We start from the raw sequence: 56708 nt of genomic DNA on the forward strand, positions 1-56708 counted from the left end.
ATCTGCGCCAGGTCGTTGATCGGCCCGCACGGTACACCCGCCTGCTCCAGCTGGCTGACCCACTCGGCGGTAGTCTTGAACACCGTGGCCTGGCGAATCAGCGGGATCAGCTCGGCGCGGTTGGCAACACGCAGTTTATTAGTGGCAAACCGCGGGTCATCCGCCCACTGCGGCTGGCCGGCCACCTCGGCGAACTTGCGAAACTGCCCGTCGTTACCCACGGTCAGGATGAAGTCGCCATCGGCGGTAGGAAAATCCTGGTAAGGCACGATGTTCGGGTGCGCATTACCCAGGCGACGCGGCGCAACACCCGTGGTCAGGTAGTTCATCGCCTGGTTGGCCAGGCAAGCCACCTGCACATCCAGCAACGCCATGTCGATGTGTTGCCCGCCGCCATCGTGATCCCGGTGGGCGAGGGCGGCCAATATCGCCACCGTCGAATACAGCCCGGTGAGAATATCGGTCAACGCCACCCCGACCTTCACCGGCCCCGCACCGTCCTCACCCTCCGGGCGGCCGGTAAGGCTCATCAGGCCACCCAGGCCCTGGATCATGAAGTCATAACCGGCACGCTTGGCGTAGGGTCCGGTCTGGCCGAAGCCGGTGATCGAGCAATAGATAAGCCGCGGGTTGATCGCCCGCAGGCTTTCGTAGTCCAGCCCGTAGGCCGCCAGCCCGCCAACCTTGAAGTTCTCGATCAGGATGTCGGACTTGGCCGCCAGCTCGCGTACCAGTTGCTGGCCTTCGGGCTGGGTGAAGTCGATGGTGACCGACTGCTTGTTGCGGTTGGCCGAAAGGTAGTAGGCCGCCTCACTGGTGTTCTCGCCATAGGCGTCCTTGAGAAACGGCGGGCCCCAGGCGCGCGTGTCGTCGCCCGCCCCGGGACGCTCGACCTTGATCACCTCGGCCCCCAGGTCCGCGAGGATCTGTCCGGACCACGGTCCGGCCAGCACTCGCGACAGATCCAGCACCCGCAGATGAGATAGCGCGCCCATGGGCTGGCTCCTTATTAATAGAAAGCCTGCAGACCGGTTTGCGCACGCCCCAGAATCAGCGCATGCACGTCATGGGTACCTTCATAGGTGTTGACCACCTCGAGGTTGACCAAGTGGCGGGCCACGCCGAACTCGTCGGAGATACCATTGCCGCCCAGCATGTCGCGGGCCAGGCGGGCGATGTCCAGCGCCTTGCCGCAGGAGTTGCGCTTCATGATCGAGGTGATCTCGACCGCAGCAGTGCCTTCATCCTTCATGCGGCCCAGGCGCAGGCAACCTTGCAGGGCCAGGGTGATCTCGGTCTGCATGTCGGCCAGCTTCTTCTGGATCAGCTGGTTGGCGGCCAACGGGCGGCCGAACTGCTGACGGTCCAGGGTGTATTGGCGCGCGGTGTGCCAGCAGGCTTCCGCTGCACCCAGGGCGCCCCAGGAGATGCCGTAGCGCGCCGAGTTGAGGCAGGTGAACGGGCCCTTCAGGCCACGTACATCCGGGAAGATGTTTTCTTCAGGCACGAACACGTTGTCCATCACGATCTCGCCGGTGATCGAGGCACGCAGGCCGACCTTGCCGTGAATCGCCGGGGCACTCAGGCCTTCCCAGCCTTTCTCCAGCACGAAGCCGCGAATGTCGCCCGCATCGTCCTTGGCCCACACCACGAACACGTCAGCGATCGGGCTGTTGGTGATCCACATCTTGCTGCCGCTCAGGCGATAGCCACCGTCGACGCTCCTGGCGCGGGTGATCATCGAGCCCGGGTCGGAGCCATGGTTGGGCTCGGTGAGGCCGAAGCAGCCGATCCACTCGCCGCTGGCCAGCTTGGGCAGGTACTTCTGCTTCTGCGCCTCGGTACCGAATTCGTTGATCGGCACCATCACCAGCGAAGACTGCACACTCATCATTGAGCGATAGCCGGAGTCGATACGCTCCACTTCACGGGCAATCAGGCCGTAGCACACATAGTTGAGGCCGCTGCCACCGTACTGCTCGGGGATCGTCGCACCCAGCAGGCCAACCTCGCCCATTTCACGGAAGATCGCCGGGTCGGTCTGCTCATGGCGGAAGGCTTCGAGCACACGCGGGGCGAGCTTGTCCTGGGCGAAGTGGAACGCGCTGTCACGCACCATGCGCTCTTCTTCGGTGAGCTGCTGATCGAGCAGCAGCGGGTCGATCCAGTTGAAGCTTGCCTTGCCAGCCATGTGCGAATCCTCGGAAACGTTTTGTCGTGGGTTGATCCTAGGCCGTAACGGGCGTGGCGACAAACGAGGATTGCGCATAGTCTTGTGATAATTTCTCACTTCGTAACGGCACCAACGGCCATTTTTACGACTGATTAGTGAGGTTGACGTATATGCGGCGCAAGATCCCCAGCACCACGGCCCTGGTGTGCTTCGAGGCTGCAGCCCGCCACGAAAGCTTTACCAAGGCGGCCCAGGAGCTCTCCCTGACCCAGGGCGCGGTGTGCCGACAGGTGGGCGGGCTGGAGGAGTTTCTGAATGTGGAGCTGTTTCGACGCTCGCGCCGTGGCGTGAAGCTCACCGAAGCCGGCCTGTCCTATAGCCGCCGCGTCGCCACCCAGCTGGACGCGGTGGAGCGCGATACCCTGTCGGTGATGGGCCAGCAGGGCGCCAACGTGATCGAACTGGCCCTGGTACCGACCTTCGGCACGCAATGGCTGCTGCCGCGACTGAAGGACTTTCAGCGCCTGCACCCCGAAGTCACCGTCAACCTGACCAACCGCACCCGTCCGTTCCTTTTCGCCGACACCCACTTCGACGCCGCCATCTATTTTGGCGACGCCGACTGGTCGGGTACCCAGTCCCACCGCCTGATGGGCGAGAACCCCGTGCCGGTGTGCAGCCCGGCCTTGCTGGCAGGGCAGGCTAGCCTTAGCGCCGAGGGCCTCGCGCAACTGCCGCTGCTGCAGCAGACCACCCGACCCTATGCCTGGCGCCAGTGGTTCAACAGCCTGGAAATGAACGTTGCCCGCGACATGACCGGCCCGCGCTATGAGCTATTCTCGATGTTGGCCCAGGCCGCCATGCACGAGATGGGCGTGGCGTTGATCCCGCCCTTTCTCATCCAGCATGAACTGGGGGAGGGCAGGCTGGTGATTGCCAACCCGCATGCGCTGTCGAGCATCAAGGCGTATTACCTGATGATCCCGGAGCGCAAGGTGGAATCCGCCTCACTGCGTGCTTTTCGCGACTGGCTGGTAGCCGAGGCCCAGCGCTATACCGCGCAGCACAAGGATCAGAGCGGTTTGTTGACCCCGTAGTCAGCAAATATCGAGCCCTACAGATATACGAAAATGTCGCAAATGAGCAGACTGTTCCGGTGCACGCCAAAACACCCCTTAACCCTGCTGTTTACGGGGCCTTCGCGACATAAAACCTGTGCACAAATGCGCTTTCGCGAAATTTGTCTGAAAAAATTTCAAATTTTGCGTAATGTCCCTGAAGCCCACGGTTCGCGGGCTTCAGGCCGTTTATTGCGACATTCGGTCACAGGGTGACTTGTAGTTTATCGTTCGTCACCCTTCAGAACCGGTTGAAGCGATTCAGGATCGCCTGCAAAATGCCGCGCCCCGCCCGGATTCAGGGCGGGATCGTGCTGATCGGCCGCCCCAGACGCACCATCCGCAGTGCGCTGGTTTACCAACAAAAGATCACGCAGGAGAAATTGACGTGCACATTGGTGTTCCTCTCGAAACGCAGACGGGCGAGACACGTGTCGCTGCCACCCCCGAAACCATCAAGAAACTGATCGGCCAGGGTCATCAGGTCACTGTGCAACGTGGCGCGGGCGTCAATGCCAGCGTGCCCGACAGTGCCTATGAAGCAGCAGGCGCGACCATCGGCAGCGCTGCCGATGCGTTTGGCGCACAGCTTGTACTCAAGGTTGTGGCGCCCAACGAAAGCGAACTGGGCCAGATCAACAGCGGCACCGTTCTGGTGGGCATGCTCAACCCGTTCAACAATGACGTGATTGCCAGGATGGCCGAACGCGGGATCACCGCCTTCGCTCTCGAAGCCGCGCCGCGCACCTCCCGCGCGCAGAGCCTCGACGTGCTGTCATCGCAGGCCAACATCGCCGGCTACAAGGCCGTGCTGCTGGCCGCGCATCACTACCCACGCTTCATGCCGATGCTGATGACTGCCGCAGGCACCGTGAAGGCTGCCCGCGTGCTCATCCTGGGCGCCGGTGTGGCCGGCCTGCAGGCCATCGCCACGGCCAAGCGCCTGGGTGCGGTGATCGAGGCCTCGGACGTGCGCCCGGCGGTAAAGGAGCAGATCGAATCGCTCGGCGCCAAGTTCATCGACGTGCCGTATGAAACCGATGAGGAACGCGAGTGCGCCGAAGGCGTCGGCGGCTACGCGCGGCCCATGCCCGCCAGCTGGATGCAGCGTCAGGCCCAGGCCGTGCACGAACGCGCCAGACAGGCCGACATCGTCATCACCACCGCGCTGATCCCCGGGCGCAAGGCACCGACCCTGCTCAGCGCCGAAACCGTCGCGCAGATGAAGCCGGGCTCGGTGGTCATCGACCTCGCCGCCGCGCAGGGCGGCAACTGCCCGCTGACCGTGGCCGACCAGGTGGTGATCGAGAACGGCGTGACCATCGTCGGCCCCACCAACCTGCCAGCCCAGGTCGGTGCGGACGCCTCGGCCCTGTATGCACGCAACCTGCTCGACTTCATGAAGCTGCTGTTCGACAAGGACGGCGCCCTCACGATCAACCTCGAAGACGACATCGTCGCCGCGTGCCTGATGTGCCGCGACGGCCAGGTCATCCGCAAGAACGGATAAGGAGCCAGACAATGGAAGACATGCTGATCTCTCACGGCGTCTACAACCTGATCATCTTCGTGCTGGCCATCTATGTGGGCTACCACGTGGTATGGAACGTGACCCCGGCGCTGCACACCCCGCTGATGGCGGTCACCAACGCCATCTCCGCCATCGTCATCGTCGGCGCCATGCTGGCCGCCGCGCTGACCGTGACCCCGCTCGGCAAGACCATGGGCACCCTGGCGGTGGCCCTGGCAGCGGTCAACGTGTTCGGCGGTTTCCTCGTCACCCGGCGCATGCTGGAGATGTTCAAGAAAAAGGCCGCGAAGGCTGAGGGGAAGAAGTAAACATGAGCATGAACCTGGTAACCCTGCTCTACCTTGTCGCCTCGGTGTGCTTCATCCAGGCGCTCAAGGGCCTGTCGCACCCGACCACCTCGCGGCGCGGCAACCTGTTCGGCATGCTCGGCATGGCCCTGGCGGTGATCACCACCGTCGGCCTGATCTACAAACTGGGCGCGCAGCTGGCCACCGACGGCATCGGCTACGTGATCGTCGGCCTGCTGGTGGGCGGCACTGCCGGCTCGATCATGGCCAAACGCGTCGAAATGACCAAGATGCCGGAACTGGTCGCCTTCATGCACAGCATGATCGGCCTGGCGGCCGTGTTCATCGCCATCGCTGCCGTGGTCGAACCACAGTCGCTGGGCATCGTGGCCAGCATCAGCGACCCGATTCCGGTCGGCAACCGCCTGGAGCTGTTCCTTGGCGCCGCCATTGGTGCGATCACCTTTTCGGGTTCGGTCATCGCTTTCGGCAAGCTGTCGGGCAAGTACAAGTTCCGCCTGTTCCAGGGCGCGCCGGTACAGTTCAGCGGCCAGCACAAGCTCAACCTGGTGCTGGGCCTGGCCACCATCGCCCTGGGTCTGATCTTCACCTTCACCGGCAACCTGACCGCCTTCGCCCTGATGCTGGCCCTGGCCTTCGTGATGGGTGTACTGATCATCATCCCGATCGGCGGCGCCGACATGCCGGTGGTGGTCTCGATGCTCAACAGTTATTCGGGCTGGGCAGCGGCGGGCATCGGCTTCTCGCTGAACAACTCGATGCTGATCATTGCCGGTTCGCTGGTGGGTTCGAGCGGCGCGATCCTCTCGTACATCATGTGCAAGGCGATGAACCGTTCGTTCTTCAACGTGATCCTCGGCGGCTTCGGCGGCGCTGCAGAAGCGGCCGGCCCGGCCGGTGCCAAGGAGGCGCGCCCGGTGAAATCCGGTTCGGCCGACGACGCCACCTTCCTGCTGAGCAACGCCGACACCGTGATCATCGTGCCCGGCTACGGCCTGGCGGTGGCCCGTGCGCAGCATGCGCTCAAGGAACTGACCGAAAAGCTCACCCACAACGGCGTGACCGTGAAGTACGCGATCCACCCGGTGGCGGGGCGCATGCCCGGGCACATGAACGTGCTGCTGGCCGAGGCCGAAGTGCCCTACGACCAGGTGTTCGAGATGGACGACATCAACTCCGAGTTCGGCCAGGCCGACGTGGTACTGGTGCTCGGTGCCAACGACGTGGTCAACCCGGCGGCCAAGAACGATCCCAAGTCGCCGATTGCCGGCATGCCGATCCTCGAAGCCTTCAAGGCCAAGACCATCATCGTCAACAAGCGCTCCATGGCCAGCGGCTATGCCGGCCTGGACAACGAACTGTTCTACTTGGACAAGACCATGATGGTGTTCGGCGATGCCAAGAAGGTCATCGAAGACATGGTCAAAGCCGTGGAATAAGCCCTTGAAAAGGCTGTGACAAATAGCCCCAGCGCGGTACCGGCTGGGGCTTTTTAATGCCCGCCCAGCCGACAGAAGGCTCTACTTCAGGCCTTCGCATTCGACCTTGGTCGCGGGACGCCGACAGGCGAAATCAATAGACTGCGCATCTAGCTTTAGTAGCCCGAGATAATAATCCATGTACCGTGATCGTATTCGCTTGTCCTCTTTGCACAGCAAGGTAATGAGTGCGGCCGATGCCGCAGGTTTGATCGAGGACGGCATGACCGTCGGCATGAGCGGTTTCACCCGTGCCGGCGAAGCCAAGGCCGTGCCCCACGCACTGGCCGAGCGAGCCAAGCTGTCGCCGCTGAAAATCAGCCTGATGACCGGCGCCAGCCTGGGCAACGACCTCGACAAGCAGCTGACCGAAGCCGGTGTGCTGGCCCGTCGCATGCCGTTCCAGGTCGACAGCACCCTGCGCAAGGCCATCAACGACGGCAAGGTGATGTTCATCGACCAGCACCTGTCGGAAACCGTCGAGCAACTGCGCAACCAGCAGCTCAAGCTGCCGGACATCGCGGTCATCGAAGCGGTCGCGATCACCGAAGACGGCCACATCGTGCCGACCACCTCCGTGGGCAACTCGGCCAGCTTCGCCATTTTCGCCAAGCAGGTCATCGTCGAGATCAACATGGCGCACAACGCCAACCTCGAAGGCCTGCATGACATCTATATCCCGACCTACCGGCCGACCCGCACGCCGATCCCGCTGGTGAAAGTCGATGACCGCATCGGCAGCACCGCGATCCCGATCGACCCGGCCAAGATCGTCGGCATCGTCATCACCGAGCAGGCGGACTCGCCGTCCACCGTATTGCCGCCGGACGACGAAACCCAGGGTATCGCCAACCACCTGATCAACTTCCTCAAGCAGGAAGTCGACGCCGGGCGCATGACCAACAAGCTCGGCCCACTGCAGGCCGGCATCGGCAGCATCGCCAACGCGGTGATGTGCGGTCTGATCGACTCGCCGTTCGAAGACCTGACCATGTACTCCGAAGTGCTGCAGGACTCGACCTTCGATCTGATCGACGCCGGCAAGCTGAGCTTTGCCTCGGGCAGTTCCATCACCCTGTCGACCCGTCGCAACGCCGACGTGTTCGGCAACCTGGAGCGCTACAAGGACAAGCTGGTACTGCGTCCGCAGGAAATCTCCAACCACCCTGAAGTGGTACGGCGCCTGGGCATCATCGGCATCAACACCGCACTGGAGTTCGACCTGTACGGCAACGTCAACTCCACCCACGTGTGCGGCACGCGCATGATGAACGGCATCGGTGGCTCGGGCGACTTCGCGCGCAACGCGCACCTGGCCATCTTCGTCACCAAGTCCATCGCCAAGGGCGGCGCGATCTCCAGCGTGGTACCGATGGTCAGCCATGTGGACCACACCGAGCACGACGTGGACATCCTCGTCACCGAGCAGGGCCTGGCCGACCTGCGTGGCCTGGCGCCGCGCGAGCGCGCCCGGGTGATCATCGACAACTGTGTGCACCCGGACTACCGCGACGCACTGAACGACTACTTCACCCGCGCCTGCGAAAAGGGTGGGCACACCCCGCACATCCTGCGCGAAGCCCTGCAGTGGCATGAAAACCTGGAAGAAACCGGGCGCATGCTGGCCAGCTGAAGCCGTCCCTGTACAGCCGGTGGCGCGCAATGCGCACCGGCTGTACAGTTGCCCGGCTCAACCGTTACACAAACTGTTCTACTGTACCGGTGTTTTGACGGTACCTTCCTACGCAAAATCCCCTCATTGACCCTAAATTGCACCATTTCAGTGCGGACCAGTACAGTTGCGTCCAATCCGAGTGCAACAGTCTGCATAAACAGTTAACTGGCCCATCACAATGCAGGTGAACTGTATCTACTGTTATGGACGACACAGGAGGATCATTGGCATCAGTTAAATCACTACCTAATGCCGCCACAAGCGGAAGGATGACACCATGGAACGTACACTCAGTTCCGATCTGGCTTTTGAAAACAACGCTCAACAATCCCAGGGTTCGCTGCCACTGCGCCTGCTGGCCAACCTGATGCTGTGGCAACGCCGCATCGCCAGCCGCCACCAACTGGCTCGCCTGGACTCGCGTCTGCTGGCTGATGCCGGTATCAGCGAAGCGCAACGTTACGAAGAGCTGAGCAAGCCTTTCTGGCGTTGATGCAGGGCCCGCCGGCCAACGCTGGCACCCCAAATTCAAAAACCCGTCGCAGGTGACTGCTGACGGGTTTTTTTGTTTGAAAGGCCCGTGCCAGAGCATTCGAACCCAATACCAGTACAGTTTTTATAAACCAAAATATCACCAGTACAATCGTATAGCTGCGCTGCAGGAGCCGGCAAAGCAGACGCCACTGCACCACCTGCTGCATAATAGCCGGGCCCATATTCAGGAGATCGACCATGTCCCGTACCCGCCTGCTTGGCGCCGCAATGCTGCTGGCCCTGGCCTCCACTGCCCACGCATCCAGCTTCGTGGTCACCACCGATACCGTGGTGCGTGGCGTTGCCGCCTCCACCAACGCGACCTCCGATGCCTCCTCATCGCTGCGCGATGACAAGATCGTGCGCGCCGCCCGTGACGACGCCGCCAGCTTCGTCGCCAGCCAGGGCGCCATCCGCGGTGTGAAACTGGAAAGCGCCTTCGCCCACATCCGCCAGCAGGCCCCGACCCTGCAGGCTTCCGACGCCCAACTGGCCCAGGCGATCCTGGCCATCTGAACCGCGCAAGGGCCCGGTACACGTAACAACGTGTAAAAGCCGGGTACCCTGCGCTGGTCCCCACCCGCGCATTGGGATAGCCTTGCCGCCTGATTTCACAGCCAACCAGACCTCATGCGTTATTTGCTACCGCTGCTGCTCGCACTCTGCGCGTCGACTGCCGCCCAGGCCTTCGACCTGACCACTCAAAGCCTTGTGATTGCGGGCTACGCCACCAGCAAGGTGACCACCGCCCCGTTCGATCGCAAGCTGATCCTGGCCGCCCACGACGATGCCGCCGCCTTCGTCGCCAGCGACGGCGCCCTGCGTGGCGCACAGCTGGAAGCCGCCCTGAACGCACTGCGCCAGCACACCCCCGAACTTCATGCCAGCGACCTTGAACTGGCGCAGGCAATTCTCGTCCAATGATCACAACCGATTTTCCGGAGATGCTCCATGCGTAAACCGCTGATTGCCGCCACCCTCGGCCTGATGCTGCTGGCCGACGTGGTCCAGGCACAAACCCTGGTGGCCACCAGCAATATCATCGTGCGTGCCTTTGGCCGCTCGATCGACTTCACCTCCGACACCACCACCTCGATCCGCGACTCCAAGGTCGTGCGCGAGGCCCGTGACGATGCCGCCAGCTTCGTCGCCAGCCGTGGCGATATCCGTGGCGCGCAACTGGAAGCTGCCTTCGATACCCTGCGCCAGCGCGTCCCCGAAGCACGCGACGCCAGCGACCAGGTGCTGGCCGAAGCCATCCTGTCGCTGTGAAACCCCTTGCCTGGCTGTTGGGCTGCGTACTGACGCTGCTCGGCGCCCCTGCGCTGGCCGACCTGCAACTGCACCTGCAGGCAGACGGCCTCGACCCGCAACAGCAGCGGGCCAGCCAGGCATTGCTCGACGAAGCCCTGCAGGCCCTGCCGCCACGCTTGAAGGCTGAGCTGGACCGCCGCGTCGACGTCTTCTGGACCACCCGCATGCCCGAAGACGCCTATGGCCAGGCGTCGCTGGTATCGAGCCTGGAGCTCAACCGGCGCCTGCTGCCGGGCCTCACCGATGGCAGCGCTGCCACCGCGCAGACCGGTCGGCCGCATGGCACGGTGCGCCAGGAGCTGCTGGCCACCGTTCTCCACGAGCTCACTCACCTGTATGACCGCGCCCGCCTGTGGCCAGCGCCCGAGCGCCGGCTGATCAGCCGCTGCGTGCGCCAGAACACCAGCCTGGGCAAGGTGGGGCTGCCCGATGAATGCCGCGGCCAGACCGAACGCCGCTTCACCCTCAGCGACGACCCGCGCCTGCTCGACCTCGCCGGCTGGCCGCAATACGTGGGCCGGCGTGGCGAGCGCGAACAGCACAACCGCCAGATCGCACGCACCCCGGACAGCTACGAGCTGAGCAGCCCCAAGGAATTCATCGCGGTCAACATGGAGTACTTCCTCCTCGACCCGAGCTACGCCTGTCGCCGCCCGGCCCTCTACAAGTACCTGCGCGAGCATTTCGACTGGGCGCCTGCCGTTGCCGAGTGCGCGCCGGGGCTGCCGTTCCTCAACGCCGGCAACGACTTCGACAAGCAGCCGCTGGGCCAGGTCGACCCCGAACGCGTGTACGCCGTGGACTTCCTGCTGGCCGAAGCCAACCAGAACTGGGTCAGCCGCTGGGGCCACAGCATGCTGCGCCTGGTGATCTGCGCGCCGGGGCGCCCACGCGGTCCGGACTGCCGCCTGGACCTGGACCAGCACCTGGTGCTCTCGTACCGTGCCTTCGTCAACGACGTGCAGCTATCGAGCTGGGACGGCCTGACCGGCGCCTACCCCTCGCGCCTGTTCGTGCTGCCACTGGCACAGGTGATCGACGAGTACACCAAGACCGAACTGCGCAGCCTGGCTTCGATCCCGCTCAAGCTCGACCGGGACGAAATCGAAGACCTGGTGCGCCAGGCTGCCGAGATGCACTGGAACTACGACGGCCACTATTACTTCCTGTCCAACAACTGCGCGGTCGAAACCCTCAAGCTGCTGCGCAGCGGCACCGGCAACCCGCGCCTGGCCGGGCTCGACAGCATCATGCCCAATGGCCTGCTCGAGGTGCTGCAGGGTCGTGGCCTGGCCGACATGAGCGTGCTCGACGACCCGCGCGAAGCCTTGCGCCTGGGCTACCGCTTCGACTCCTACCGCGACCGCTACCAGGCCATGTTCCAGGTGCTCAAGCAGCACCTGCCGGTGCCGCAGGCCAGCGTGGAGGCCTGGCTCGAACAGCCACCCGCCCAGCGCCAGCAATGGTTCGCCCAGGCCGACCTGCGCACCAGCGCGGCCTTGTTGCTGCTGGAACAGGCCGGCCTGCGCCGCCAGCTGCTGCTGGCCCAGGACGAGGTCAAGCAGCGCTACCTCAGCGGTCGCGAGCTCAACGACACCAACGTGGCCCAGGCCAACAGCACCCTGCAGCAGATCCTCGCCAACAGCGGCTTTCTCAGCAAACCGGCCGAACTGCTGAGCGGCAGCGGCTACGGGCTGCCCCAGGCCAGCGAACGCCAGCAGCTGGAGCAGGCCAGCAGCCAGCGCCAGCAGCAACTGCAGCGCCTGACCGGCGACCTGGACAAGGAAGTACGCGCCTTGCTCGGCCCCGAGCGCGCCGCCGAAATCGCCGCCGTCGAAGCCAACCTCAAGCAGCTCGGCGAACACCTGCGCGCATTGCACAAGGCCGCGGGCGGGCTGCAATTGCCCTGAGTCGGTAGTTGACTTTGTAACTGCCTGTGCCACTATTTCGCCGCTTGAAAAATGGCATTTGGCTGCCATTGCGCCCCGCCGAAAGGCGCCGGGACATTTCGCAGAACCTCTTTCTTTCGACGTGACGGCCTGACCTCAAGCAGGCACTGCCGCGCACGGACGACCGTTGGCATGGTGGGATTATATGGACGTAGTCGGAGACGACCGCGAGTACGAGTGGTCGCTGGATGGGCAACGCTGGTTGCAGGATGCCCATGGCAGGTTCTCCCTGACCCACGTCGCCGGCAAGGCGCTGGAAGACGCGCAGCCCGACCTGGACTTTCTCGTCGGTGCGCAGCAGGCGCCCGGTGCGCAGGGCTGGCTGCCGGCCAGCTTCCGCCATTGCCCGCAGACCGGTACAGCCCTCACACCCGTGCGCTTCGACCGCCAGCAACGCTGGTTGCCGCCCTATGGCAACGGCAGCGGACGCCGGGTGGTGGAGGGCAGTTGCCGGCTCGACGGTGCCGAACACACCCTCGCCGCGCTGTACCGCAAGCTGGACGGCGCCACCCCGCGCAGCCTGAACACCGCGCACAAGTACGACCAGCTGCCACGCAAGAACGGCTTGAATTTTCTCGTCGCCAACCTGGGCGGTCATCGCGAGGCGCTGTTTGCGCTGGCCCGCGACGGCAGCCTGTTCCGCTGGCAGCGCCAGGCCCAGGAGTGGGCGGCGCTGTTGCCGCACAGCACCCCGATCGGCCGTTGCAGCCTGCCCAGCTGGGCGTGGGGCGTGAGCCTGCGCGAGGTGGGCGAACAGCAACGCCTGCTGCTGGCCTGTGACGAGGGTGCCACCGAGGTGCGCGTCGACCCGCTCGATGGCCGCTACCATGTCGACCGCTGCCCGGGCCGTGCCATCGCCGCCCCCGGCGATCTCGACGACCAGGTACTGATCCCGCAGCAGATGCCCGACGGCAGCTTCAGCCTGGTGGCACGCCACAATGAACAGTGGACCCTGCACCCCATCGCCCACGCCAACCCGGCGCACCTGCAGGGCCTGTCCGCGCCACTGCGCGACCCGGCCTCGCGGCGCCTGCTGTGGATCGGCGCCCACGGCTACCTCAGCGTCAAGCTCGGCGCACAGCTGGACGCCCAGTGGCTGAGCTGGCCCTCCGGTGCCCAGGCCCGCCCCGAATACGGCCCGCCGTTCGTCAACGGCTACGGCATCTGGCAGCAACTGTTCGAGGGCAGCGAGCAGTACTGCCTGCGCCTGGACTCGGACGAACGCAAGGAAGTCAAAGGCTCGCGCCTGAGCACCGGGCACCTGAACTACATGTTCAACGTGCGCCTGGATGCGCCCTGGGGCGAGCACGACGTCGACAACACCCCCACCCGGCGCGAAGTGGTCTACCCCTTCATCGAGTTCATCGACAGCCAGTACCTGCTGTCGGTGCGCGTCGAGTGGCCGTCGAGCCTGCAACAGTTCTTCGGCAACGACCAGGCCATCGACAGCCAGTTCTGCCTGGAACGCGTGGGCCAGCCGCCCTTGAGCATCACCCTCAAAGTGGCCCAACCCTGGAACGCCCAGTGGTTCTTCCACGACAACGCCCTGTGGCTGTACATCGATTCGACTGGAGCGCTCTACCGATGGAACGCATGAACCGTCTGCTGCGCCGTGGCCTGCTGCTGGCCCTGAGCCTGGTGTGCCTGAGCGCCCAGGCGCAACCGCTGCGCCAGGTGTTTCTGGTACAGAACTCCGGCTGGATGGAGCCGTTCTACCTCGACCCGGCTTCGGGCTTCAAACCGCTGATCACGCAACTGGCCGCCACCGCCGCCGGCAACGGCGAAGTGGTGATCGGCGCCTTCAACCAGGCCGACAGCAGCCACCCCTCGCCGCAATGGACCTACCGCGGCCCCGGCACCCACGCCAAGCTCGGCGACAGCGTCAATGCCCTGGCCCTGGCACGCAAGGCCAGTGGCGCCTATGCCGACACCGACTTCAAGGAAGCCCTGCTGGCCGCGATCAAGACCGGCCTGGAAGGGCGCGAAGGCATCATCTGGATCGTCACCAACAACAAGAACAGCCCCAACAACAGCAGCGAGACCCAGCTCAAGAACCGCGAGTTCTACGACCTGCTGCACAAGGAAGACGTGATCAGCCGCATCGCCGCCTTCCCGCAGAAGATGCCGGTCAAGAGCAGCAACTTCGAAGCCAACGGCCTGATGATCTACGCCCTGGCCTACGGCGCCAATGCCGGTGCCGCGCTGGAACAGGTGCTGGCCCAGCCGGCCCTGGCCAAACTGCTGAACGACGCGCGTGTACGCCTCAAGCCGCTGACCCAGGCCGCCGTGCGCTTCATCCCGACCGGCGTCAAGGACACCCCCGACGTCAGTGCAGAGCTGGCCCCCGACCAGCAGACCGTGGTGCTAAACATCAACGTCGACGGCTCGCCCAAGACCGCGGTGTTGCTGGGCCGCTTCGAGAACCAGTTCAACCCCTACCAGATCCACTCGGCCAAGGTCGCGATGAGCCTGGACATGCCCGGCGAAGCCCTGCAGTCGGCGATCTCGATGGACCGCATCGAGAACCTCGAACCCGGCGCCCGCTCCGACGAGCTGTCGATCAGCCTGCAACTGCCGCCGCTGCCGTCGCAGTGGTCCAGCGAAGTGCTGCTGTCCAGCGGCTACCAGCGTGCCGGGGCCATCGAAGTGCGCCTGAGCGAGCAGCAACTGCAGATTTCCCAGCAGTTCATCGAGCGCATGAACGAGCTGTTCCCCAACGATGCACTGCCCGATGTGTTCCTGCCGTCCAGCGAAGCCAGCGCTTCGGCTACCCGCCTGCCGATTGTGCTGCAGATCAGCTACCCGCTGGGCCCGGTGCTGTTGCTGCTGGCCCTGCTGGTGCTGGCGTTGATCGGCCTGTTGCTGGCCAAGGCCCTGATCGGCGGCAAGAAGCCGGTCACGGTGATGGTCGAAGGCATCGCCCAGCAATACCCGCTCAAGCCGTTCAGCAGCGCCAGCGTCTATGACGCCCGGCAGAACAAGGTCGCGACCGTAAAGCGCGGCCTGTTCGGCGCCACCCTCGAAAAACTCGCCGCCGACGTCGCCGTGCGCCTCAAATAACCCAGGACCCCGATCATGACCCAGACCAGCTCCCTGCCAGCCCCCGTAGAAAACGACGCCGCACCGGCCACCACCACCTCCACCCTGAGCGTTCCGGCGCCGCTGATGGACCTGGGCCCGAAAAAGGTCGACAGCCGTGACGCCCTGATCGGCGTGGCCGTGCTGGTGGTACTGGCGCTGATCTTCTTCGTGATCAAGAACGCCTACGCCAACTGGCGCGTGCGCGAGCGCGTGGCCCCCAGCCGCGCCAACGCCTCGGGCTGGTTCCTGTTCCTGGGCCTGCTGCTGGTGTCGGCCATGGCCGTGCTGGCGGTGATCAACTCCGGTCAGTTCCTCACCCCGCTGTACCTTGCACCACTGGCTGGCGTGGCCGGCATTTCGCTGGTGGCCTGGCTGATGACCTTCTCGGCCAAGCGCTGAGCCCGGCCTGCACTGCCCGCGTCAGGCCTGGCCTGACGCTTCAATTTGATCCACGGATTTAGCCCGCCGACCCGATTCGGCCAGCCCAGCCAGGGCTCATGGAGTTTCAGATGAACGAGAATGCACAACCTTCCGGCCCGGCAGCGCTGAACATGGTCAGCGAGAAGATCCACCCGACGCTGTTCATCGCCCTGGGCGGTACCGGCATGAAGGTCAACATTCGCCTGCGCCGGCGCATTCTCAATGCCATCTGGGGCGGCAACAACCAGGTGCAGCAGATTGCCGACTTCCCCCTGGTGCAGTTCATCAACTTCGACCTGGATGCTGGTGAAGTCACCCAGGACGGCAAGTCGATCAAGACCGACGTGCTGGCCGAGCAAGTGGCCTTCACCTCCGAAGAGAAGATCATCGAGCCGCTCAACCTGAGCAAGTACACCCACTCGATGGACGAGCTCAACCGCCACCGTGAAGTGGCCGAATGGTTCCCGCTGACCCCGGACAAGATCCGCGCCCTGGGCATCGACCCCTCCAAGGGCGCCGGGCAGATCCGTGCGCTGTCGCGCCTGTACTTCTACGACAAGTACCCGGTGATCCGCGACAAGCTGCGCGACAAGGTCGGACGCCTGCTGGCCAACATCGGCGGCAACGCCGACAAGCTCAAGAAGCTCGGCCTGGAAATCGACCCCGGCAAGATCCGCATCGTCATCAGCGGCTCGGCGGCCGGCGGCACCGGGTCCGGTTCGTTCCTGGACATGGGCTACCTGGCCAAGGCGATCCTCAAGGAACACAACATCGCCGGCAAGGTCGACCTGTTCTTCGTGTTGCCCGGCGGCTTCCATGCCTACAACACCGAGCGCGTGCAGGCCAACGGCTACGCGGCGCTGATGGAGCTGGAAACCAGCATGCGCGGCAACCGCCTGGTCAAGCACTGGGACGCCACCGACAACCTGTTCATCGACAACCGCCCGTACGATGACGTCTACATCATCGACAACAGCAACGTCGCCCAGGCCAAGACCAGCGACCAGGAAGACGTCTACGAGATGCTCTCGGACGTGCTGTTCACCGACTTCACCTCGCAGGACTTCGCCAACAAGAAGCGTTCGATCGCGGTCAACCAGAACCAGCACAAGATCCGCTCCTACACTGTGCGCCTGCCCCAGGACTACGGCGACGACACCGAGCTGCGCTTCCCGTGCTCGTACTCCTCGCTCGGCCAGGCCGTGCTCGACACCCAGATCGATGCGCGCCAGAACGTGCGCCTGAGCCGTCAGGTACAGCAGATGCTCAAGGCGTTCTTCGGCATTGCCAACGCCTCGGCCAACGACAACCGTCCTACCGACCGCGAGCGTGACGACTTCCTGCGCGAGCAGCTGAACGTCACCCCGCGTACCTTCACCGAACTGCCGGACTTCCTGTCCAAGGTCGAGCTGACCCTGGCCACCGGCGAGTTCACCCACTACCAGATCGCCGACGATCTGCTGCTGGTGGAAGGCGACAACAGCATCACCGCCCAGATCGAGCAGAAGGTCGAAGCGTTGTTCGAACGCCTGCACAGCGGCGGCGCCGACAAGGACCAGTGGCTGACCCACGTGCGCGAGATCCAGCAGCAGCTGGAACGCGACACCAAGGGCAGCAACATCGACAGTGCCGAGCGCAACCACGAAGTGCGCATCAAGGAAAACCGCCAGCGCCGCCTGGCCGAACTGGTGCGCGAAGACGCCCTGCCGGAAAAACTCTTCCGTCGCCTGGACGACGATGAGCGCGGTGGCCTGGACTACACCCTGGCCCTGGTCGAGATGCTCAAGGACCGCCTGGAAAACGAAGGCAGCGGCATCATCCCGGCGCTGGAAAAGAACGCCGCACGCTTCAAGGAACTGGCCGAGAAGCTGGAGTCCTCGGAGCTGGCCCGCGAATTCGAGCGCCTCAAGGAAACCACCGGCGGCGGCCTGATGGCCCGCCTCAGCGGCAAGGACAAGCAGGCCGAGACCGTGCTCACCCAGGTCAAGGACACCCTGCGCGACAGCCTGTTGTTCTACGTGCGCCATGTGGCCGCGCGCGAGGCGGCCCAGTTGCTGCGCGAGCTGTCCGACTGGCTGGGCCGCAAGGAGTCGGTGGACCAGAGCGGTCGTGCGGTGTGGAACGGCTTCGTCGGTCGCCTGCAGGACGGGCGCAACGCAGTCGACCAGCTGCTGCGCCGGATCGAGACCGACATCAGCAAGATCGACGCCAGCATCAAGGAAAAACACGCCACGCTGATCCCCCTGGCGCTGGTGCAGAACAGCGAAGAGCAACCGGTGGACGGCGCCCAGGTGCGCGAGTGGGCCAAGGACGCATTCAAGGACTTCGGCGGCTCCAAGACCCTGTTCGGCAAGCTGCAGGACGAGGAGGGCCAGGAAGAGCTGCTGTCCAAGCTGCGCGCCAAGGCCGTACAGCAACTGCCGCGCCAGACCCAGGGCACCGACCCGCTGCTCAGTGCGCTGGCCGCGCTGACCCCGGACGAGCAGCGCGAGAAGTTCCGCCAGCTGCTGCAACGTGCCATGCCGTGGACCCCGCTCAACCTCACCGGCGGCTTCGGCATCGGCAAGGACCGCTACACCTGCCTGGTCGGCGTGCAGGACGCCAATGAGTTCAAGCGCACCTATGGCGCCATGCTCGGCCAGTGCCTGCCACAGGGCACCGGCATGACCGCCGGGCAGATCCAGTTCGTCGAGTCGGGCACCCCGGGCAAGCTGATCTGCTTTACCGAGCTCAGCGGCTTCCCTCTGCCGGCGCTGACCCCGCTGCCGACCTACCTGGCCAGCTACCGCAAGGAAAGCACCACCATCCCGCTGCACAGCCACAAGCGCATCAGCCAGTTCGTGCAGCCGATCCAGTTCACCCAGGAGCAGTACCGCCAGTTCGCCGAGGACTTCAAGCTGTACCTGCACGCGGTCGTGATGGGGGTACTGCGCCGCAACCCGTCGGAACGCTACGAACTGATGATCGACCAGGACTACTTCAGCGTCGGTGACGAGTTCGCGATCCGCCAGAACGGCCTGAACCAGCTGCAGCGCAAGGACATCGAAGACCAGCTGCGCCAACGCTACGAGCAACTGCGCAGCCCGCAGCAACTGGCAGCCATGGTCGCGCTGTTCGAAGACCTGCGCCGCGGCGCCTACAAGCCGCAGATGCGCCAGGACGAAATCGGCGTGTCGTCGCTGTACCAGACCTTCCCGTACAAGATCGCCGAGCTGCTGAAAAACGAGTACGACAACCGCCTCAAGCGCCAGGCCCCGGACAACGCCGAGCGCCTTGTCGAGCAGGCGCGCGCGTTGCTGCAGCAGTTCACCGAGCCGGTCAGCGGCTCGCGCGCCGATGTGTACCGCGACGAAGTGCACGACGAGCACAGCGAGAAGCGCACCCTGCTCAAGGACTTCTTCACCAGCGGCTGGCTCGACAGCCTGTTCCAGCCGGCCGCCAGCACAGCGCCAGTTGCCGCCCCCATGCCGGGCATGGCGCCACCGCCGCCACCAGGCGCAGCCGGCATGGTGCCGCCGCCGGTGGCCGCACCGCAGTACAGCTACCACCTGAGCGTGGCCGGCACCAACTATGGCCCGTACACCACCAGCCAGTTGCAGCAGTACGTGCAGACCGGCCAGGTGACCCGCGACAGCCTGTTGTGGCGCGAAGGCATGGCCGCCTGGCTGGGCGCCGGGCAGATCGCCGAGCTGGCCCACCTGTTCGCCCCGACGCCCGCCGCAGCGCCGCCTGTCGGTACTCCACCGCCCGTTGCGCCGATGGCGCCACCGCCTGTGAACTGAGGAAGGCCCCATGTCCGCATCCGCGAAAAATCCGGCCTTCCCGCTCAACTGCGCCAGCAGCGCGTGCAACCAGCCCCTGAGCGGCCCGGTGGCGTTCTGTCCGTACTGCGGCGCCAGCAGCCAGGTTGTGGCCGCTGCACCCGCCGCGCCGGCGCCGGTGGTCGTGGTGAGCGCGGCCCCGCCCCCCATGCCCGCAGCGGCGCCCGCGCCGGAGATCGAACCGGTGCACACGCTGGCCCCGGCAGGCATCGTGAGCACACCGGTAGTGACGCCGCCGCCCGTACCGCCGGTAGTGCAGGGGGCGCCGGCTGCCAAGTCGCGCAACCTCGGGCGCAAGCTTGCCCTGGCCGCCGGTGTGGTTGTGGCGGTACTCGGCTACGGTGCCTACCAGGCCAGCCAGCGCCAGTCGCTGCAGCAGTTCGAAGCCGAACTGGCCGCCGGCCAGGCTTGCCTGCGCAGCAGCCAGTTCGACTGTGCGCTGGAAAAAGCCGAAAGCGCGCTGCGCATCGAGAGCAAGGACCCGCGCGCCATCAGCCTGCTGCAACGCGCCCAGGCCGGGCTCGAGGGCCAGCAGCGCGACCAGCAGGCCAAGGCCCAGGCGGCCGCCGCTGCGGCCAGTGCGGCAGCCGCTCGTCAGGCTGCTGCCGAACGGGCGCAACGCGAGCAGCAGGCCCGTGAGCTGGCCACCAAGGAGCAGCAGCTACGCGACGAGCAAACCCAGCTCGCCAAACGCCAGCAACAGCTGGAACAACAGGCTCGCGTCGTGCAGCCGGCGCAGCAGCGTCCGCTCACCACCCCGCGCCCGCCCGTACAACGACCTGCCAGCGCAGCCAATGCCGGGCTGGTGGGCCAGCAACTGAGCCAGGCACGCAGCGCCCTGGCCCGTCGTGACGGTGCCACCGCCCGTTCGCTGGCCAACAGCGTGCTCAGCCAGGACCCTGGCAACCGCCAGGCGCAGATCATCCTGCGCCAGGCCGAGCAACTGCGCGCTCAGTCGTTCAATACGCCTAAGGGCCTGGGCGGGGTGATCATCGAGTAGCCCGCGCTATAGCGTCTCGCCGGGCTCGCCCGGCAGCTGCTCGTCCAGGTGCACCCAGGGCAGCCGGCTGTCGGTCCAGATATGCCGGCGCGGCTGCACCTGCTCCGGTGCGTCCAGGGTGGTGATGGTGATATCGATGCTTTCGGGGCTCAGGTCGGTGGTCAGCGCCATGTGCGCGCCACAGCGGCTGCAGAAGTAGCGCACGCAGCTGGCCGACGAGTCGTAGCGCTGCGGCGTGCCCAGCAGCCACTGGAAGTCCTCGCAGCGCACCGTCGTCCAGGTCACCAGCAACCCGCCGGTCACGCGCCGGCACACCGAACAATGGCAGTGCGCGACATCCTCCAGCGCACCCGCCACCCGATACCGCACGGCGCCGCAATGGCAGCCGCCTTCATGCACTTCGCCCATCCTCGTCGCTCCTGCAGACCCGCACTGGTTGATGAAACCTTCTGTCGCCTTTGTGCTGCCGAAAGCTGGCTGAAAGCTTGGGCACTTAGCATCGCCTCACCTCCGGCAAAAGACCGGTCAGCCAGGGCTCTGACTTTACTGCAGTGCCCGGCCCAATCAACAACAACAATGGTGATACTGATGTCCTTCCACGCCCGCGTTCTGCCTGCCCTCCCGCCGTCACTCCCAGCACCGCGCACCTTGCGCTGATCCGTTCGTCCCTTTCTCGACGCGCCTCGCCTGGAGTAACTGCCCCATGCTGACCTTCCTCGGCTTCGCCATGGTCATCACCTTCATGTACCTGATCATGACCAAGCGCCTGTCGGCCTTGATCGCGCTGATTCTGGTACCGATCATTTTCGCCCTGTTCGGCGGCTTCTCGGGCGAGATCGGCCCGATGATGCTGCAGGGCATCAGCAAGCTGGCACCCACCGGCGTGATGCTGATGTTCGCCATTCTGTACTTCGCCCTGATGATCGACTCCGGGCTGTTCGACCCAGCCGTGCGCAAGATCCTCAAGCTGGTCAAGGGAGACCCGCTGAAAGTCTCGGTGGGCACCGCCGCGCTGGCCCTGGTGGTATCGCTGGACGGTGACGGCGCCACCACCTACATGATCTGCGTGGCCGCCATGCTGCCGCTGTACAGCCGCCTGGGCATGAGCCCGCGGATCATGGCCGGCCTGATCATCCTGGCCGGCGGGGTGATGAACATGACCCCCTGGGGCGGCCCCACCGCCCGCGCCGCCAGCGCGCTGCACGTCGACCCGTCGGACATCTTCGTGCCGATGATCCCGGCCATGGCCTTCGGCGTGTTCGCCATCCTGGCCATCGCCTATATGTACGGCAAGCGCGAACGTGCCCGCCTGGGCGAACTGCACCTGCCGGGCGATGAAATCGACCACAGTGAAATCAGCGTATCGCAATATCCCGACGCACGCCGGCCCAAGCTGCTGTGGTTCAACGGCGCATTGACCCTGGCCCTGATGGTCGCGCTGATCGCCGGCCTGCTGCCGCTGCCGGTGCTGTTCATGATCGCCTTCAGCATCGCCATGGTGGTCAACTACCCGTGCCTGCAACAGCAGAAGGACCGCGTCGCGGCCCACGCCGGCAGCGTGCTGGCGGTGGTGGGGCTGATCTTCGCGGCGGGCATCTTCACCGGCATCCTGTCCGGCACCGGCATGGTCGAAGCCATGTCCAAGAGCCTGCTGGCGGTGATCCCCGAAGCGATGGGCCCGTACCTGGCGGTGATCACCGCGATCGTGAGCATGCCGTTCACCTTCTTCATGTCCAACGACGCCTTCTACTACGGCGTGCTGCCGGTGCTGGCCGAAGCTGCCAGCCACTACGGCATCAGCCCGGTGGAGATGGCCCGTGCCTCGATCGTCGGGCAACCGGTACACCTGCTCAGCCCGCTGGTACCCTCGACCTACTTGCTGGTAGCCCTGGCCGGTATAGAATTCGGCGATCACCAGCGCTTCACCCTCAAATGGGCGGTGCTGGTGTGCCTGTGCATCATGTTCGCGGCGCTGCTGATGGGAATTTTCCCGCTGTTCAGCAGCCTATAATTCATCCGTTTCATCCCAACGCTTGCGCGTCGACCCCTGCGCCGCGCAACGCCCCACACGCTCGAAGGAACACACATGGAATGGCTGACCAACCCGGAAATCTGGGTTGCCTTTTTTACCCTGACGGCTCTCGAGATCGTCCTGGGCATCGACAACATCATCATGATCTCGATCCTGGTCAGCCGCATGCCCAAGCACATGCAGCAGCGCACCCGGATCTTCGGCCTGGCGCTGGCGATGGTCACGCGCATCCTGCTGCTGCTGTCGATCGCCTGGGTCATGCGCCTGACCGCCGACCTGTTCCATGTGTTCGGCCAGGGCATTTCCGGGCGTGACCTGATCCTGTTCTTCGGCGGCCTGTTCCTGTTGTGGAAGAGCTCCCAGGAGATCTACCACGGCCTCGAAGGCGAGGACGAAACCCACGACGAGCCGTCTTCCGGCAAGGCCGGTGGCAAGTTCCTGTACACCATCATCCAGATCGCGATCATCGACATCGTGTTCTCGCTGGACTCGGTGATCACCGCAGTGGGCATGGTGTCCCACGTGCCGGTGATGGTGGCGGCGATCATCGTCGCAGTGCTGGTGATGATGCTGTGCGCCAGGACCATCAGCGAGTTCATCGACAAGCACCCGTCGCTGAAGATGCTCGCGCTGTCGTTCCTGATCGTGGTCGGCACCGTGCTGATTGCAGAAGCCTTCGACGTGCACGTACCCAAGGGCTACGTCTACTTCGCCATGGCCTTCTCGCTGGCGGTGGAGGCGATCAACATCAAGATGCGCACCGCGGCGGCGAAAAAGAAACAGCAGAGCGACCCGGTGAAACTTCGCAAGGACATTCCGGGTCAGTAACACTGGCTGCGTTGAACAACAGGCCCCGAATGGGGCCTTTTGTCTTTTGGGAGGGCAACGCGCCAGCGAAGTTGCCCGAACCGGCGCGCGAGGTTTCAAAGCCTGTGCATGCATGCCATGCTGGCGCCACGGCCCTTGGCCGACTACAGCTTAAGTGAGCACTGGAAAAAACCGCCGGTCACCAGGCCAGGCTCACCGCGTCATCCACTTGCCCCACTGGGGCGCCTTAACAGGGGGCCGTAAGTATGCTGACCCTGCTCAACCTGCTCTCGGCCGTGGCCCTGCTGATCTGGGGCACACATATCGTACGTACCGGCATCCTGCGGGTGTACGGTTCCAACCTGCGCCGATTGCTGAGCCAGAACATGGCCAAGCGGCCCCTGGCGTTCATCGCCGGCATCCTGGTCACGGCCATGGTGCAGAGCAGCAACGCCACCGCGATGCTGGTGACCTCGTTCGTCGGCCAGGGCCTGATGACCCTCACCCCGGCCCTGGCCATCATGCTCGGCGCCGACGTGGGGACCGCGCTGATGGCGCGGGTGCTGACCCTGGACCTGTCGTGGCTGTCGCCGCTGCTGATCTTCCTCGGGGTGATCTTCTTCCTCTCGCGCAAGCAGACCCGCGCCGGGCAACTGGGGCGCGTAGGCATCGGCCTGGGCCTGATCATCCTGGCCCTGCAACTGATCGTGGAGGCCGCTGCACCGATTACCCAGGCCCAGGGCGTCAAGGTGCTGTTTGCCTCGCTGACCGGCGACATCCTGCTCGACGCCCTGGTGGGCGCGCTGTTCGCCCTGATCTCGTATTCCAGCCTGGCCGCGGTGCTGCTCACCGCCACCCTGGCCGGCGCCGAAATGATCAGCCTGCCGGTGGCCATCGGCCTGGTGATCGGCGCCAACATCGGCAGCGGCCTGCTGGCGTTCCTGAGCACCAGCATGCAGAACGCCGCCGGGCGCCAGGTGGCGCTGGGCAGCCTGCTGTACAAGCTGATCGGCCTGCTGGTGGTCATCCCGGTGCTCGACCCGCTGGTGCACTGGATGGACAGCCTGACCTTCAGCCCGCAAGAGCTGGTGATCGGCTTCCACCTCATCTACAACACCCTGCGCTGCCTGGCCCTGCTGCCCACCGCGACGCCAATGGGGCGCCTGTGCCGCTGGCTGCTGCCCGAGCGCGAGGAAACCAACGGCCACGCCAAGCCCCGCCACCTGGACCCTGCCGCGCTGGACACCCCGAGCCTGGCACTGGCCAACGCGGTGCGCGAGACCCTGCGCCTGGGCGACCTGGTCGACAGCATGCTCGATGCCATGCTCAACGTGCTGCGCGGCAGCCAGACCGCCCTGACCCAGCAGGTGCGCACCCTCAGCGACGACGTCGAGGGCCTGTACAACGCCATCAAGCTGTACCTGGCGCAGATGCCCCGCGAAGACCTCGGCGAGCACGACAGCCAGCGCTGGGCCGAGATCATCGAGCTGGCGATCAACCTCAAGCTGGCCAGCGACCTGATCGAGCGCATGCTGCGCAAGGTGCAGCAGCAGAAGACGTCGCAGCGCCGCGAGTTCTCCCAGGTGGGCCTGGAGGAGCTGACCGTGCTGCAGACCCAGCTGCTGTCCAACCTGCGCCTGGGCCTGTCGGTGTTCCTCAGTGGCGACCCGCACAGCGCACGCCAGCTGCTGCGCGAGAAGCGTCGCTTCCGCGCCCAGGAGCGGCGCCTGGCCCATGCCCACGTCAGCCGCCTGCAGCGCAAGGTGGTGCAGAGCATCGAGACCAGCTCGCTGCACCTGGAACTGATCGCCGACATGAAACGTCTCAACTCGCTGTTCTGCAGCAGTGCCTATGCGGTACTGGGCGGCAGCGATACCGGCGCCCTGATGATCGACAGCGTACCGGACGATGCCCATTCGCCTTGACCCGGCGCTGCCCCGAACCCGTGCAAGGAAGCCTGTGATGCGTTGCCTGATGTTCATCTGCCTGTTGCTGGGCGCCTCTTCAAGCTTTGCCCTCGACCGCACCCAGGTCGAGGGCTACCTGTTGCCCAACGGCCTGCAGGTGCTGCTCAAGCCCGGCTACGAGCGCGACCATGTGTCGATCCGACTGGTGGTGGGCATCGGCTTCGACGACTTCCCGTGCGCGCGCCAGGAACTGCCGCACCTGCTCGAACACCTGCTGTTCAGCGGTATCGACGACACGGGCGAAGGCGGGCTGGAAGAACGCATGCAGGCCCTGGGCGGTGAATGGAACGCCTACACCAGCAGCGCCGACACCACCTTCGTCATCGAGGCCCCGGCGCGCAACCAGCGCAAGGTGCTCGACCTGCTGCTGGCCGTGCTCCAGGACACACGTATCGATGCCAACGCCTTGCAGGTGTCGAAGAGCATCGTCGAGCGTGAAGACGGCGGGCACTACACCCACCTGCAGCGCTGGCTGGACCGCCAGGACCTCGGCCACCGTGCCAGCGACCAGCTGGCGGTGGAGCTGGGGCTCAAGTGTGCCGAGCGCTCCTCGGTGCAGGACATGACCCTGGAAGAAGTGAATGAACTGCGCCAGCACTGGTACGCCCCCAACAACATGAGCCTGATCGTGGTCGGCGGCCTGGACCGCGTGCTGCCCGCCTACCTGGAGCGCACCTGGGGCCAGCTGGAGCCGGTGGAACCGGGCGAGCGCCGGGTACTCGATGGCGTGACCCACAAGGCCCAGGCACGCCGCGAGCTGATCCGCGGCTGGCTGGGCGACAGTGCGCGGTTGCACTGGATGTTCCTGGAGCCGGTACTGGATGAAAACCACGACGCCACCTACGACCTGCTGCAGCGCTACCTGGACTGGGCGCTGTATCGCGAATTGCGCCTGCAGCACAGCCTGTCGTACGGGCCGTCGGCGCAGCGCGAGCGTTTTGGCGACACCGGCCTGTTGAGCCTGAATGCCGACCTGGACAGCGATCAGGTCGAGCCGGCCGAGCAGATCCTGGGGCAGATGATCGAGCGCCTGCGCAAGGACGGCCTGGACCGCGCCACGTTCGAGCGCATCAAGGCCGCGGCAATCGCCCGCGAAGCGTGGACCAGCCAGGGCAACAGCGCGCTGGCCGACTACTACTGGGGAGCGTTGAACGACTATGCCGACGGTCGGGTCGGCGAGGCGAAGACCCGGTTGCGCGAGGTCAGCCTGGAGGATGCGGATGCGGCGCTGCAGGCGCTGTTCGCCGAGCCTGGGTATGTGCGGGTAGAGAAGCCGTTGCTGGGGTATGACCAGCTGTATGGGTTGGGGGCACTGGGGCTAGGGCTGGTGTTCGCGGCCTTGCTGCTGTGGCGGCGACGCCGCGGCTGACGCAATCGCGGGTCAAGCCCGCTCCCACAATGATCACGTGCACCCTGTGGGAGCGGGCTTGACCCGCGATAGGGCCATTACTGACACCCGAAAGCAGCGTATCCTGTAACAGATTTTTACCTCACCCAGCGAACGCCCCACCATGCCCGCACTTCTCCTGCGCCTGATCGACCTGATAAAGCGCTACCCGGGGGTCATCGCCCTCGGCGGTTTCATTTCCGGTATCGGCAGTTTCATCCTGGTCGACCGTCAGGAAGGCCTGGCCAGCTGGGTCGCTATCCTGCTGCTGGTGAGCTGGCTGTGGCTGATGTTCGAGAACACCTTCACCCAGCTGTTCACCCGCCTGTTCAAGCGCGAGATCCCGCAGCCGCTGCTGCGCTACGCCACGCAGATGATCCACCAGGAAAGCCTGTTCTTCGTGCTGCCGTTCTTCTTCGTCACCACCACCTGGAACAGCGGCCAGCTGGTGTTCACCGGCCTGCTGGCCGGCGCCGGGCTGGTGTCGATCGTCGACCCGCTGTACTACCGCTGGCTGGCGCCGCGCCGCTGGCTGTTCCTGGCCCTGCACACCCTGACCCTGTTCGCCGCGCTGCTCACGGCGCTGCCGATCATCCTGCACCTGACCACGTCGCAGAGCTTCAAGCTGGCGCTGGGCATCGCCATGCTGCTGTCGTTCCCGAGCCTGGCCAGCAGCTTCCCGATCAATCACTGGCGCCGTGCCGCCATGCTGGTGCTGGTCACCCTGGCCGTTGGCGGCAGCGGCTGGCTGCTGCGCTCGTGGGTGCCGCCGGCGACCCTGTGGATGACCGAAGTGGCCATCAGCACCCAGCTGCAGAACCGCACCCCCGGCGACAGCCTGGAGCAGGTCAGCGCCAGCCAGATCCGCAGCGCCGGGCTCTATGCCTATACCGCGATCAAGGCCCCGCGCGGCCTCAACGAACGCATCTACCACGTATGGAAACAGGACGGCAAAGAGGTCGATCGCATTGCCCTGAACATCAATGGCGGGCGCAAGGAAGGCTACCGCGCCTGGACCCACAAGCAGGTGTTCCCCAGCAACCCGGTCGGGCACTGGCAGGTGCGCGTGCTCACCGAAGACGGCCAGGTGATCGGCGTGCTGCGCTTCGAGGTGGTTGATGACGGTCAAGCATCCGTCGCCAAGTGACGCTATGCTCTGACCCGGCGCACTGGAGCGCCTGCCGGACTGTCTGGAGCCTATGACCACCACCGTCACCCCCGCCAGCGCCACCCTCGATACCACGCGCAGCCCGGCCTGCCTGCGCATCGCCGGCGACTGGACCCTGGCCAACTACACGCCGCTCAAGCGCAGCACCGAGGCCCTGCACGGCCAGTACGATGCCAGCGCCCAGGTCGACCTCGCCCAGCTGGGCAAGCTGGACACCGCCGGCGCCTCGCTGCTGGTCGAACTGCTGGGTGCCGAGCGCCTGGGGCAACTGGCCGATGACCACGCCAGCCCGCTGTCGGCCGCCGACCGCGCCTTGCTGCACACCGTGTACTGCTCGCTACAGGACTACTGCCTGCCAGAGCGCCAGCCGGAAACGTCCGTGCTGACCCAACTGCTGTGCCGCATCGGCCGGGCAGTCGACGTGCTGTGGCAAGACACCCGGCAACTGCTCGGCTTCATCGGCCTGATCATCGCCACCCTGGCCCGGCGCCTGCTGCAACCCAGGCGCTGGCGTATGACCGCCGTGGTCGCGCACATCGAACAGACCGGCCTGGACGCGGCGCCCATCGTCGCGCTGCTGACCTTTCTGGTGGGTGCGGTGGTGGCATTTCTCGGCGCCACGGTGCTGGCCAGTTTCGGCGCGAGCATCTTCACCGTCGACCTGGTGGCGTTCTCGTTCCTGCGTGAATTCGGCGTGCTGCTTACCGCCATCCTGATGGCAGGACGCACCGCCAGCGCCTTCACCGCGCAGATCGGCTCGATGAAGGCCAACGAGGAAATCGATGCGATCCGCACCCTGGGCCTGGACCCGGTCGAGCTGCTGGTGGTGCCGCGGGTGCTGTCGCTGCTGATCGCGCTGCCATTGCTGACCTTCGTCGCGATGCTGTGCGGCATCATCGGCGGCGCCGTGGTGTGCGCGGTGTCGCTGGACATCTCGCCGGCGATGTTCCTGTCGCTGCTGGAAAGCGACATCGGCGTGCAGCACTTCCTGGTGGGCCTGGCCAAGGCGCCGTTCTTCGCCTTCCTGATCGCGGCCATCGGTTGCCTGGAAGGTTTCAAGGTGACCGGCAGCGCCGAATCGGTCGGCGCCCACACCACCTCGGCGGTGGTCCAGTCGATCTTCGTGGTGATCGTGCTGGATGCGGTGTTCGCGCTGTTCTTCATGGAGATGAGCTGGTGAGTGAGGCAAGCCGCGAGAAGGTCATCGAGGTGCGGGGCCTGTGCAACCGCTTCGGCACCCAGAGCGTGCACGAACAGCTCGACCTGGACCTGTACCGCGGCGAGATCCTCGCCGTGGTCGGCGGCTCGGGCAGTGGCAAGTCGGTGCTGCTGCGCAGCATCGTCGGCCTGCGCCGGCCCAACGAGGGCACGGTGAGGATCTTCGACCAGGACCTCAGCCAGGCCAGCGACCAGCAGCGCTCGCAGGTGGAGCGTCGCTTCGGCGTGCTGTACCAGAAGGGCGCGCTGTTCTCGTCGTTGACCGTCACCGAGAACGTCGCACTGCCGCTGATCGAACATGCCGGCCTGAGCCGCGCCGACGCCGAGCACCTGGCCGGGGTCAAGCTGGCCCTGGCCGGGCTGCCGCTGTCGGCGGCCGACAAATACCCCGCGTCGCTGTCGGGCGGCATGATCAAGCGCGCCGCCCTGGCCCGCGCCCTGGCGCTGGACCCGGACATCCTGTTTCTCGACGAGCCCACCGCCGGGCTCGACCCGATCGGCGCGGCCGCCTTCGACCAGTTGATCCTGACCCTGCGCGATGCGCTGGGCCTGAGCGTGTTCCTGATCACCCACGACCTGGACACCCTCTACACCATCACCGACCGCGTGGCCGTGCTGGCGCAGAAGAAGGTGCTGGTGGCCGGCCCCATCGACCAGGTCTCGGAAACCGACGACGCGTGGATTCACGACTATTTTCATGGCCCGCGCGGCCGTGCGGCCTACCAGGCCGCCACAGCGCTCAAGGAGAACTGAAATGGAAACCCGCGCGCACCATGTGTTGATCGGGCTGGTCACCGTGCTGGTGGTGGCCGGCGCCATGCTGTTCGGCCTGTGGCTGGCCAAGTCGAGCGTCGACAGCACCTTCAAGGACTACGAGGTGGTGTTCAACGAGGCCGTCACCGGGCTGTCCAAGGGCAGTGCGGTGCAGTACAGCGGGATCAAGGTGGGCGATGTGATCAGCCTGCGCCTGGACCCCAACGACCCCCGCCGGGTGCTGGCGCAGATCCGCCTGAGCGCCGAGACCCCGATCAAGCAGGACACCCAGGCCAAGCTGACCCTGACCGGCGTCACCGGCACCTCGCTGATCCAGCTCAGCGGCGGCACCCCGCAGAGCCCGCCGCTGGAAGGCAAGGGCGGCCGGCTGCCGGTGATCGTCGCCTCGCCATCGCCGATTGCGCGCCTGCTCAACAACAGCAGCGACCTGGTGACCAACATCAACCTGCTGCTGCACAACGCCAACCGACTGTTCTCCGAAGAGAACGCCACCCGCCTGGGCGCCACCCTGGCCAACCTGGAGCAGACCACCGGCGCGATCGCCGGGCAGCGCGACGACATTCGCCTTGCCATCCAGCAGATGGCCCAGGTGGGCAAGCAGGCCGGCGCGGCGCTGGAGCAGACCAGCCAGCTGATGCGCAACGCCAACAGCCTGCTCGGCAGCGACGGCAAGCAGATCGTCAACAGCGCCGACCAGGCCATGCAGTCGCTGGCGCGCAGCACCGCCACCATCGACGCGTTGCTCACCGACAACCGCGAGGCGATCACCAGCGGCGCCCAGGGCTTCAACGAACTGGCCCCGGCGATTCGCGAACTGCGCGATACCCTGACTGCCTTGAAGGGCATCTCCCAGCGCCTGGAGGCCAACCCCAGCGGTTACCTTCTGGGCCGCGACAAAAACAAGGAGTTCACCCCATGAGCCGCCCCTGCCGCACCCTCGCCCTGGCCGCGCTGCTGAGCCTGAGCAGCGCCTGCTCGATCCTGCCCAAGGCGGAGCCGGCCGACGTGTACCGCCTGCCGGCGGCGCAACCGGTGCGCAGCAACGCCGCACCCGTGGCCTGGACCCTGCGTATCAACAAGCCGCTGGCCAGCGAGATCCTCGGCACACCGCGCATTGCCGTGGTGCCGGCAGGCGACCTGATCAGCAGCTACAAGGGTGCACGCTGGGCCGACCCGGTGCCGGCACTGCTGCGCAACCGCATGCTCGACGCCTTCCAGCGCGATGGCCGGGTACAGCGGGTAAGTGCCGACGACGCCAACCTGCAGGCCGACTACGAGATCGTCGGCGAACTGCAGGCGTTCCAGAGCGAGTACAGCGATGCCGGGCTGGCAGTAGTGGTGCGCCTGGATGCGCGACTGGTGCAGGGGCGTACCCAGCGCGTGCTGGCCAGCCACAGCTTCGAGGTACGCCAGCCGGTGGCGCAGACCCAGGTACCGGCGGTGGTCGGCGGCTTCGGCCAGGCCACCGACCGACTGATGGCACAACTGGTGGACTGGACCGTGGCTCAGGCGAAGAACCAGTAGCACACCGCGATGGCCGCCAGCACCCCGGCCAGCTCGGCCAGCAGCGCGCAGCCCACGGCGTGGCGTGCGCGCTGGATACCCACGGCGCCGAAATACACCGCCAGTACGTAGAAGGTGGTTTCGGTGCTGCCCTGGATGGTCGCGGCCACCAGTGCCGGGAAGCTGTCCACCCCGTGGGTCTGCATGGTCTCGATCAGCATGGCCCGCGCCGCGCTGCCGGAGAACGGCTTGACCAGCGCGGTGGGCAGGGCATCGACGAAACGCGTGTCCCAGCCCAGCCATTCGATGACATGACGAATGCCGTCCAGGCCGAACTCCAGCGCCCCCGAGGCGCGCAGCACGCCGACCGCGCACAGCATCGCCACCAGGTAGGGCAGCAGGCTCTTGGCTACGTCGAACCCTTCCTTGGCACCTTCGACGAAGGTTTCGTACACCGGCACCCGCTTGAATGCGCCGATCAGCAGAAACAGCATGATCAGGCCGAACAGCGTGAGGTTGCCCAGGATCGACGACAGGGTGGCCAGCGCGGTGGCCGACAGGCCCGCCAGCAGCGCCATGAAGCCGCCCAGCAGCAGCGCGCCGGGCACCATGTAGGCGAGCACCACCGGGTCCCACAGGCGCAGGCGCTGCATCACCGCCACCGACAGCAGGCCCACCAGGGTCGAGGCGCTGGTGGCCAGCAGGATCGGCAGGAACACCAGGGTCGGGTCCATAGCGCCTTGCTGGGCGCGGTACATGAAGATGGTCACCGGCAGCAGGGTCAGTGACGAGGCATTGAGCACCAGGAACAGGATCTGCGCGTTGCTTGCCGTGGTTGAGCTGGGGTTGAGCTCCTGCAGGGCGCGCATGGCCTTGAGGCCGATAGGCGTGGCGGCGTTGTCCAGGCCCAGGCCGTTGGCGGCGAAGTTCAGGGTGATCAGGCCCAGCGCCGGGTGGCCGGGCGGTACCTCGGGCATCAGGCGACGGAACAGCGGGCCGAGTACCTTGGCCAGCCAGTCGACGATACCGGCCTTTTCGGCGATCTTCAGAAAGCCCAGCCACAGGGTCAGGGTACCGAACAGCAGCACCATGACTTCGACCGAAAGCTTGGCCATGGCGAAGATACTCTCGACCATGGCGGCGAAGATGCCCGCGTTGCCACCCACCAGCCACTGCACCAGTGCGGAGAGGGCGGCCACCACGAAAAAGCCGAGCCAGAGGCCGTTGAGCATTGGTCGTTTCCCTTGCAAGTTGGAGCGCATGATAGCGGGGTGGGTAGGCAGACGCCATAAACGGCGGCGGCCCATTCGCCGGCAAGGCCGGCTCCTACAGGTTCGGCGTCGTCTGTAGCAGCCGGCCTTGCCGGCGAAGCTTCTGGCAGGCAACAAAAAGCCCCGACGGGTCGGGGCTCTTGTGTTTCAGGCCGTCAGCAGCTTAGTGCTGAGCGGTCTCGCCAGCCGGCGCCGGGGTCTTGCTGCGCCAGTGCGGCAGCGAGTTCCAGTACGCCTGGCCCTTGGCATCGTCATACATGCCTTCCCAACGCGAGATGACCAGTACCGCCAGGGCGTTGCCGATCACGTTCAGGGCGGTACGCGCCATGTCCATGATGCGGTCGACACCGGCGATGAACGCCAGGCCTTCGAGCGGGATGCCCACACTGCCCAGGGTCGCCAGCAGCACCACGAACGATACGCCCGGCACACCGGCAATGCCTTTGGAGGTGACCATCAGGGTCAGCACCAGCAGCAGTTGCTGGCTGATCGACAGGTCGATGCCGTACAGCTGCGCGATGAAGATCGCCGCGATGCTCTGGTACAGGGTCGAACCGTCCAGGTTGAACGAGTAGCCGGTCGGCACCACGAAGCTGCAGATGGCCTTGGGCGAACCGTAGGCTTCCATCTTCTGGATCACGCGCGGCAGCACGGTCTCGGAGCTGGCGGTGGAATAGGCCAGGATCAGCTCGTCCTTGAAGATGCGCATCAGCTTCAGGATCGAGAAACCGAACAGGCGGGCGATCAGGCCCAGCACCATGAAGGCGAAGAAGGCGATGGCGAAGTACACCAGCAGCACCAGCTTGGCCAGCGGCAGCAGCGAGGCGAAACCGAAGTTGGCCACGGTCACCGCAATCAGGGCGAACACGCCGATCGGGGCGTAGTTCATGATCATGTGGGTGACCTTGAACATGGCTTCCGACACGCCCTGGAAGGTTTTCACCAGCGGGTCGCGGATGTCTGCCTGCAGGCTCGACAGGCCCAGGCCGAACAGCACCGAGAAGAAGATGATCGGCAGCATCTCGCCACGCATCAGCGCTGCAAAGATGTTCGACGGGATCAGGTTGAGGATGGTCTCGATGAACGCATGCTCATGCTGCACCTCGGCGGCGGTGGCCTGGTACTTGGAGATATCCACGGTGCCCAGGGTGCTCATGTCGATGCCGGCGCCCGGGTGGAACAGGTTGGCCAACACCAGGCCGACCACGATCGCGATGGTGGTCACCACCTCGAAATAGATGATGGTCTTGAGGCCGATACTGCCAAGTTTCTTCGCATCGCCAACCCCGGCGATACCCACGACCAGCGACGAAATCACGATCGGGATGACGATCATCTTGATCAGGCGAATGAAGATGTCACCTGCCGGTTGCAGGACGTTACTGATCCACCATGCCTTTTCTGCACTGAAATGGTTCAGCAACGCCCCGATGGCGATCCCCAATACCAGACCGATGAGGATTTGCCAGGCGAGGCTTAGTTTTGCCTTCTTCATGTCGTTACCCTTTGTTCAAGTGGACACGGTCACTGCCTTGAAACCTGCATTCTAGAGCCGCTGAAAGCGATTCCCTGGAGTTTTCATGGTGCAGGCAATGCGCCGTAGAAGGTCACCGCAAGTGAGCGCAAGGGGCGCTCGGACCAGCGAAAAAGGCGCAACTATTCCGATGCAGGCGCACTGAGTCTAATGCCGTAAATGACTACCCTATGCCGAATCGGCATGATCTTTTTGGCATGAAACGGACGTCCCAGCGGCAGAAAACCTGCCCGTTCGGAATCCCGAATAAGGCCAAAGCGCCATGATTAGGCCGATACAGCGGTATCCACAAACCGGCAAAACAGCGTTGTTCGACAATCCGAATGCGTGAAAAACGTCATTTGGCAGGTCAAAGAAGTCAGGAATTTTTTTGATGGGTGGTCAGCCGTCTGGCCGATCTGTCACTTTCAAGCGGGGAAATGCATCAGGCTTGCGCCGGGTGCACAAGTCTGACCGGGGGCTGCCCTGGCGGCATGCGACCCCGGTCCACGACTGTGTTGCCGTTTACCACCCTGACCCGGCCCATGAAGGAGGTACTCCCTGTACCCCTAGGCCCCTCCGATCCTGTAGCAATCAGAGCAGCCCGGCCCCCTGGTCATGCGTCCGCTCTCCTCGAGCGGGCGCAGCATAGAAACTGGAACAGGCAAAAGGTTCAGCTTCCATGGTGATACTGATGCGTCCGGCGACACTCAGTAGTAGTTCGGGTCTTTCTTCAGCTGCTCTTCGAGCATCTGTTTCATGCCGTCATTCGGCTCGCCCAACCAACGCTTGTCGGTGTGACGGCTGGGTGACTTGTCGGCAGGCAGGCCGGCGGGTACCTGGACCCACAGCGCGTATGCCTCATCCTTGTCCCAGCTGAAGGCCACGATAAGACGGCTGCTGTCGCAGCTCTGCTCGGTCTCGCACAAGGGGCCGACCAGATACTTGTCGCCGTCTTCCTCGATCGCCGTCATCTGCTCGGTGGAAGCACCACTGAGGTTGATGACCCAATCGGGCAGCCGCTCCTGCTTTTTGACCACTTTCTGCCAGGTTTCCCGGTACTCGGGGTCCGAACCAAGCAGTTGGCTGGTCCGGACCTGGCCGTCATTGGCCGCCATCGCCGCTGTACAGGCCCCCACCATCAGGGCGCCTGCCAGGGCTCTGTAGAGCGTCCCTTTCATAGTCAACCTCTACCGCGACGACCGAAGAAGAAGGAAGCGACGAACAGTACCAGGAAGACAATGAAGAGAATCTTCGCGATACCGGTAGCGGCGCCGGCGATACCACCGAAGCCCAGTACGGCAGCGACAATGGCGATGATCAGGAAGGTGATGGCCCAACTTAACATGGTGTTTCTCCTTACCGTTTTTGAAAGCGGTTGTGTCAGATGTGGGGCATTGCTCGGTCAGAACACCCAGCGTTCCTGCGGCACGACGGTTTCCACGGTGGCCGCATCGACCGAGTGGGTACGTGGCGCGGTCCTGGCTTCCAGCATCGAAGCACGCGTGGCCTGCACATGGGCCACGTGATAAGCCTGTACGGACATCTGGTTGGCGATCTGCTTGGACTGCCAGATGCTGTACATCTGCCCTGCAACCAGGGTCAGAAGCGCCGCCAGGCAGAGAAACAGCAACTGGCGTACGTGAAGCGGGGAAATCTGCACTAGGGCGGCGGTTAACAGGTTCATGCCGGGCTCCTCTGCTGCATCGTTGTTATTGACTGATAGAGTCATTGCAGCCTGCATGCCAGCTTTTGAAATCAAATAAAACGCTTATAAATCAACATCTTAGGTATGTACTGAGGGCAGCTGCAGGACGCATCCTGCACGATGCCCCCCAGGGCCTCGTGCGATTTGCACGATCAGCCCTCCACCTTGATCGCCACCTTGAGCATGTCGGCGTCCACCCCGCGCACGCCGCGGATCTGGCGGGCAATCTCCTGGGCGATGGTCTTCTGCTCGTTGCTCATGACTTCCCCGGACAGGCGCACCACGCCCTCCTGGGTCGCCACCTTGATGTTGGGCCCGTCCAGGTTGCGGCTATATAAGAAGCTGGTCTGCACCTTGTCGTTGATCCACGCGTCGCTCTGCACCTCGGCCGCTGCCGCAGCGGCCTGCTCGCGGGCCTGGGCCGGGTCGCTCACGCCCAGGCTGATCAGGTTGTTGACCAGGTACACGCCATCGGTAGAGGCCGCCACGCTGCCGGCCATCTGCTTGGCCTCTGCGCTGGTCACCCGGCCACGCAGGGTGACCACCCCGGCCCGGCTGTCGACTTCGATAGGCAGGCCCTGGGTCTGGCTGCTCCACAGCAGGCGGGCGCGGATAACCGCCCCCAGGGTGGCGTCCTCCAGGCGCTGGGCATAGGCGCGCCGTTGCAGGGTTTCATCCACCAGCTCGGGGTTGACCTGCAACTGGTTGTCGACCTGCTCGATGCCGGCGGTGGCCAGTGCCACCTGCGCCGCCAGCTCGCGCTCCACCTCGTTCTCCACCTCGCCCTGCAGGCGGGCGGTCTGACCCTGGATGGCCACTTCGATCTTGAACGGGTTGAGCAGTCGGTTGAGCGCCAGGGCGGTCTGCAAGGCGCCTTCCTGACGGGCCTGCTGCAGGCCGGGTTCGGCCGCCGAGGCGCTGGTGACACCCAGCGGGGTGAGCAGAAGTGCGGCAGTCAGAACTGCCAACGGGCGTATTGCACGCATGATGAAGCCTCCTGTTGGTCAGAAGGAACATCATCGCAATCGTTGTGCCAGTGCTCAAAAAATAAACAAACTCATTATTTTCAATGAGTTAGTCATATTCGCAGCAGGGAGCTAGCATGCAGGGCGCGGAATCAATCAGAATCGACCATGCAACTTGCCCGATTTTTCCGAGACTAACCAAGAACATTCTTAAAGGAGCGTAGGAAAATGGAATCTGCCACGGAACATCAGGGCCGCATTCTGCTGGTAGACGACGAGTCCGCAATCCTGCGTACCTTCCGCTATTGCCTGGAAGATGAAGGCTACAGCGTGGCCACGGCCAACAGCGCCGCCCAGGCCGAAACCCTGTTGCAGCGCCAGGTGTTCGACCTGTGCTTTCTGGACCTGCGCCTGGGCGAGGACAACGGCCTGGACGTACTGGCGCAGATGCGTATCCAGGCGCCGTGGATGCGCGTGGTCATAGTGACCGCGCATTCGGCGGTCGACACCGCAGTCGATGCGATCCAGGCCGGCGCCGCCGATTACCTGGTCAAACCGTGCAGCCCCGACCAGCTGCGCCTGGCCACTGCCAAACAACTGGAGGTGCGCCAGCTCTCGGCGCGTCTGGAGGCCCTGGAAGGGGAAGTGCGCAAACCCAAGGACGGCCTGGATTCCCACAGCCCGGCCATGATGGTGGTACTCGAAACCGCGCGCCAGGTGGCCAACACCGACGCCAACATTCTGATCCTTGGCGAGTCCGGTACCGGTAAAGGCGAGCTGGCACGCGCCATTCATGGCTGGAGCAAACGCTCGCGCAAGGCCTGCGTGACCATCAACTGCCCGTCGCTGACGGCCGAACTGATGGAAAGCGAGCTGTTCGGCCATAGTCGCGGGGCATTTACCGGGGCCAGCGAAAGCACCCTGGGCCGGGTCAACCAGGCCGACGGCGGCACGCTGTTTCTCGACGAGATCGGCGACTTCCCGCTGACCCTGCAACCCAAGCTGCTGCGCTTCATCCAGGACAAGGAATACGAGCGGGTCGGCGACCCGGTCACGCGCCGCGCCGACGTGCGGATTCTGGCAGCCACCAACCTCAACCTGGAGGACATGGTGCGCGACGGGCGTTTTCGCGAAGACCTGCTGTACCGTCTGAACGTGATTACCCTGCATCTGCCGCCGCTGCGCGAACGCAGCGAAGACATCCTGACCCTGGCCGACCGCTTCCTGGCGCGCTTCGTCAAGGAATACGCGCGCCCCGCACGCGGTTTCAGCGACGAGGCCCGCGCCGCGCTGCTCAACTACCGCTGGCCGGGCAACATTCGCGAGCTGCGCAACGTGATCGAACGGGCGAGCATCATCTGCCCGCAGGAGCGGGTCGAGGTCAGCCACCTGGGCATGGCCGAACAACCCACCAGCAACGCGCCGCGGGTGGGGGCGGCATTGAGCCTCGACGAGCTGGAGCGCGCGCACATCGGTGCGGTGCTGGCCACCAGCGACACCCTTGACCAGGCCGCCAAGACACTGGGCATCGATGCCTCGACGCTGTACCGCAAGCGCAAGCAGTACAACCTGTGAAGCTGGCGATGAAGCTGCGCACGCGGCTTTTTCTCAGCATCTCGGCGCTGATCACCGTGGCCCTGCTGGGCCTGATTCTGGGCCTGGTCAGCGTGCAGCAGATGGCCAGCTCGCAGCAGAAGCTGATCAGCGACAACTCCTACATCCTCGACCTGGGCCTGAAGCTGCGTCAGAACCTGGGTGAACAGCTGTCCCTGCTGCTGGACCCGGACAGCGAGGTGCAGGCGCTGCAACCGCTGCAGGACAAGTTTCAGCAACTGCTCGACGAGGGCCTGAGCCATGAACGCCAGGCCGAGGGGTTTGCGGGTTTCAGTACCGCCAACCGTGATTACCAGGCCTTCCTCAAGGCCTTTCGCGACAGCCCCGAGCCCAGCCGCAACCTGGGCCCGGACCAACCCCTGGGCGAAGCCTTCAACCAGTTGCGCACCGACCTGATCGACTCGCACAAGCAGGCCCTGGCGCATATCAACCACAGTGAACAGAAGGCCCGCGAACGTGCCCTGCTGGTCTCCAGCATGCTGGGCCTGCTCGGGCTTGCCGTGCTGGTGCTGGGTTTCATCACTGCCCACGGCATCGCACGCCGCTTCGGCCAGCCGATCGAGGCGCTGGCCAAGGCCGCCGACCAGATCGGCCAGGGCAATTTCGAGGTCACCCTGCCGGTAACCCCAGCCGTGGAGATCAACCAGCTCACCCGCCGTTTCGGGCTGATGGCCGAGGCACTGCGCAAGCATCAGGCCACCAATGTCGACGAACTGCTGGCCGGCCAGCAGCGCCTGCAGGCGGTGCTCGACAGCATCGACGACGGCCTGCTGATCATCGACCGCGAAGGCCATCTGGAACACCTCAACCCGGTGGCCCAGCGCCAGCTGGGCTGGGACGCCAGCCGCCTGGGCCAGGGCCTGGGCAAGGCGCTGCAACGCCCGGAGCTGGACGACCAACTGCGCCTGATATTGCGTGGCGGCAGCCTGGACCGCGTGCCGGACGACCTGAGCCTGGAAATAGATGAAGAAACCCGCCTGCTGGCCTACAGCCTGACCCCGGTGTGCCATCCACAGGGGCAGATCCTGGGCGCGGTGATGGTGCTGCACGACGTCACCGAGCAGCGCGCCTTCGAACGGGTGCGCAGCGAGTTCGTGCTGCGCGCCTCCCACGAGTTGCGCACCCCGGTGACCGGCATGCACATGGCCTTCGGCCTGTTGCGCGAGCGCCTGACGTTTCCAGCCGAGAGCCGCGAGGCGGACCTGTTCGACACCATTGGCGAGGAGATGCAGCGGCTGACCCAGCTGATCAACGACCTGCTCAACTTTTCGCGCTACCAGAGCGGCTTGCAGAAGCTCGAACTGCAACCCTGCGCGATCGACGAGTTGCTGTCGCGGGCCCGCGAGCGCTTCGCAACGGCGCTGGCCGACAAGCAGATCGAGTTGCGCGTGGAGCTTGCCGCGCCACTGCCGCGCATCCAGGCCGACCCGGCGCAACTGGACCGGGTGCTGGACAACCTGCTGGACAATGCCATCCGCCATACGCCGGTGGCGGGCAGTATCCGCCTCAATGCCCGGCGGCATGCCGAACGGGTGATCATCAGTATCGAGGACAATGGCGAAGGCATTGCCTATGGCCAGCAGGGGCGGATTTTCGAGCCCTTCGTGCAGGTTGGACGCAAGAAAGGCGGTGCCGGGCTGGGCCTGGCACTGTGCAAGGAGATCGTGCAGTTGCATGGCGGGCGCATGGGCGTGTACTCACGGCCAGGGCAGGGCACGCAGTTCTACATGGCGCTGCCGGTGTAACCGCCTTCGCCTGCAGGCGCCAGCCTTGCTGGCGAAGGGGCGCTACGCCTCGTCATCGATCCGCCGCGGCCCCAGCCGCCGCCCCCGGGTCACCAGCTCGACGAACTGGCGCGCACTGAGCGGGTGCGCGAACAACCAGCCCTGGCCATAGTTGACCCCCTCGCTGTTGAGCAGCAACGCCTGGTCCTCGTACTCGATACCCTCGGCGATCACCCGCAACTGCAGGGCGTGGGCCATGCGGATGATGTGCGGGGCCACGCCGCTGCTGGCCGCGTCGTGCCCCAGGGCATCGATGAACGCCTTGTCGATCTTCAGGCAGTCCACCGGCAAGGTCTGCAGGTAGGCCAGGCTGCAATAGCCGGTACCGAAGTCGTCGATCAGCACCTGGTGCCCCACCGCCCGCAAGGCCTGCAGGTTGTCCCGCGCCACCACCACGTCGATCAGCCCGCGCTCGGTGACCTCGAAGGCGATCTGGCTGGCCGACACATGGTGCAAGGCCAGCAGGTGCGCCGCCACCCGGCCGATGCGCGGCACCATCACATCGCACGCCGCCAGGTTCACCGAGATATACAACTGGCGGTTGGCGCGCAGCAGCTGGCCCAGCTGTTCGAGCACACGCTGCAGCACGAAGTCGGTGATCTGGCGGATCTGCCCGGTGTTCTCCGCCAGCGGGATGAACAGGTCGGGGCTGGTCAGCGTGCCGTCGGGGCGACGCCAGCGCACCAGGGCCTCGGCCCCCACGCAGCGCCGGCTGGCCAGCTCGAAGATCGGCTGATACAGCACCTGCATTTCGCCACGGCGCAGCGCGCCCTGCAGCTCCGAGCTCATCGAACGGCTCTGGCGCACCAGCTGCAGCACCAGCCAGCCGATGCACCAGGCCAACAGCAGGCTGCCGGGGAACAGCAGCCAGAGCACGCCGTTCACCTTCAGCGACAGGCTTTCGCGCGGGGTGATCAGCACCAGCTGGTAGTCAGGCGATTTGGTGGGCATGCGGTATACCAGGCGATCGGGCAGTTCCATCAGGTCCACCCTGGGCGGTGGCGGCCACTGGTCGCCGGGCGGCCAAGGCTGCTCCGGGCCCAGGACCGGCACGGCACGCGCGCCGTGGTCGAGCACCACCAGCAGGCTGCCACCGGGCGGCAGGTCGACCACGTCGGTCAGGTGCCCGCGCGACGTCGACACGCGAAAGTGCCCACGCCCCAGCACCAGTGCGGCGCGGTTGTCGTCGGGTTCGGTGGTGGTATTGAGCCAGTAGCTGTAGGTGGGGCCCTGGATGTCCGGTGCCCGCAGCGGGTCGAAGTTGCTGCTGCCCAGCCGGTTGGAGCACGACTGCGTGCCGTCGAGGTAAGTGGCCTCGAACACGAAGCGGTTGTCGAAGGTCACCTGCTGCAAGGCTGCCTGCATCGCACTGCTGCACCCGCGCAGGGGCTGTGCCTGAAGGGCGTCGACGCTTTCGCGCAGTTGGCCGAAGATCTGCTCCAGGCGTTCGAGAAAGCGCTCGCCCTTGGCGTTCATCTGCGCGCTTTCGCGCTGCTGCACCTGGTGCATGGCCACGCCGAGGCTGGCCAGCAGCAACAGGGTTGCACTCGCCGTGGCCGCAAGCGTGGCCAGCAGCCAGGGTCGATAGAGGAGGCGACGCAACGTGGCAAGGGCAGGCGACATCAAGAATCATCCCGTTGAATACCATGAGGTATAGCAACTGCCGGACGAATCAGCCTGCCCGTTGGGCGGTACCGCTCAGCGCTGGCTGTTCAGCACCTGCAGAATCGCGGCAGTCTGGGCATCCGGCTGGCCGTCGAACAGCTGTGGCCGAAAGCGCATCTGGAACGCTGCCAGTACATGCCGGGTGCTCACGTCCAGCTCGCCGGTCTGCTCGATGGCGTAGCCAAAGCGCGCCAGTTGCTGCTGGTACCAGGTGATGCTTGGCGGGTTGACGTCAAAGCGCGCGCGCTGCTGCGCCACCGCCTGAGCGTTGGGCCAGACGCCAAGGCCGGCGTCGGCCAGGCGTTTCCAGGGGAACATCGGGCCCGGGTCGAGCTTGCGCAGGGGCGCGATGTCGCTGTGGCCGATGATGTGTCGCGGCTGGATGCCGTTGCGCTGCACGATGTCCTTGAGCAGTACGATCAGCGCCTGGATCTGCGCCTCGCTGTAGGGGTGCCACACGCGCCCGGTGGGGGTGTCGGTGAAGCCCGGGTTGACGATCTCGATGCCGATGGAAGTGGAGTTGAGCCAGGTCCGGCCCTCCCACTGGCTGTCGCCGGCATGCCAGGCGCGACGACTTTCATCCACCAGCTGATAGATGGTTGCCGGGTTGTCGCCGATCAGGTAATGGCTGCTGACCTCACCGTGGGTCAGCAGGGCCAGCGAGCGCTCGAGGTTGGCATTGGTGTAATGCAGCACCACGAACTGGATGCGGTTGTCCTGGTTGACCGAGGGGTGGCTACGGTCGATCTTCAGGCCGGTGGCGCAACCGGCCAATGTCAGCATCACAAGCGCGGTAAGGAAGGCTTTCATGGAAATGGGGCAGGGCCTGGGCAGTCGGTAATGCAATAGCATAACGTATCCTGCGCAAACCCGTTCACCCCTGTTCGACGCGGTTGCGACCCAGGTGCTTGGCGCGGTACAGCGCCTCGTCGGCGCGCTTGAGCACTGCGTCGCTGCGCTCGCCGGAGCGGAACGCGGTGATGCCGATGGACAGGGTGATGGTCACCCGTTCGCCCTTGAAGTGGAACGGGCAGGCTTCGATGGCGCCGCGCAGCGTCTCGGCCAGCTCGATACCGCTACCCAGCGCGGTCTGCGGCACCAGCAGGACGAACTCCTCGCCGCCGAAGCGGGCGATGAAATCGCGGCTGCGCAGACGCTTGCGCAGCTCGTTGGCAACGATCTTGAGCACCTTGTCGCCGGCCTGGTGGCCGTAGCTGTCGTTGATGCGCTTGAAGTGGTCGAGGTCGAGCATGGCCATCAGCAGGTGGCCGCCGTTTTCCTGCCAGGCGAGCATTTCCTGCTCCAGGCGCTCGGCCCAGGCGGCGCGGTTGGGCAAGCCGGTGAGCGGGTCGATCAGGGCCTTCTGGCGCTGTTCTTCAAGGTGCTCGCGGTAGCCCAGGGCTTCCTGCTCCATACTCGCGACCCGCTCGGCCAGGCCTTGCAGGCGGCTGGCCAGTTCCTGCTCGCGCAGGTCACGCTGATGCTGGTGCTCGTCCATGGTGCCGAGCAGGCCCTCGAGGCGGTTCTCGAGGATGTGCTTGAGACTGTCGAGGTCGGCAGCGCCCTGCACGCTGCTTTGCAGGCCGTCGACCTGTTCGCGCAGCTGGGTATTGAGGTCGCGGGCGACGGAGCTGTTGTCGGCATGCCCTTCGCTGGCCTCCTGCAGGTGGCTCTGGAACGTCTCGAGGCGCTCGTTGAGCTGTTGCAGGTAGGCTTCGAATTCATGCTGGCCGCTGTCGGTGATGGCCAGCATCAGTACCGCCAGGTCATCCAGCACCGGCAGCAGCTCGTACCAGTTCAGCCCGTGCTCCAGGCGCTGACGCACCGCCAGGGCCTGGGGCTTGTGGCGTTCGGGCAGGGTCAGATCGTCGAGCAAACCGAGCAGGGTCTGCTCGATATGGGTGGCGACGGAGCTATAGGAAGGCTCGGTGCCGTCGGGGAGGGCGTAGAGGAGTTCTTCGGGGGTGGGTTCGGGTGCCCCATCGACTTCGACAGCGTCCGCGTGCTCGGTCAGCACCGGGGCAGGCGTGGGTGGCGGTGTGAGCGCTGGGGCCTCTTCGCCAGCAAGGCTGGCGCCTACAGTGTAGGAGCCGGCATTGCCGGCGATGGGCTGCGCAGCAGCCTCGGCGTCCTCTGTGTCGACCAAGGCTTGGGGCTCGGGCAACGGCTGCAGTTCATCCACATCCGCCGCAGCCGGCGCAGGCTGCTCATGCACAGGTTCGACCACTGCTTGCGCCACCGGCTCCAGGGCCTGCGCCTCGGGTTGAGCGACCTGCGTCTCTTCTTCACGCCCGCCAAACAAGCGCTGCAGAAACCCCGGCTTGCTCGCTTCTTCTGGGTGCTCCAGCACCGCCAGCGCCTTGCCCTGCAAGCCACTGAGCTCGCTCAGCAGCAACGGCATCTCGCGTGACTGGCTGGCCCGCGCATCCAGCTGCTTGGCAAATTTCTTCAGCGGTCGGCTGACCTCGCTGGGCAACGGCAGCTTCTGCAACTGGGCCACCAGCGCGTTGAGCGCGGTGCCTACCTGGGCGATCCGGGTTTCACGGCGCTGCTCGGAATCGAGCACGGCCTTTTCCAGGCGCGGGATCAACCCGGCCAGGGCGGCGTCCATGTTGTCGGTACGGATGACCTCGCGCATTTCCTTCATGCACTGGTCTACCGCGCGGTCACTGCCTTCGGCCGCCAGGGTGCTGCGCACCAGGCCGCGACGCAGCAGGTCGAGACGGGCGTCCCACCGGCGTTCGAGCTTTTCCTGCTGCTCGATGCTCTTGAGGTATTTTTCTTTCCAGCGTTGAGCTTCGTCGGTCATGCCAAGGTCCGCAGATAAGGGGACTAACGCAAGGCCGGAAGGGTATCGACAGTCAGGGCATCAGGCAAACGAATCTCGACCGCCACGGGGAGATGGTCGGATATCGGCTGGGACAGCACCTCGACCCGTTCCAGGGTGAGGCTCGGGCTGAGCAGAATATGATCAAGGCAACGCTGTGGTCGCCAGCTGGGGAAGGTCGCTTCGACCTGCGGCGCAATCAGGCCCAGGTCGCGCAGCGGGGAGTGCTGCAGCAGGTCGGTGGCATGGGTGTTCATGTCGCCCATCAGCACCTGGTGACGATAGCCGCCGATCAGCTCGCGGATGTAGCCCAGCTGCAGGGCGCGGGTTCGCGCGCCAAGCGCCAGGTGCATCATCACCACCACCAGCGCATCCTCGCCTTCACCGAACCGCACCAGGATCGCACCGCGGCCGGCCGGGCCGGGCAGCGGGTGGTCTTCGAGCAGTTGCGGCTTGAGGCGGCTGAGCACGCCGTTGCTGTGCTGGCCCAGGCGCCCGAGGTTGCGGTTGAGCTGCTGGTACCAGTAGGGGAAAGCACCCAGTTGCGCCAGGTGTTCAACCTGGTTGACGTAGCCCGAGCGCAGGCTGCCGCCGTCGGCTTCCTGCAGGGCCACCAGGTCGAAGTCGCCCAGCAGGTTGCCGATCTTCTGCAGGTTGCCGGCACGCCCCATGTGCGGCAGCAGGTGCTGCCAGCTGCGGGTCAGGTAGTGCCGGTAACGCTCGGTGCTGATGCCTACCTGGATGTTGAAGCTGAGCAGACGCAAGCGACCGTCGGACGGTAGACCACTTGCATCGATATGGTGCTCGTTGACCTGCGGTTCGTTCAGGCCGACGAGGCGCTCGGATTTCCAGCGGCGCATAGTTTCGCCTCTTATTTGGCGGCGCGTTCCTTGGCAATCAGTTGGTCAGCAACGTTCAGTACGCCGTTCGGGCCACCTGCGGTGCCCAGGTCGAAGGTGTACTTGCCGTTGACGACCATGCTCGGAACGCCCTTGATGTTGTACTGCTTGGCAAGTTCCTTGGCCTGGTTGACCTGTCCCTTGATGGCGAACGAGTTGAAGGTGGCCAGGAACTTGTCCTTGTCCACACCCTGGGTGGCCAGGAAGTCGGCCATCTCTTCAGGCTTGGTCAGGTGCTTGCGCTGGTTCTGGATGGCATCGAACACGGCCGCATGCACCTTGTGCTCCACGCCCATGGCTTCCAGGGTCAGGAACATCTGCCCGTGGGCGTCCCATGGGCCGCCGAACATGGCGGGAATACGCTTGAAGTTCACGTCGTCGGGCAGCTTTTCGACCCACGGGTTGATCGTCGGTTCAAAGCTGTAGCAATGCGGGCAGCCATACCAGAACAGCTCGACCACTTCGATCTTGCCAGGCTGGGACACCGGTACCGGGTTGCTCAGCTCGACATATTCCTTGCCGGCGATCACAGGGTCTGCGGCCTGGACCGTCATACCGAAGGCGCTGGCGGCGACCAGCGCGGCGCCGAGAATCAGATTACGCATGCGTTACTCCTGAGCAGTGATGTGTCGCCTCGTCGCGACCTGGGTTCAGACAGGCCGGGGCAGGCCCGAGTTCGTTAGTGTAACGGCAGCGGGCACAAAAAAGGGTGGCCCGGGCCACCCTTTTCATTTTTGCGCCGCTGTATTAACCCAGCGTTAAACCGGGGCTCAGTGCAGGCCCTGGATGTAGCTGGACAACGCGTCGATGTCCTTGTTGCTCAGCTTGCTGGCGATGGTGCGCATGGTGGTGGCATCGCCATCGTTGGTGCGGTTGCCTTCACGGAAGTCCGTCAGCTGCTTGGCCACGTAGCTCGCGTGCTGACCACCCAGGTGCGGGAAGCCGGCGGCGGCAATGCCCGCGCCGTTGGGCGAGTGGCAACCGGTGCAGGCCGGCAGGCCTTTTTCCAGATCACCGCCGTTGAACAGTGCGCGACCACGCTCGACCAGCGCCGGGTCGGCGGCGCCCACGCTGCCTTTCTGGCTGGCGAAATAGGCCGCGATATCGGCCAGGTCCTGATCGTTGAACGCGGCCAGCATGCCGGTCATTTCCAGCACGGTACGTTTGCCCGACTTGATGTCGTGCAGTTGCTTCTCCAGGTATTTCTCGCCCTGGCCGGCCAGTTTCGGGAAATTCGGCGCCATGCTGTTGCCGTCGGGGTTGTGACACGCGCCACATACAGCGGTTTTTGCCTGACCGGCAGCAGCATCCCCAACGATATTGCCGGCAGCGTTGGCAGCCCCGGTGATGCCTAAGGTCAACAGCAGACTCACGAATAGTTTGTTCATCAGCTAATCCAACTACGGCTAAGGGTGAAAGAGTTATGTATCGAGGCAACCTGTCTTGTTGACTCACCCGGTCAGGGTGGCCTGATCGTCCTCGTTACTGCAGTCCATGCACAAACCACGCGGCGGCATAGCCTTGAAACCCTGGGGAGCTGCTTCGACAGCCTCTGCGGTCCCTTATGTCAGGCGTGACTTCCACGCTGTAGGGATCCTGTGTAGCCTGAGCGCCGAATACGACCCTTTCAGGGTTGGGGCTGCACTGCGTCTACTGCGCAAGCTTGGTCAAGCAGCTCCCGTGCACATCCTCCTACGCTGGGATAATGCGCACACAAAAACTGGGGCATTATATACTCCCGTGCCTGAAACGGAAACGACACCGCTTGCCGAGACCCCCTCGAGCAACGCCCAATCGGAAATACCATGCAAGTCAAAAACCCCATCCTCGGACTCTGCCAGCAGGCCAAATTCGCCCTCAGTGCCGCCAAAGTCGACCAGTGCCCGGACGACGAAGGTTTCGAAGTGGCCTTTGCCGGCCGCTCCAACGCCGGCAAGTCCAGCGCCCTCAACACCCTGACCCACGCGAGCCTGGCGCGCACCTCGAAAACCCCGGGGCGTACCCAGCTGTTGAATTTCTTCAGTCTGGACGACGATCGGCGTCTGGTCGACCTGCCGGGCTACGGTTATGCAAAGGTGCCGATCCCGCTCAAGCAGCACTGGCAGCGCCACCTGGAGGCCTACCTGGGCAGCCGGGAGAGCCTCAAGGGCCTGATCCTGATGATGGACGTGCGCCATCCCATGACCGACTTCGACAAGATGATGCTCGACTGGGCCGTGGCCAGCGGCATGCCGATGCACATCCTGCTGACCAAAGCCGACAAGCTGACCTTCGGCGCGGCCAAGGGCACGCTGCTCAAGGTACAGGCCGAAATCCGCAAGGGGTGGGGCGACAGCGTGACCATCCAGCTGTTCTCGGCGCCCAAGCGCCAGGGGCTGGAAGAGGCCTACACGGTACTGGCTCGCTGGCTGCAACTGCCGGACAAGCCCGCAGAATAAGGGCTGCCCGGCAAATGCCGGGCAAAAAAAACCCCGGACTTCGTATGGGGAGGGGGAAGTTCGGGGTTCAAGTTCCGGACCGCTAGGGCGGGGTCCAGATATCTGCCAACACTTAACACAACATAGGAGCATCGAAGGGCTTCACCAGCCATTCAGTTACTCTGAGTCGTGGTTCACCGGTTTAGTTCCTCGGCGCGGGAAACTATTTTCCATAGGCCGAAAAAGCAGAAATTGCCGCGACCTTATGCCGCAGCAAATTTCTGTTTCTGGTAGGCGCCAAGCACGCTTTTCAGTGCGCCTCGTCCCAGTTCGCCCCCACGCCCACATCCACCACCAGCGGTACATCCAGCTGCGCGGCACCGCTCATGTGCACGCGAATCTCCTGCGCCACCTGTTCCACCAGGTCCTCGCGCACTTCCAGCACCAGTTCGTCGTGCACCTGCAGGATCACCCGGGCATCCAGCGCAGTGCTCGCCAGCCAGTTGTCCACCGTGACCATGGCGCGCTTGATGATGTCAGCTGCGGTGCCCTGCATCGGCGCGTTGATCGCGGTACGCTCCGCGCCAGCGCGCTCCTGCGGACGGTTGGAGTGAATGGTCGGCAGGTACAGGCGCCGCCCGAACAGCGTTTCCACGTAGCCCTGGTCGGCCGCCTGCTTGCGGGTGCGCTCCATGTAGTCGCGCACGCCCGGGTAGCGGGCAAAGTACACGTCGATGTAGGCCTTGGCCGTCTTGCTGTCGACGCCGATATCCTTGCCCAGCTTCTTTGCGCCCATGCCGTAGATCAGGCCGAAGTTGATCGCCTTGGCGCTGCGCCGCTGGTCGGAGGTCACGTCGCCAAGCTCCACCTTGAACACTTCGGCCGCGGTGGCAGTGTGCACGTCCAGGCCGTTGCGGAAGGCGCTGAGCAGGCCCTCGTCCTTGGCCAGGTGGGCCATGATGCGCAGCTCGATCTGCGAGTAGTCCGCCGCCAGCAATTTGTAGCCGGGCGCCGCGATGAAGGCCTGGCGAATGCGCCGGCCCTCGGCGGTACGCACCGGGATGTTCTGCAGGTTCGGGTCGCTGGACGACAGGCGGCCGGTGGCAGCCACCGCCTGCTGGTAGGAAGTGTGGATACGCCCGGTACGCGGGTTGATCTGCTCGGGCAGGCGGTCGGTGTAGGTGCTCTTGAGCTTGCTCATGGAGCGGTACTGCATCAGCACCTTGGGCAGCGGGAAGCCTTCCTCGGCCAGCGCCTCAAGGGCTTCTTCAGCCGTCGACGGCTGGCCCTTGGGGGTCTTCTTCAGTACCGGCAGGCCGAACTTGTCATAAAGGATGGCGCCCAGCTGCCTGGGCGAACCCAGGTTGAACGGCTCGCCCGCCAGCTCGATGGCTTCGCGCTCCAGCGTGTCCATCTTGTCGCCCAGCTCGCCGCTCTGGATCCTGAGCAGGTCGGCATCCACCAGCGCGCCCTCGCGCTCGATACGCGCCAGCACCGGCACCAGCGGCATCTCGATATCGCTCAGCACACTGGCCAGGCTTGGCAGCGCCGCCAGCTCGGCGTGCAGCTTGTGGTGCAGGCGCAGAGTGATGTCGGCATCTTCGGCGGCGTAGGGGCCGGCCTTGTCCAGGTGGATCTGGTTGAAGGTCAGCTGCTTGGCACCCTTGCCGGCAATGTCGGTGAAGCCGATGGTGGTGTGGTCCAGGTACTTCTTGGCCAGGCTGTCCATGTCGTGGCGGGTGGCCGTGGAATTCAGCACATAGGATTCGAGCATGGTGTCGAAGGCCACCCCACGCACGGTGATGCCCGCGCAGTTGGCCAGGATGTTGATGTCGTACTTGGCGTGCTGCCCGACCTTGGCCTTGTTCGGGTCTTCCAGCAGCGGCTTGAGCGCGTTCAGCACCAGCTCGCGGTCCAGCTGCTGCGGGGCGCCTTCGTAGTCGTGTGCCAGCGGGATGTAGGCGGCCTCATGGGGCTTGACCGCAAACGACAGGCCGACCAGCTGGGCCTGCTGTGCATCGACCCCGGTGGTTTCGGTATCGAATGCGAACAGCTCGGCGTCCTTGAGCTTTTGCAGCCACACGTCGAAACGTGCCTTGTCCAGAATGGTTTCATAGGCGGCCTCGACAGGGGCTACCGGCTCGGCAACGGCCACCGGGGGCGCCTCGGCGTCGGGTGTGGCGGCAGGGGGCGGGGCGAGCTCCAGGCGCTTGTTCTCGCGCTGAACTTCGTCGATCCAGCCCTTGAACTCGAGTTCGGTGTACAGCTGCAGCAGCGTTTCGCGGTCAGGTTCGCCCAGGTGCAGGTCGTCCAGCCCGACCTCCAGCGGCACGTCGACCTTGATCGTGGCCAGCTGGTACGACAGGAACGCCAGCTCCTTGTGCTCCAGCAGCTTGGCCGGCAGGGTCTTGGCCCCGCGGATCGGCAGGCTCGGCACCAGGTCGAGATTCTCGTACAGCTCCTTGATACCGCCATTGACGCCCACCAGCAGGCCGACGGCGGTCTTCTCGCCCACGCCCTTGACCCCGGGGATGTTGTCGGATGAGTCGCCCATCAGCGCCAGCAGGTCGATGATCTGCTCGGGTGCGACGCCGAACTTCTCCTTCACGCCCTCGATGTCCATCGACGAGCCCGACATGGTATTGACCAGGGTAATGTGCGCATCCACCAGCTGGGCCATGTCCTTGTCACCGGTGGAGATCACCACCGGGCGGGTCGCCGCGGCGCTGCTGCGGGCCAGGGTGCCGATCACGTCGTCGGCCTCGACCCCCTCCACGCACAGCAGCGGGAAGCCCAGCGCCTTGACGCTGGCGTGCAGCGGCTCGATCTGCACACGCATGTCGTCGGGCATGCTCGGCCGGTTGGCCTTGTACTCGGCGTACATCTCGTCGCGAAAGGTGCCGCCCTTGGCGTCGAACACCACCGCGAAGGGGCTGTCCGGGTACTGCTTGCGCAGGCTCCTGAGCATGTTCAGCACACCCTTCACCGCGCCGGTGGGCATGCCCTTGGAGTTGGTCAGCGGTGGCAGCGCGTGGAACGCGCGGTACAGGTAGGACGAACCGTCCACCAGGACGAGGGGAGCTTGGCTCATGAGCAGAATCAACCTTTTCAACGGGCCCGGCGCTAGAATGTCCGGAACATTGACGACAAAGGGACAAGGTTATCATGCGTAGACTAAATCGCCTGTTGCTGCTCGGTGTGTTGGCTGCCGCTCCACTGGTAGCCAATGCGGCGGATGAAGCGCCTTCGGCCGATCCGGATGTAACCATTCGCACGGAAGGCGACAAGACCATCCAGGAATACCGCCAGAACGGTTTCCTGTATGCCATCAAGGTCACCCCCAAAGGGGGCAAGCCTTACTTTCTGGTGCGCGCAGACGGCTCGGAAGGCAACTTCATCCGTTCCGACCAACCCGACATGCTGATTCCTTCCTGGAAAATCTTCGAGTGGTAATGCGGGCCCCTACCATCCACCTGGCACTTCCTGCGGGAAGTGCCCGAATGAGCAGTTTTTGACCATGTCTGTCTTCACCCCACTGACCCGGCCCGAGCTGGAAACCTTTCTGGCGCCCTATGGACTGGGTCGCCTGCGGGACTTCCAGGGAATTGCCGCCGGCACCGAGAACAGCAACTTCTTCGTCAGCCTCGAACAGGGTGAGTTCGTGCTGACACTGGTCGAACGCGGGCCGATCCAGGACCTGCCGTTCTTCATCGAACTGCTCGACGTGCTGCACGAGGCCGACCTGCCGGTGCCCTATGCGCTGCGCACCCGCGACGGCGTGGCCCTGCGCGAGCTGGCCGGCAAGCCGGCGCTGCTGCAGCCGCGCCTGCCGGGCAAGCACATCAAGGTGGCGAACAACCAGCATTGCGTACAGGTGGGCGAACTGCTCGGCCACCTGCACACCGCGACCCAGCACAAGGTGCTGGAGCGCAAGACCGACCGTGGCCTGGACTGGATGCTGGCGACCGGCGCCGAACTGATGCCGCGCCTGAACCCGACGCAACAGGCGCTGCTGCAGGGCTGCCTGGACGAGATCGTCGCGCACCAGGGCCAGATCATGGCGCTGCCGCGGGCCAACCTGCACGCCGACCTGTTCCGCGACAACGCCTTGTTCGAAGGCACCCACCTGACCGGGCTGATCGATTTCTACAATGCGTGCTCCGGGCCGATGCTATATGACCTGGCGATCACCCTGAACGACTGGTGCTGCGACGATGCCGGGCAGATCGACCCGCCGCGGGCGCGGGCGTTGCTGGGTGCGTATGCGGCGCTGCGCCCGTTCACCGCAGCCGAGGCACACCTGTGGCCGGTGATGTTGCGGGTGGCCTGCGTGCGGTTCTGGCTGTCGCGGCTGATTGCGGCCGAGTCGTTTGCCGGGATGGACGTGCTGATTCACGACCCGGCGGATTTCGAGGTGCGCCTGGCGGCGCGTCAGCAGGTGGACATCGCCCTGCCATTCGCGTTGTAACTGAGCCACTCCAGGTAGGAGCCGGCCTTGCCGGCGGAGCCGTTGGGCTGCAGCGCAGCCCTTCGCCGGCAAGGCCGGCTCCTACAGATCGGTGGGTCAGAGCTTTTCCAGGCACCCCGCCAACCCATTGCCCAGGTTCTCCAGCAACCGCTCATAGCCATTGGCATCCGCTGGCATCGTGCCGCCCAGCGCATCCAGCTCGGCCAGCGTCACCGGCAACCCCCCTGTCAGCGTCTCGGCCAGCCGCGGGCGCAGCGGCGGCTCGCTGAATACACAGGTCTTGCCCACTTCCTGCAGGCGCTTGCGCATCGCGGCCACGTGCTGCGCGCCCGGCTGCACCTCCGCCGCCACGCTGAACACGCCGGTGTGCTTGAGCCCGTAGGCCGCCTCGAAGTAATCGAAGGCTTCATGGAAGACAAAGTACGGCTTGCCCGCAACAGCGCTCACCCGCGCCTTGAGCCGCGCATCCAAGGCATCCAGGCGCTCGCCGAATGCCTTGGCGTTGGCGGTGTAGCGCGCCTGGTTCTGCGGATCGGCCGCGCCCAGGTCAGCCGCCATCTTCGCCGCAATCACCCGCGCGTTCACCGACGACAACCACAGGTGCGCATCCAGGCTGCCTGGGCGGTGGTCATGGTCGTGCTCGTCGGCGTCTTGCGCGTGGGAATGGCTGTCCTCGCCAAAATGGCGCAAGGTCAGGCCCGGCAGGTTCTGCACCGCCACCGTCGGCTTGCTGCGGCTACCCAGCACACGGGGCAGAAAACCCTCCATGTCCGGGCCGATCCAGTACAGCAAGTCCACCTGGCCCACCTTGCGCACATCGGAAGGGCGCAAGGCGTAATGGTGCGGCGAAGCGCCCGGTGGCAGCAGCACATCCGGCGTACCGACACCGTCCTGCACCGCTGCGGCGATCAGCTGCAGCGGCTTGATGCTGGTCAGCACCTGAACCTCGGCCTGCGCCGGGGTCATCAACAGGCTGCTTGTGACAAAAGCGACAAAAAGGGCAAAAAATCGGGACACGATAGGCACTCATCGGGGCAGGAACGGGTAACATAATAACGTCTCTCAACAGAACCGTCGCTGCCCATGCCCAATACCCCGCTGGCCAACCGTCCCCACGACCACTCCCACTGCGTGCACAGCGCGCTGGCCGAGGCCGATGCGCTGTGCGCGCGTCAGGGCCTGCGCCTGACCGCCCTGCGCCGCCGCGTGCTGGAGCTGGTATGGCAAAGCCACAAGCCGCTGGGCGCCTACGACATCCTTGCCGTGCTCAGCGAGCAGGACGGCCGCCGCGCCGCACCGCCCACCGTGTACCGCGCACTGGATTTCCTGCTGGAAAACAGCCTGGTGCACCGCATTGCGTCGCTCAATGCCTTCATGGGCTGCAGCCACCCCGAGCATGCCCACCAGGGCCAGTTCCTGATCTGCCGCCAATGCCACGTGGCAATCGAACTGGAGCAAGCCTCCATCAGCGACGCCATCGTGGCCAGCGCCAATGATGTGGGTTTCAGTGTCGAGACCCAGACCGTCGAAGTGGTCGGTCTGTGCGGCACCTGCCGGAGCGCCTGATGAGCAACGCGTTGATCCGCCTCGAGCAGGTGGGCGTCACCTTCGGCGGCCAGGCCGTGCTCGACAGCATCGACCTGTGCGTGGAGCCCGGGCAGATCGTGACCCTGATCGGCCCCAACGGCGCCGGCAAGACCACCCTGGTGCGCGCCGTACTCGGCCTGCTGGCGCCGCATACCGGCAGCGTATGGCGCAAGCCGCGACTGCGCATCGGCTACATGCCGCAGAAGATCCAGGTGGACGCTACCTTGCCGCTGTCGGTACTGCGCTTTCTGCGCCTGGTGCCGGGCGTGGACCGCAAGACAGCACTGGCGGCCCTCAACGAAGTGGGCGCCGAACACGTCATCGACAGCCCCATCCAGACCGTGTCCGGCGGCGAGATGCAGCGGGTGCTGCTGGCCCGCGCGCTGCTGCGCAAGCCAGAACTGCTGGTGCTCGACGAGCCGGTACAGGGCGTCGACGTGGCCGGTCAGGCCGAGCTCTACAGCCTGATCACGCGCCTGCGCGACCGCTACGGCTGCGGCGTGCTGATGGTTTCCCACGACCTGCACCTGGTGATGAGCACCACCGATCAGGTGGTGTGCCTCAACCGCCACGTGTGCTGCTCGGGCCACCCGGAGCAGGTCAGCGGCGACCCGGCCTTCGTCGAGCTGTTCGGCAACAACGCGCCAAGCCTGGCGATCTACCACCATCATCACGACCACGCCCACGACCTGCACGGGTCGGTGGTCACCCCGGCCCCTGGCGGGCATGTGCACGGAGACCACTGCAAGCATGGCTGATTTTCTGTTGTATGCCCTGCTTGCAGGCCTGGCCCTGGCGCTGGTGGCGGGCCCGCTGGGCTCGTTCGTGGTGTGGCGGCGCATGGCGTATTTCGGCGACACGCTGTCCCACGCGGCGCTGCTGGGCGTGGCCCTGGGCTTCGTGCTGGACGTCAGCCCGACGCTGGCGGTGACCGTCGGTTGCCTGTTGCTGGCGCTGTTGCTGGTGACCCTGCAGCAGCGCCAGCCGCTGGCCTCCGACACCCTGCTGGGGATTCTCGCGCCGAGCACGCTGTCGCTGGGCCTGGTGGTGCTGAGCTTCATGCACGATGTGCGCATCGACCTGATGGCCTACCTGTTCGGCGACCTGCTGGCGATCAGCCCGGGCGACCTGGCGTGGATCCTGGGCGGCAGTGCGCTGGTCCTGTTGCTGATCGTGGCGCTGTGGCGCCCGCTGCTGGCGGTGACCGTGCACGAGGAACTGGCCCGGGTCGAAGGCCTGCCGGTGGCTGCGCTGCGCCTGGCGTTGATGCTGCTGATTGCGGTGGTGATTGCGGTGGCGATGAAGATCGTCGGCGTGCTGCTGATCACCTCGCTGCTGATCATCCCCGCCGCAGCCGCACAGCGGCATGCGCGCTCGCCGGAACAGATGGCCCTGGGCGCCAGCCTGATCGGCGTAGTGGCGGTGTGTAGCGGGCTGGCCCTGTCGTGGTTCAAGGACACCCCGGCCGGCCCATCCATCGTGGTGTGTGCGGCAGTGCTATTCTTGGTGAGCCTGGCGCTGCCCCGGCGCTGAGCGCGCAGCCCCATGGGCAGGGTGCGGCCGACAGGGTCGCGCCCTGCGACATTTTAATCGCCGCTACATCCTGAAGAGTTATTTTCGCGCCAGCGCGCTGGGTGTAGACTTGCTCGCTTTTTGCGCAAATAGAGAGTCGCAGGAATGAAGCCGTTCGCCTCCCGTTATCTGCTCCTTGCCGCGTTTTCCGTGTTGCTGGCCGCCTGTTCCAGCGCGCCGGTCGACCCGCCGCCGCCCGCGCAGCCCGATGCCTGGCAGCTGCTGGAGCAGAACATCGCCAGCAGCGAGCTGGCCACCGCCGAAGACCAGCTGGCCACCTTGCAGGCCCAGTCGCCGGACGATGCACGCCTCGAACCCATGCAGCGCCAGCTGGCCGAAGCCTACCTGCAGCGCAGCCAGATCGTGCTGCAGAAGGGCGATGTGAATGCCGCAGCCACCGCGCTGGCACGTGCCCGTGCGCTGATGCCCAAGGCCCCGGCGCTGACCGGCGGTGTGAATGGCGCCATCACCCAGGCGCGCAAGGCCGAGCTGGACAAGGCCGAGGCCGCGCTCAAGGCGGCGGAAGCCAAGCCGCCGGCAAAAGTCATCGACCCCACGGCGCCGAGCACCGTAGTGGCGTTGAAAATCACGAAAATAGAAGAACTTCGCCGACAACTGGATGACATCGCCACCGATGTAGTGAATTACCAGTGTGACGTGGTGTTCCAGGTGCCGCGCCGTGATGACGCGCCGTGGCTACAGACCTTGCTGGCCAAGCGGGTAAGCAAGCGCGATGCGAGCTTCGCCTTGCAGCAGGCCCACGAGATTCATCGCAACCAGCCGGCGCAGGTGGTGCTTACGCCGCGGCGCGCCGAGTGATGTCGGCGGTGCCTTCTTCGCCGGCAAGGCCGGCTCCTGAAGGAGCCGGCCTTTTTGACTACGCCGGAATGGCCTTGGCGGCCGCTTCCCGCGACCACACCCGGTGCTTGGCAATCGCCGCGATCAACGCCTTGTAGGCCTTCTGATCGCTGCCCACCACCATGCCTTCATCCGCCTTGAGGCCCAGCTTGTCGAGCACGGCCTTGGCATCGCTGTCGGTACCCAGCGGCTTGAGGTGCTTGTAGGCCTCCAGCACGAAGTGCAGCGCCACGCCATCGCCGCTCAGGGCCTGCAGACTGGCCTTGCCACCGGCGATCCATACCGCATCGAACACCACCGAC

51 protein-coding genes and 1 pseudogene (2 of these 52 cut by a window edge) are annotated in these 56708 nt (G+C 65.0%); 33 read left to right on the forward strand and 19 right to left on the reverse strand.

The window, feature by feature from the left end; genetic code table 11:
• Positions 1 to 995: the 5' portion of a CaiB/BaiF CoA transferase family protein gene (locus tag ACPRTJ_RS09555; RefSeq protein WP_043862337.1), read on the reverse strand. The gene continues 226 nt to the left of window position 1, outside the view; the window shows 995 of its 1221 coding nt (coding positions 1-995); it begins with the start codon at positions 993 to 995; the stop codon falls past the left edge of the window.
• Positions 996 to 1009: 14 nt separating this feature from the next.
• On the reverse strand, positions 1010 to 2191 hold the full coding sequence (locus ACPRTJ_RS09560) for an acyl-CoA dehydrogenase (RefSeq protein ID WP_054916007.1): 1182 nt from the start codon (positions 2189 to 2191) through the stop codon (positions 1010 to 1012).
• Positions 2192 to 2343: 152 nt separating this feature from the next.
• Between ACPRTJ_RS09560 and ACPRTJ_RS09565 the strand changes: the two genes are divergently transcribed.
• From ACPRTJ_RS09565 to ACPRTJ_RS09635, 15 genes are all read left to right on the forward strand, one after another.
• On the forward strand, positions 2344 to 3270 hold the full coding sequence (locus tag ACPRTJ_RS09565) for a LysR family transcriptional regulator (RefSeq protein ID WP_315405533.1): 927 nt from the start codon (positions 2344 to 2346) through the stop codon (positions 3268 to 3270).
• 409 nt (positions 3271 to 3679) lie between these two features.
• Positions 3680 to 4801, forward strand: a complete 1122-nt coding sequence (locus tag ACPRTJ_RS09570; protein WP_043862334.1) for a Re/Si-specific NAD(P)(+) transhydrogenase subunit alpha — start codon at positions 3680 to 3682, stop codon at positions 4799 to 4801.
• An 11-nt stretch (positions 4802 to 4812) separates the two neighbouring features.
• Positions 4813 to 5130, forward strand: a complete 318-nt coding sequence (locus ACPRTJ_RS09575) for an NAD(P) transhydrogenase subunit alpha (protein ID WP_043862333.1) — start codon at positions 4813 to 4815, stop codon at positions 5128 to 5130.
• Positions 5131 to 5132: 2 nt separating this feature from the next.
• Complete coding sequence (locus ACPRTJ_RS09580; RefSeq protein WP_043862332.1) at positions 5133 to 6569, forward strand: NAD(P)(+) transhydrogenase (Re/Si-specific) subunit beta; 1437 nt, start codon at positions 5133 to 5135, stop codon at positions 6567 to 6569.
• 178 nt (positions 6570 to 6747) lie between these two features.
• The gene (locus ACPRTJ_RS09585) at positions 6748 to 8241 is read left to right on the forward strand and encodes an acetyl-CoA hydrolase/transferase family protein (protein WP_043862331.1); all 1494 of its coding nucleotides are present in this window, start codon (positions 6748 to 6750) and stop codon (positions 8239 to 8241) included.
• Between the two features lie 319 nt (positions 8242 to 8560).
• Positions 8561 to 8776, forward strand: coding sequence for a DUF1127 domain-containing protein (locus tag ACPRTJ_RS09590; RefSeq protein WP_043862330.1), 216 nt, complete (start codon positions 8561 to 8563; stop codon positions 8774 to 8776).
• A 239-nt stretch (positions 8777 to 9015) separates the two neighbouring features.
• Positions 9016 to 9333: a DUF2388 domain-containing protein gene (locus tag ACPRTJ_RS09595; protein ID WP_043862329.1), complete on the forward strand. Its 318-nt coding sequence runs from the start codon at positions 9016 to 9018 to the stop codon at positions 9331 to 9333.
• 114 nt (positions 9334 to 9447) lie between these two features.
• Positions 9448 to 9741 (forward strand): DUF2388 domain-containing protein, encoded by a 294-nt coding sequence (locus ACPRTJ_RS09600; protein WP_054916009.1) that lies wholly within the window; start codon positions 9448 to 9450, stop codon positions 9739 to 9741.
• Between the two features lie 27 nt (positions 9742 to 9768).
• Positions 9769 to 10089, forward strand: coding sequence for a DUF2388 domain-containing protein (locus ACPRTJ_RS09605; protein WP_043862327.1), 321 nt, complete (start codon positions 9769 to 9771; stop codon positions 10087 to 10089).
• The gene (locus ACPRTJ_RS09610) at positions 10086 to 12041 is read left to right on the forward strand and encodes a DUF4105 domain-containing protein (protein ID WP_426428698.1); all 1956 of its coding nucleotides are present in this window, start codon (positions 10086 to 10088) and stop codon (positions 12039 to 12041) included. The genes ACPRTJ_RS09605 and ACPRTJ_RS09610 overlap by 4 nt, the downstream gene beginning before the upstream one ends.
• 184 nt (positions 12042 to 12225) lie before the next feature.
• A complete protein-coding gene (locus ACPRTJ_RS09615; protein WP_426428700.1) occupies positions 12226 to 13677 on the forward strand; it encodes a hypothetical protein in 1452 nt (483 codons plus the stop codon).
• On the forward strand, positions 13665 to 15140 hold the full coding sequence (locus tag ACPRTJ_RS09620; RefSeq protein ID WP_043862324.1) for a hypothetical protein: 1476 nt from the start codon (positions 13665 to 13667) through the stop codon (positions 15138 to 15140). The genes ACPRTJ_RS09615 and ACPRTJ_RS09620 overlap by 13 nt, the downstream gene beginning before the upstream one ends.
• 15 nt (positions 15141 to 15155) lie before the next feature.
• Positions 15156 to 15560 carry a hypothetical protein gene (locus ACPRTJ_RS09625; protein ID WP_054916013.1) on the forward strand — a complete coding sequence of 135 codons (405 nt, stop codon included), beginning with the start codon at positions 15156 to 15158 and terminating at the stop codon, positions 15558 to 15560.
• A 110-nt stretch (positions 15561 to 15670) separates the two neighbouring features.
• Positions 15671 to 19363: a tubulin-like doman-containing protein gene (locus ACPRTJ_RS09630; protein ID WP_054916014.1), complete on the forward strand. Its 3693-nt coding sequence runs from the start codon at positions 15671 to 15673 to the stop codon at positions 19361 to 19363.
• A 10-nt stretch (positions 19364 to 19373) separates the two neighbouring features.
• Positions 19374 to 20402: a hypothetical protein gene (locus tag ACPRTJ_RS09635; RefSeq protein WP_426428703.1), complete on the forward strand. Its 1029-nt coding sequence runs from the start codon at positions 19374 to 19376 to the stop codon at positions 20400 to 20402.
• Positions 20403 to 20408: 6 nt separating this feature from the next.
• On the opposite strand, the gene ACPRTJ_RS09640 is transcribed toward ACPRTJ_RS09635, so the two are convergent.
• Complete coding sequence (locus tag ACPRTJ_RS09640; protein ID WP_426428705.1) at positions 20409 to 20810, reverse strand: GFA family protein; 402 nt, start codon at positions 20808 to 20810, stop codon at positions 20409 to 20411.
• Between the two features lie 295 nt (positions 20811 to 21105).
• Here ACPRTJ_RS09640 and ACPRTJ_RS09645 point away from each other — a divergent pair, with 295 nt between their 5' ends.
• The 9 genes from ACPRTJ_RS09645 to ACPRTJ_RS09685 all read left to right on the forward strand — a co-directional run bounded on the left by ACPRTJ_RS09645 (position 21106) and on the right by ACPRTJ_RS09685 (position 31279).
• The gene (locus ACPRTJ_RS09645) at positions 21106 to 22413 is read left to right on the forward strand and encodes a CitMHS family transporter (protein ID WP_043862320.1); all 1308 of its coding nucleotides are present in this window, start codon (positions 21106 to 21108) and stop codon (positions 22411 to 22413) included.
• A gap of 75 nt (positions 22414 to 22488) precedes the next feature.
• Positions 22489 to 23262, forward strand: a complete 774-nt coding sequence (locus ACPRTJ_RS09650; RefSeq protein ID WP_043862319.1) for a TerC family protein — start codon at positions 22489 to 22491, stop codon at positions 23260 to 23262.
• 245 nt (positions 23263 to 23507) lie between these two features.
• Positions 23508 to 25166 (forward strand): Na/Pi cotransporter family protein, encoded by a 1659-nt coding sequence (locus ACPRTJ_RS09655; protein WP_043862318.1) that lies wholly within the window; start codon positions 23508 to 23510, stop codon positions 25164 to 25166.
• Between the two features lie 37 nt (positions 25167 to 25203).
• Positions 25204 to 26577: a M16 family metallopeptidase gene (locus ACPRTJ_RS09660; RefSeq protein ID WP_426428708.1), complete on the forward strand. Its 1374-nt coding sequence runs from the start codon at positions 25204 to 25206 to the stop codon at positions 26575 to 26577.
• Positions 26578 to 26719: 142 nt separating this feature from the next.
• Positions 26720 to 27742 (forward strand): DUF5924 family protein, encoded by a 1023-nt coding sequence (locus tag ACPRTJ_RS09665; RefSeq protein ID WP_054916017.1) that lies wholly within the window; start codon positions 26720 to 26722, stop codon positions 27740 to 27742.
• A 43-nt stretch (positions 27743 to 27785) separates the two neighbouring features.
• Entirely contained in the window at positions 27786 to 28943 is a 1158-nt protein-coding gene (locus ACPRTJ_RS09670; RefSeq protein ID WP_173925070.1) for an ABC transporter permease, read from the forward strand.
• Positions 28940 to 29734 (forward strand): ABC transporter ATP-binding protein, encoded by a 795-nt coding sequence (locus tag ACPRTJ_RS09675; protein WP_078481269.1) that lies wholly within the window; start codon positions 28940 to 28942, stop codon positions 29732 to 29734. The genes ACPRTJ_RS09670 and ACPRTJ_RS09675 overlap by 4 nt, the downstream gene beginning before the upstream one ends.
• Position 29735: 1 nt before the next feature.
• Positions 29736 to 30674, forward strand: a complete 939-nt coding sequence (locus tag ACPRTJ_RS09680; RefSeq protein ID WP_043862313.1) for an MlaD family protein — start codon at positions 29736 to 29738, stop codon at positions 30672 to 30674.
• The gene (locus ACPRTJ_RS09685; RefSeq protein ID WP_078481270.1) at positions 30671 to 31279 is read left to right on the forward strand and encodes an ABC-type transport auxiliary lipoprotein family protein; all 609 of its coding nucleotides are present in this window, start codon (positions 30671 to 30673) and stop codon (positions 31277 to 31279) included. The genes ACPRTJ_RS09680 and ACPRTJ_RS09685 overlap by 4 nt, the downstream gene beginning before the upstream one ends.
• On the opposite strand, the gene ACPRTJ_RS09690 is transcribed toward ACPRTJ_RS09685, so the two are convergent.
• From ACPRTJ_RS09690 to ACPRTJ_RS09715, 6 genes are all read right to left on the reverse strand, one after another.
• A complete protein-coding gene (locus ACPRTJ_RS09690) occupies positions 31261 to 32490 on the reverse strand; it encodes a nucleoside recognition domain-containing protein (protein ID WP_043862311.1) in 1230 nt (409 codons plus the stop codon). The genes ACPRTJ_RS09685 and ACPRTJ_RS09690 overlap by 19 nt on opposite strands.
• 202 nt (positions 32491 to 32692) lie before the next feature.
• Positions 32693 to 34024 (reverse strand): glutamate/aspartate:proton symporter GltP, encoded by a 1332-nt coding sequence (gene gltP, locus ACPRTJ_RS09695; RefSeq protein ID WP_054916020.1) that lies wholly within the window; start codon positions 34022 to 34024, stop codon positions 32693 to 32695.
• Between the two features lie 728 nt (positions 34025 to 34752).
• Positions 34753 to 35223, reverse strand: a complete 471-nt coding sequence (locus tag ACPRTJ_RS09700; protein ID WP_058542001.1) for an inhibitor of vertebrate lysozyme family protein — start codon at positions 35221 to 35223, stop codon at positions 34753 to 34755.
• Positions 35224 to 35225: 2 nt separating this feature from the next.
• The gene (locus tag ACPRTJ_RS09705) at positions 35226 to 35390 is read right to left on the reverse strand and encodes a DUF1328 domain-containing protein (RefSeq protein ID WP_009401691.1); all 165 of its coding nucleotides are present in this window, start codon (positions 35388 to 35390) and stop codon (positions 35226 to 35228) included.
• 57 nt (positions 35391 to 35447) lie between these two features.
• Entirely contained in the window at positions 35448 to 35729 is a 282-nt protein-coding gene (locus ACPRTJ_RS09710; protein WP_043862308.1) for a hypothetical protein, read from the reverse strand.
• A 173-nt stretch (positions 35730 to 35902) separates the two neighbouring features.
• Entirely contained in the window at positions 35903 to 36736 is an 834-nt protein-coding gene (locus tag ACPRTJ_RS09715) for a BON domain-containing protein (protein ID WP_043862307.1), read from the reverse strand.
• Positions 36737 to 36943: 207 nt separating this feature from the next.
• Between ACPRTJ_RS09715 and algB the strand changes: the two genes are divergently transcribed.
• Both algB and ACPRTJ_RS09725 read left to right on the forward strand, forming a co-directional pair.
• Positions 36944 to 38290: a sigma-54-dependent response regulator transcription factor AlgB gene (gene algB, locus ACPRTJ_RS09720; protein WP_043862306.1), complete on the forward strand. Its 1347-nt coding sequence runs from the start codon at positions 36944 to 36946 to the stop codon at positions 38288 to 38290.
• An 8-nt stretch (positions 38291 to 38298) separates the two neighbouring features.
• Entirely contained in the window at positions 38299 to 40074 is a 1776-nt protein-coding gene (locus ACPRTJ_RS09725; RefSeq protein WP_173925029.1) for a KinB sensor domain-containing domain, read from the forward strand.
• A gap of 42 nt (positions 40075 to 40116) precedes the next feature.
• On the opposite strand, the gene ACPRTJ_RS09730 is transcribed toward ACPRTJ_RS09725, so the two are convergent.
• The 7 genes and pseudogenes from ACPRTJ_RS09730 to ACPRTJ_RS09760 form a co-directional block, all read right to left on the reverse strand.
• Positions 40117 to 41736, reverse strand: coding sequence for an EAL domain-containing protein (locus tag ACPRTJ_RS09730; RefSeq protein WP_426428714.1), 1620 nt, complete (start codon positions 41734 to 41736; stop codon positions 40117 to 40119).
• A 75-nt stretch (positions 41737 to 41811) separates the two neighbouring features.
• Positions 41812 to 42588: an N-acetylmuramoyl-L-alanine amidase gene (locus ACPRTJ_RS09735; protein ID WP_043862303.1), complete on the reverse strand. Its 777-nt coding sequence runs from the start codon at positions 42586 to 42588 to the stop codon at positions 41812 to 41814.
• A gap of 64 nt (positions 42589 to 42652) precedes the next feature.
• Entirely contained in the window at positions 42653 to 44587 is a 1935-nt protein-coding gene (locus tag ACPRTJ_RS09740; protein WP_058542000.1) for a GGDEF domain-containing protein, read from the reverse strand.
• 23 nt (positions 44588 to 44610) lie between these two features.
• Positions 44611 to 45465 carry an endonuclease/exonuclease/phosphatase family protein gene (locus ACPRTJ_RS09745; protein ID WP_426428716.1) on the reverse strand — a complete coding sequence of 285 codons (855 nt, stop codon included), beginning with the start codon at positions 45463 to 45465 and terminating at the stop codon, positions 44611 to 44613.
• Positions 45466 to 45476: 11 nt separating this feature from the next.
• The gene (gene dsbA / locus ACPRTJ_RS09750; RefSeq protein WP_043862300.1) at positions 45477 to 46109 is read right to left on the reverse strand and encodes a thiol:disulfide interchange protein DsbA; all 633 of its coding nucleotides are present in this window, start codon (positions 46107 to 46109) and stop codon (positions 45477 to 45479) included.
• A 165-nt stretch (positions 46110 to 46274) separates the two neighbouring features.
• A complete protein-coding gene (locus ACPRTJ_RS09755; protein WP_043862299.1) occupies positions 46275 to 46892 on the reverse strand; it encodes a c-type cytochrome in 618 nt (205 codons plus the stop codon).
• 63 nt (positions 46893 to 46955) lie between these two features.
• A pseudogene (locus ACPRTJ_RS09760) lies at positions 46956 to 47042 on the reverse strand (cytochrome C); the annotation flags it as partial.
• A gap of 267 nt (positions 47043 to 47309) precedes the next feature.
• On the opposite strand from ACPRTJ_RS09760, the gene yihA reads away from it, so the two are divergent.
• Positions 47310 to 47942 carry a ribosome biogenesis GTP-binding protein YihA/YsxC gene (gene yihA / locus ACPRTJ_RS09765; RefSeq protein ID WP_054916024.1) on the forward strand — a complete coding sequence of 211 codons (633 nt, stop codon included), beginning with the start codon at positions 47310 to 47312 and terminating at the stop codon, positions 47940 to 47942.
• Between the two features lie 289 nt (positions 47943 to 48231).
• Here yihA and polA read toward each other — a convergent pair whose 3' ends face one another.
• A complete protein-coding gene (gene polA, locus ACPRTJ_RS09770; protein WP_426428718.1) occupies positions 48232 to 51012 on the reverse strand; it encodes a DNA polymerase I in 2781 nt (926 codons plus the stop codon).
• Between the two features lie 74 nt (positions 51013 to 51086).
• On the opposite strand from polA, the gene ACPRTJ_RS09775 reads away from it, so the two are divergent.
• Entirely contained in the window at positions 51087 to 51374 is a 288-nt protein-coding gene (locus ACPRTJ_RS09775; RefSeq protein ID WP_043862296.1) for a DUF2782 domain-containing protein, read from the forward strand.
• 64 nt (positions 51375 to 51438) lie between these two features.
• Positions 51439 to 52389: a homoserine kinase gene (locus tag ACPRTJ_RS09780; protein ID WP_043862339.1), complete on the forward strand. Its 951-nt coding sequence runs from the start codon at positions 51439 to 51441 to the stop codon at positions 52387 to 52389.
• 96 nt (positions 52390 to 52485) lie between these two features.
• Here the strand turns inward: ACPRTJ_RS09780 and ACPRTJ_RS09785 are convergent, their stop codons facing one another.
• Positions 52486 to 53406 carry a zinc ABC transporter substrate-binding protein gene (locus tag ACPRTJ_RS09785; RefSeq protein ID WP_426428721.1) on the reverse strand — a complete coding sequence of 307 codons (921 nt, stop codon included), beginning with the start codon at positions 53404 to 53406 and terminating at the stop codon, positions 52486 to 52488.
• Between the two features lie 66 nt (positions 53407 to 53472).
• On the opposite strand from ACPRTJ_RS09785, the gene zur reads away from it, so the two are divergent.
• The 4 genes from zur (at position 53473) to ACPRTJ_RS09805 (ending at position 56367) form a co-directional block, all read left to right on the forward strand.
• Entirely contained in the window at positions 53473 to 53955 is a 483-nt protein-coding gene (zur, locus tag ACPRTJ_RS09790) for a zinc uptake transcriptional repressor Zur (RefSeq protein ID WP_043862294.1), read from the forward strand.
• The gene (gene znuC / locus ACPRTJ_RS09795; protein ID WP_043862293.1) at positions 53955 to 54734 is read left to right on the forward strand and encodes a zinc ABC transporter ATP-binding protein ZnuC; all 780 of its coding nucleotides are present in this window, start codon (positions 53955 to 53957) and stop codon (positions 54732 to 54734) included. Before zur ends, znuC begins: the two co-directional genes overlap by 1 nt.
• Positions 54727 to 55509 (forward strand): zinc ABC transporter permease subunit ZnuB, encoded by a 783-nt coding sequence (gene znuB, locus ACPRTJ_RS09800; RefSeq protein ID WP_426428724.1) that lies wholly within the window; start codon positions 54727 to 54729, stop codon positions 55507 to 55509. Before znuC ends, znuB begins: the two co-directional genes overlap by 8 nt.
• Positions 55510 to 55653: 144 nt before the next feature.
• On the forward strand, positions 55654 to 56367 hold the full coding sequence (locus ACPRTJ_RS09805; protein ID WP_043862291.1) for a PA5502 family lipoprotein: 714 nt from the start codon (positions 55654 to 55656) through the stop codon (positions 56365 to 56367).
• A gap of 58 nt (positions 56368 to 56425) precedes the next feature.
• On the opposite strand, the gene katE is transcribed toward ACPRTJ_RS09805, so the two are convergent.
• A protein-coding gene (gene katE / locus ACPRTJ_RS09810) for a catalase HPII (RefSeq protein WP_043862290.1) crosses the window boundary here: on the reverse strand, positions 56426 to 56708 show its 3' end. Its footprint extends 1856 nt past the window's final position; the window shows 283 of its 2139 coding nt (coding positions 1857-2139); its start codon lies off the right edge, out of view — the gene reads right to left on this strand; it ends in the stop codon at positions 56426 to 56428.

It is taken from the genome of Pseudomonas palmensis (genome assembly GCF_049942755.1).
Taxonomy (GTDB): domain Bacteria; phylum Pseudomonadota; class Gammaproteobacteria; order Pseudomonadales; family Pseudomonadaceae; genus Aquipseudomonas; species Aquipseudomonas palmensis.

What these genes read in the sequence shown, in the direction of transcription:
- ACPRTJ_RS09635 (WP_426428703.1), top strand. Translation starts at nt 19,374, where the DNA reads ATGTCCGCATCCGCGAAAAATCCGGCCTTCCCGCTCAACTGCGCCAGC.
- ACPRTJ_RS09630 (WP_054916014.1), top strand. Translation starts at nt 15,671, where the DNA reads ATGAACGAGAATGCACAACCTTCCGGCCCGGCAGCGCTGAACATGGTC.
- ACPRTJ_RS09700 (WP_058542001.1), bottom strand. Translation starts at nt 35,223, where the DNA reads ATGAAAGGGACGCTCTACAGAGCCCTGGCAGGCGCCCTGATGGTGGGG.
- ACPRTJ_RS09615 (WP_426428700.1), top strand. Translation starts at nt 12,226, where the DNA reads ATGGACGTAGTCGGAGACGACCGCGAGTACGAGTGGTCGCTGGATGGG.
- ACPRTJ_RS09600 (WP_054916009.1), top strand. Translation starts at nt 9,448, where the DNA reads ATGCGTTATTTGCTACCGCTGCTGCTCGCACTCTGCGCGTCGACTGCC.
- ACPRTJ_RS09620 (WP_043862324.1), top strand. Translation starts at nt 13,665, where the DNA reads ATGGAACGCATGAACCGTCTGCTGCGCCGTGGCCTGCTGCTGGCCCTG.
- znuC (WP_043862293.1), top strand. Translation starts at nt 53,955, where the DNA reads ATGAGCAACGCGTTGATCCGCCTCGAGCAGGTGGGCGTCACCTTCGGC.
- ACPRTJ_RS09710 (WP_043862308.1), bottom strand. Translation starts at nt 35,729, where the DNA reads ATGAACCTGTTAACCGCCGCCCTAGTGCAGATTTCCCCGCTTCACGTA.
- algB (WP_043862306.1), top strand. Translation starts at nt 36,944, where the DNA reads ATGGAATCTGCCACGGAACATCAGGGCCGCATTCTGCTGGTAGACGAC.
- polA (WP_426428718.1), bottom strand. Translation starts at nt 51,012, where the DNA reads ATGAGCCAAGCTCCCCTCGTCCTGGTGGACGGTTCGTCCTACCTGTAC.
- ACPRTJ_RS09690 (WP_043862311.1), bottom strand. Translation starts at nt 32,490, where the DNA reads ATGCTCAACGGCCTCTGGCTCGGCTTTTTCGTGGTGGCCGCCCTCTCC.
- ACPRTJ_RS09745 (WP_426428716.1), bottom strand. Translation starts at nt 45,465, where the DNA reads ATGCGCCGCTGGAAATCCGAGCGCCTCGTCGGCCTGAACGAACCGCAG.
- ACPRTJ_RS09560 (WP_054916007.1), bottom strand. Translation starts at nt 2,191, where the DNA reads ATGGCTGGCAAGGCAAGCTTCAACTGGATCGACCCGCTGCTGCTCGAT.
- ACPRTJ_RS09725 (WP_173925029.1), top strand. Translation starts at nt 38,299, where the DNA reads ATGAAGCTGCGCACGCGGCTTTTTCTCAGCATCTCGGCGCTGATCACC.
- ACPRTJ_RS09575 (WP_043862333.1), top strand. Translation starts at nt 4,813, where the DNA reads ATGGAAGACATGCTGATCTCTCACGGCGTCTACAACCTGATCATCTTC.
- ACPRTJ_RS09735 (WP_043862303.1), bottom strand. Translation starts at nt 42,588, where the DNA reads ATGAAAGCCTTCCTTACCGCGCTTGTGATGCTGACATTGGCCGGTTGC.
- ACPRTJ_RS09655 (WP_043862318.1), top strand. Translation starts at nt 23,508, where the DNA reads ATGCTGACCCTGCTCAACCTGCTCTCGGCCGTGGCCCTGCTGATCTGG.
- ACPRTJ_RS09775 (WP_043862296.1), top strand. Translation starts at nt 51,087, where the DNA reads ATGCGTAGACTAAATCGCCTGTTGCTGCTCGGTGTGTTGGCTGCCGCT.
- ACPRTJ_RS09755 (WP_043862299.1), bottom strand. Translation starts at nt 46,892, where the DNA reads ATGAACAAACTATTCGTGAGTCTGCTGTTGACCTTAGGCATCACCGGG.
- ACPRTJ_RS09625 (WP_054916013.1), top strand. Translation starts at nt 15,156, where the DNA reads ATGACCCAGACCAGCTCCCTGCCAGCCCCCGTAGAAAACGACGCCGCA.
- ACPRTJ_RS09580 (WP_043862332.1), top strand. Translation starts at nt 5,133, where the DNA reads ATGAGCATGAACCTGGTAACCCTGCTCTACCTTGTCGCCTCGGTGTGC.
- zur (WP_043862294.1), top strand. Translation starts at nt 53,473, where the DNA reads ATGCCCAATACCCCGCTGGCCAACCGTCCCCACGACCACTCCCACTGC.
- gltP (WP_054916020.1), bottom strand. Translation starts at nt 34,024, where the DNA reads ATGAAGAAGGCAAAACTAAGCCTCGCCTGGCAAATCCTCATCGGTCTG.
- ACPRTJ_RS09595 (WP_043862329.1), top strand. Translation starts at nt 9,016, where the DNA reads ATGTCCCGTACCCGCCTGCTTGGCGCCGCAATGCTGCTGGCCCTGGCC.
- ACPRTJ_RS09585 (WP_043862331.1), top strand. Translation starts at nt 6,748, where the DNA reads ATGTACCGTGATCGTATTCGCTTGTCCTCTTTGCACAGCAAGGTAATG.
- ACPRTJ_RS09605 (WP_043862327.1), top strand. Translation starts at nt 9,769, where the DNA reads ATGCGTAAACCGCTGATTGCCGCCACCCTCGGCCTGATGCTGCTGGCC.
- ACPRTJ_RS09650 (WP_043862319.1), top strand. Translation starts at nt 22,489, where the DNA reads ATGGAATGGCTGACCAACCCGGAAATCTGGGTTGCCTTTTTTACCCTG.
- dsbA (WP_043862300.1), bottom strand. Translation starts at nt 46,109, where the DNA reads ATGCGTAATCTGATTCTCGGCGCCGCGCTGGTCGCCGCCAGCGCCTTC.
- ACPRTJ_RS09645 (WP_043862320.1), top strand. Translation starts at nt 21,106, where the DNA reads ATGCTGACCTTCCTCGGCTTCGCCATGGTCATCACCTTCATGTACCTG.
- ACPRTJ_RS09590 (WP_043862330.1), top strand. Translation starts at nt 8,561, where the DNA reads ATGGAACGTACACTCAGTTCCGATCTGGCTTTTGAAAACAACGCTCAA.
- ACPRTJ_RS09705 (WP_009401691.1), bottom strand. Translation starts at nt 35,390, where the DNA reads ATGTTAAGTTGGGCCATCACCTTCCTGATCATCGCCATTGTCGCTGCC.
- ACPRTJ_RS09565 (WP_315405533.1), top strand. Translation starts at nt 2,344, where the DNA reads ATGCGGCGCAAGATCCCCAGCACCACGGCCCTGGTGTGCTTCGAGGCT.
- ACPRTJ_RS09730 (WP_426428714.1), bottom strand. Translation starts at nt 41,736, where the DNA reads ATGTCGCCTGCCCTTGCCACGTTGCGTCGCCTCCTCTATCGACCCTGG.
- ACPRTJ_RS09665 (WP_054916017.1), top strand. Translation starts at nt 26,720, where the DNA reads ATGCCCGCACTTCTCCTGCGCCTGATCGACCTGATAAAGCGCTACCCG.
- ACPRTJ_RS09805 (WP_043862291.1), top strand. Translation starts at nt 55,654, where the DNA reads ATGAAGCCGTTCGCCTCCCGTTATCTGCTCCTTGCCGCGTTTTCCGTG.
- ACPRTJ_RS09680 (WP_043862313.1), top strand. Translation starts at nt 29,736, where the DNA reads ATGGAAACCCGCGCGCACCATGTGTTGATCGGGCTGGTCACCGTGCTG.
- ACPRTJ_RS09640 (WP_426428705.1), bottom strand. Translation starts at nt 20,810, where the DNA reads ATGGGCGAAGTGCATGAAGGCGGCTGCCATTGCGGCGCCGTGCGGTAT.
- ACPRTJ_RS09685 (WP_078481270.1), top strand. Translation starts at nt 30,671, where the DNA reads ATGAGCCGCCCCTGCCGCACCCTCGCCCTGGCCGCGCTGCTGAGCCTG.
- znuB (WP_426428724.1), top strand. Translation starts at nt 54,727, where the DNA reads ATGGCTGATTTTCTGTTGTATGCCCTGCTTGCAGGCCTGGCCCTGGCG.
- ACPRTJ_RS09660 (WP_426428708.1), top strand. Translation starts at nt 25,204, where the DNA reads ATGCGTTGCCTGATGTTCATCTGCCTGTTGCTGGGCGCCTCTTCAAGC.
- ACPRTJ_RS09740 (WP_058542000.1), bottom strand. Translation starts at nt 44,587, where the DNA reads ATGACCGACGAAGCTCAACGCTGGAAAGAAAAATACCTCAAGAGCATC.
- ACPRTJ_RS09715 (WP_043862307.1), bottom strand. Translation starts at nt 36,736, where the DNA reads ATGCGTGCAATACGCCCGTTGGCAGTTCTGACTGCCGCACTTCTGCTC.
- ACPRTJ_RS09780 (WP_043862339.1), top strand. Translation starts at nt 51,439, where the DNA reads ATGTCTGTCTTCACCCCACTGACCCGGCCCGAGCTGGAAACCTTTCTG.
- yihA (WP_054916024.1), top strand. Translation starts at nt 47,310, where the DNA reads ATGCAAGTCAAAAACCCCATCCTCGGACTCTGCCAGCAGGCCAAATTC.